This is a genomic window from Streptomyces sp. NPDC025618 (assembly GCF_055558795.1).
Genome location: NZ_JBVHLW010000004.1, coordinates 244,767 through 300,133 on the forward strand (window position 1 = coordinate 244,767; position 55,367 = coordinate 300,133).

Genomic DNA, 55,367 nt, shown 5'->3' on the forward strand with positions numbered 1-55,367 from the left:
GGGGGAGAAGGGGGTCCGCTTCTTTTCTCTCTTCGGGAGCAACCCGTCCTGCTCTCCCCGGCCGTTCCACCGGGGCCCGCGGGCCGAAGGCCGCTGTCCGAAGCCCTGATCCCGAACCCCGGGGTCAGGGCTTCTTCAGCAGTTCCACCCGGACGTCGGCGGGAAAGCCCGTCGTCGGTCCCGTGCGGCGGGCGAACTCGGTGACGCCCGCGAGCTGCTCCGGCCCGAAGCGGAAGTCGAGGGTCGTGAAGTAGCGCTCCAGCAGCTCCGCGTCGAACGCCTCCCAGCGCGCGGCCTGCTCGGCGACCTTGCCGACCTCCTCCAGGGAGACGTCACGGGAGGCGAGGAACGCCTCGTGGACGTCGGCGACGATGTGCGGCGCGCGGGCCAGGTAGTCCTTGCGCACGGCCCAGACCGCGAAGACGAACGGCAGCCCCGTCCAGTCCTTCCACATCTGCCCCAGGTCGTGGACCTCCAGGCCGAGCCGCGGCGCGTCGTGCAGCGAGGCCCGCAGCGCGGCGTCCCCGATCAGCACGGCGGCGTCCGCCTCCCGCATCATCAGGCTCAGGTCGGGCGGGCAGGTGTAGTAGTCCGGCCGCACGCCGTACCGCTCGGCCAGCAGCAGCTGCGCCAGCCGCACCGAGGTGCGCGACGTGGAGCCCAGCGCGACCCGGGCGCCGTCCAGCTCGGCCAGCGGCACCTGCGAGACGATCACGCAGGACATCACCGGGCCGTCGCAGCCCACCGCGATGTCGGGCAGGGCCACCAGCTCGTCGGCGTTGCGCAGGTATTCGACGAGGGTGACGGGGCCGATGTCCAGGTCACCGCGGACCAGCTGCTCGCTGAGCTTCTCCGGGGTGTCCTTGGTGAGGTCCAGGTCGAGCAGCGTGCCCGTGCGGGCGAGCCCCCAGTAGAGGGGCAGGCAGTTGAGGAACTGGATATGGCCGACGCGGGGGCGGTCGGCGTGCCGGTCCGAGGCTGAATTGTCCACATCCGGAGGCTAGCCCCGTGGCGTCGGGAGGGGCGGGGCGGGGGGGCCTGTCGGCAGCTGCCCGACCGTCGATCTTTTCCGGCTGCCACGCCCGGAAAACCATCCGACAGCGTGATCTTCCACTCTTTCGCAGCAAGAACCTCGCGTGCTAGGCTCGCCGCAAGTTGCAGTTTGGTTTCCCTTGCAGTACAGAGCCTGCGGAGCATGTGACCCCGCAGGCTTTTGTAGTTTTCAGACTTCTCGCAGGTTCTGGAGCAGGGCAACCCTTTGGCCCAAGGAGGGCTTATGGCTACCGGAACCGTGAAGTGGTTCAACGCTGAAAAGGGCTTTGGCTTCATCGCCCAGGACGGCGGGGGCCCCGACGTCTTCGTCCACTACTCCGCGATCAACGCCGCCGGCTTCCGCTCCCTCGAGGAGAACCAGGCGGTCACCTTCGACGTCACGCAGGGCCCGAAGGGTCCGCAGGCGGAGAACGTCACCCCGGCCTAAGTCCTTCGGATCTTCCGATCCGGCGGCTTGACCGTCCGACCGATCGCGGTCGCTCTGCAGTACCCAAGAAGCCCTGTCCGCTTCCGTTTCGACGGAAGTGGGCGGGGCTTCTGCCTTTTGTCCCCTGCCCCGATCACCCCCCTGCCCTGATTTATTCGATTCAGCTTTTCTTTTGCACTCTTTCTTTCGCTTTTGTTCATCCTGATGTCGTGGGCGTGCCCTCTCCCGCCGGACCGGCTTGAATTACCCCATGAGTCGCACGATCACCGTGCACCACGTCAAGGCCGCTCTCGGCGGAGCCCGACGGCTCGGCATCGACACCGTTCCCCTGCTGGACAGCGCGCGGATCCCGCCGCCCCTCCTCGCCGACGAACGGGCCCGGGTGACCCCCGAGCAGTTCACCCTGCTGATCAAGGAGCTGCGGCGGGCCACCGGTGACGAGTTCCTCGGCCTCGGCTCCGCCCCCAGCAGGCCCGGCACGTTCGCGATGATGTGCTACGCCTGTTCCGGCTGCCGCGACCTCGGCACGGCCATGGAGCGCGGCATCCGCTTCTACGGGCTCTTCCCCGGCGGCCCCGACCTCGCGCTGGAGCGGCGGCCCGGGGAGGCCGTCCTCACCGTCCGCAGCGATCTGCGGCACATCCCCGAGAGCGGCTTCCTCGCCGAGGCCCTGATGGTCGTCTGGCACCGGATGGCCGACTGGCTGACCGGCCGGCGGATCACCCTGCGCTGGGCGGAGTTCGCCCACCCCGCCCCGCCGTACGCCCGGGAGTACGACCTCCTCTTCGGCTGCACCGTCCGCTTCGGCGCACACCGCACCGGCGCCGGGTTCGACCCGCGCTGGCTGGCCGCCCCCGTCGTGCAGGACGAGGCTTCCCTGGAGGCCCTGCTCCGGCGCGCGCCCGCCGACCTGCTCGGCCGGCGCGAGTACGGCACGACCGTCGCCGAGCAGGTGCGGCGCTCCCTGGCGCGGGCGCTGCGCGAGGGCCGCGCCGTCCGGCTGCCGGAGGTGGCGCAGATAGCGGCCCGGCTGGCGGTGAGCCCGGCGACGCTGCGGCGCCGGCTCCAGGACGAGGGCACCTCGTACCGCAGGCTGAAGGACCAGGTGCGGCGGGAGGCCGCGGTGCGCAGCCTGGCGGAGGGGCGGGAGCCGATCACGCAGCTGGCGGCGCGGCTGGGCTTCTCGGAGGACACCGCCTTCCACCGCGCGTTCCGCCGCTGGACGGGTACGACACCCGGGGCGTACCGCCTCCTGGAGCGAGAGGTGCGCCCGGGTCAGCAAAGCTGAGCTCCCGGGTCACCGCCTTACTGACCCGTACGTCACTACGGTCGCCACAACTGACCCGGCACCACCGACAGTCGGGAGAGTCCGCATGCACCTGCGTTCCACCGCCCTCGCCGCGGTCGCCGCGCTGGCCTTCTCGCTCGGCCTCACGGGCACGGGCACGGCGGCGGACGGGCCCGGGGCCGCGTCCCCGGGCGACGTCGTCACCGCCGCGCCCTCCTCCTTCCACCCGCTGCCCGGCCAGCCCACGAACACCAGGGCCTGGCACATCACCTACCGCTCCACCACCGCCAGGGGCGCGCCCGATGTCGTCTCCGGCACGGTGATCGTGCCCCAGGACGGCAGACGGGGGCCGCGCCCGCTCGTCTCCTACGCGGTGGGCACCGTGGGGATGGCCGACCAGTGCGCGCCCTCCGGGGGCTTCCCCAACGGCACCGCCGTCGAGGCCAACCTCATCCAGCAGCTCACCCTGCGCGGCTGGGCCGTCGCCGTCACCGACTACGAGGGGCTCGGCACGCCGGGCGACCACACCTACATCGTCGGGCGCTCCGAGGGACACGCCGTCCTCGACGCGGCCCGCGCCGCGCTGCGGCTGCCCGGCACCGGGCTCACCGCCGACTCGCCTGTGGGCATCATGGGCTACTCGCAGGGCGGCCAGGCCAGCAGCTGGGCCGCCGAGCTGCACGACTCGTACGCCCCCGAGCTCAACCTCAAGGGCACCGCGACCGGCGGGGTGCCCGCCGATCTGATCAGGACCGCCCAGTACAACGACGGCAACATCGGCGCGGGCCTCATCCTCATGGCCGCCGTCGGCCAGGACGCGGCCTATCCGGAGCTCCGGCTCGACAACTACCTCAACGACCGCGGGCGTTACTACGTCGACTTCCTCAAGCACCACTGCGTGGTGGTCAACACGGTCGCCGGCCTCTTCAAGCGAATCTCCGACGTGACGGTCAGGAACCCGCTGGACGCGCCCGACTGGCAGCGCGTGCTGCACTCCTCGGACCTCGGCTCGCACGCGCCCGACCGGCCCGTCTACCTCTACCACGGGGTGGTCGACGAGCTGGTCCCGTACGCGATCGGGCAGAAGCTGCGCGCCGACTGGTGCGAGAAGGGAGTGCCGGTGCAGTGGCACGGGCTGCCGCTGGGCGAGCACGTCGTGGGCGCGATCACGGAAGCGGTCCCGGCGGCGAACTGGCTGGCGGAGCGCTTCGCGGGCGAGGACGCCCCGGGCAACTGCTGACCTCCGGCGCCGGGCGGGCCCCTTCCGGTCCGCCCGGCACCCGGATCCGTACGCGCGTCAGCGCGCGTACAGATCCTCTATCTCCCGCGTGAAGTCCCGGGCGATCGCCGCCCGGCGCAGCTTCAGGGACGGCGTCAGGTGGCCCGACTCCTCGGTGAAGTCCACCGGCAGGACGGCGAAGCGGCGGATCGACTCGGCCCGCGACACGAGGGAGTTCGCGTCGTCCACGGCCTTCTGCAACTCGTCCAGCAGCTCCGGGTCCCGCACCAGCTCCGCCGTCGGCACCGCGGACTTGCCCCGCATCCGCGCCCAGTGCGCCAGGCCGTCCGCCTCCAGCGTCACCAGGGCCGTGATGTACGGGCGGTCGTCGCCCAGGACCAGGCACTGGCCGACCAGCGGATGCGCCCGGAGCCGGTCCTCCAGGGGCGCGGGGGCGACGTTCTTGCCGCCGGAGGTGATGATCAGCTCCTTCTTGCGGCCGGTGATGGTGAGATAGCCGTCCTGGTCGAGCGCGCCCAGGTCACCGGTCGGGAACCACTCGCCGTCGGCCGCGGGGACGGCCTCGCCGCGCTCGGCGTCCCAGTAGCCGGAGAACACCTGCCCGCCGCGCAGCAGCACCTCCCCGTCGTCGGCTATCCGTACGGCGCTGCCCGGCAGCGGCCAGCCGACCGTGCCGATGCGGGGGCGCAGCGGCGGGGTGACGGTGACCGCGGCGCAGGTCTCGGTCAGGCCGTAGCCCTCGAAGACCTCGATGCCCGCGCCCGCGCAGAAGGCGGCGAGCCGGTGGCCGAGCGGTGAGCCGCCGCTGAGGACGTAGCGGACCTCGCCGCCGAGCGCGGCCCGGATGCGGCGGTAGACGAGCGGGTCGTAGAAGGCGCGGGCCGCGCGCAGGGCCGGGCCGGGCCCCGGGCCCGTGCCGTGCCGGCGGGACTCCTCGGCCTCGCCGTAGCGCGTCGCGATCCGGGCGGCGCGGTCGAAGGAGGCGGCGCGGCCCAGTCTCTCGGCGGTGGCGCGGCCGGTGTTGTAGACCTTCTCCAGCACATAGGGGATGGCGAGCAGGAAGGTCGGCCGGAAGGCCGCGAGGTCGGCGAGGAGGTCGTCGGTCTTGATGGACGGCGCGTGGCCCACCCGTACGCGCGCCCGCATGCAGCCGACGGCGACGGTCCGCCCGAAGATGTGGGAGAGCGGCAGGAAGAGGAGGGTGGCGGCCGGGGACTTCGCGGTCGCCTTGTAGAGGGGGTGGAGCAGTTCGCTGGAACTGTCCGCCTCGGTGAAGAAGTTGCCGTGGGTGAGGACACAGCCCTTGGGGCGGCCGGTGGTGCCCGAGGTGTAGATGAGGGTGGCGGTGTCCGCGGGGGTACGGGTGGCGCGGGCCTCGGTGACCACGGAGGCGGGTAACTCCCGCCCGGCGGCCATGAGCGAGCGGATCGCCCCGGTGTCGAAGCGCCACAGATGGGCCAGTCGCGGCAGCTCCGCGCGCACGTCCTCGACGAGCCGCGCCTGGGCCGGGCCCTCGACGACGCACGCGGAGGCCCCGGAGTCCTGGAGGATCCAGCGGACCTGGTGGGCGGAGGAGGTGGGGTAGACGGGGACGCCGACCAGCCCGGCCGCCCAGGCCGCGAAGTCCAGCAGCGTCCATTCGTAGGTCGTACGGGCCATGATGGCGAGCCGGTCACCGGGCCGCAGGCCGTGCGCGATCAGGCCCTTGGCGGTGGCGAGGACTTCCGCGGCGAAGGTGGCGGTGGTGACATCGCGCCAGGTCCCGTCGGGCTGCTTCCGGCTGAGCACGACATCGGTGGGCGCGGCGGCCGCGTTCTCGAACGGCAGGTCCCCGAGGGACCCGCTGCTCACGGGCGGGGCGAGGGGCGGTACGGCGGCCTCACGGACGACGCCGCGCACCAGGGTCGTGCGGGGCGGGTGGAGGACGTCGGCTGCGCTGTGCGGTGCGGACACGTGCGGCTCCTGTTCGTGGCCGGCGTAGACCTACTCAGCGGTAAATCGCGGCCAATCTACGCGGAGTCGCGCGTGCGCTCCAGGGGGCCGGGGGGGTTGGTTCGCGGCGGGAGCGGCCTGCGGCCGCGTCCTCAAACTCCCCCAGCTACCTCCCCCAGACTCCGTCCGGGGGTGCCCCCAACGGGCTGGTGGTGCGGACCATAGCCAGCACCATCAGCCCGTCCGGCGTTTGAGGACAACGCGGCGAAGCCGTGTTGCGGGGGTCCGGGGGGCTTGCCCCCGCACGCGGCAGCGAGCCGCACTCCTGCGGAATCTATGAGCGGGCGGGCGCCCAGCGCCGCCCGTTCATCAGGTTGTCCAGCCCGGCCCAGGCGAAGTTCATCAGCGTCTCCGCCGTGTCCCGCCCCGACGGGGCCACGTCCGTACGGGCGTTGGTCCACCCCGCGAGCGACTCGGCGGCGCCCACGAGCGCGTGGGCCAGTCCGGACGCCTCCTGCCACGGCAGCGGGGTGTCGCAGCCGTTCTCCGCGGCCGTCGCCACGATCAGCTGGGTGACGACGTCGACGAGCTCCTGCCGCAGCGCGGCCACTTCGAGCGCGAACGGCTCCCCGTGCGTACGGGCCTGGCAGTGCAGGACGGCCCAGCCGTCGGGGTGCGCGGCCGTGTGCGCGAAGAAGCCGCGGAGCCCCTGCCACAGCCGCCGGTCGGCGGGCGAGAGCGGGTCGACCGCCTGGCGCACGGCCAGGGTGAGCGCCTCGGCCTCGCGCCGTATGCAGGCGCTGAAAAGGTCTTCCTTGGAGTTCAGATAGAGGTAGACCAGTGGCTTGGAAGCGCCCGCGAGCTCGGCGATCTCGTCCATCGACGCCGCGCGGTAGCCGCGGCGCGCGAAGACCTCCACGGCGGCGTCGAGCATCTGGCGCTCGCGCACCGCGCGCGGCATGCGTTTGATCCTGCCTTTCCGCTTCATTCCGGCCTCAGCAGCGTCGGTCTGTGCAGCATTCACGACAAACGTCCCTCCGCCCCCGCTACGTTACCGGCAGGTAATGTTACGGGGAGGAGGGACGTCGAGGAGGAAAGATCCGGCCGAAAGCGCCGGAACGAAAGGATCAAGCCACCTCGATCAGGCCGCGGCGACCGGCACCGGAGCGGGCTGCCCCTCCTGGTCCAGCGGCGAGGCCGTGGCCGAGTCGTAGGCCTTCCGGTCGAGGATCTTCTCCCGGGAGGCCACGATGATCGGTATCACCGACTGCCCCGCGACGTTCGTCGCCGTGCGCATCATGTCCACGATCGGGTCGATGGCGAGCAGCAGGCCCACGCCCTCCATCGGCAGGCCGAGCGTCGAGAGGGTCAGGGTCAGCATCACGGTGGCACCGGTCAGACCGGCCGTGGCCGCGGAGCCGACGACGGAGACGAACGCGATCAGGACGTAGTCACGGATGCCCAGCGGCACATCGAAGACCTGCGCCACGAAGATCGCGGCGATCGCGGGGTAGATGGAGGCGCAGCCGTCCATCTTGGTCGTCGAGCCGAAGGGCACGGCGAAGCTCGCGTACTCCCTGGGCACGCCCAGGCGTTCGGTGACCCGCTGCGTCAGCGGCATCGTGCCCACGGAGGAGCGGGAGACGAAGGCCAGCTGAATGGCGGGCCAGGCACCCTTGAAGAACTGGAGCGGGTTCACCTTGGCGACGGTGGCCAGCAGCAGCGGGTAGACGCCGAAGAGGACGATGGCGCAGCCGACGTAGATGTCCGCGGTGAACGTCGCGTACTTCCCGATCAGATCCCAGCCGTAGGTGGCGATCGCCGTGCCGACCAGGCCCAGGCTGCCGAGCGGGGCGAGCCGGATGACCCACCACAGCACCTTCTGCAGCAGTTCCAGCGCGGCCTGGCTGAAGTCGAGCACGGGCTTGGCCTTGGCGCCGACCTGGAGGATCGCGATGCCCGCGACCACGGCCATGAAGACGATCTGCATGACCTCGAGCTTGCTGAACGGCGTGATGACGTCGGTCGGCACGATCCCGGTGAGGAAGTCCAGCCACGAGCCGTGCTTCTTGGGCTCCGCGCCGTCGGCCGCGGTGAGGCCGGTGCCGGCGCCCGGGTCGGTGAGCAGGCCGATCGCGAGGCCGATGAGGACCGCGATCAGCGACGTGATCATGAACCACATCAGGGTGCGGGTCGCCAGCCGGGCGGCGTTGGAGACGTTCCGCAGATTGGTGATCGACACCAGGATGGCGAAGAACACCAGCGGGGCGATCACCACCATCAGCAGCTGGACGAACATGTCGCCGATCTTGCCGAGGGTGACCTCCAGCCAGTGGATGTCACCGCTCTTGGCGGCCCAGCCGAGGAGCGCGCCGAGAACGAGACCGAGCAGGATCTGGCCCCAGAAGGGGACCTTGGGTATGCGCCCGCGCAGGGACGCCTTGGACGACACGGGTGTCGAGGACAACGGAAGCTCCGGGAGGTCAAGAAAAAGGGCGTGGGGCGCCAGGGAGGTCCGTACGTACTGCGGGATCTCCGGCCGGGGTCGACATACGTCAGCGGCGGCGACAGGCCGCGGAGACACGGCGGCAAAGATCGACGTGCAGGCGCGCCACGAGCGCGGGGCTCATGGGGAAACGGTGCGCTGCTGCTGTCTTCATGTCCAATACGTTAACACCGGAGCTTTGAGGGTCTCAAAGGTCTTCTTTGGGTTACCGATTGCTCACGGGCCCAAGAGCGGCAACGCCCCGCCGTGGAGCGGCTGCTCCACGGCGGGGCGTTGCGGTGATGTGAGGAGACTTACACCCGATCAGGGCGATAAGTCCCGATAGCGGGAGGCTCAGGCCACCCCGTCCTCCTGGGCCGCGTTGGCGTCGAAGCGCGCCTTGGCGCGGTCGACGCGCTCCACGATCTGCTCGGACATCGCGTCACGCTGCTTGCGCAGCAGCACCCAGCTCAGCGGGGCGGAGAGGACGAGCGCGAGCAGGACCATCCAGATGAGGTTCGAACTGCCCACGCCGAGCGGGATGACGTGCATGGAGCAGAGCACCCAGACGACGGCGAAGCAGGCGATGAGCAGGCCGAACCGCAGGGCGGTGTAGCGGAGCGAGGCGAACTTCTGGCTACTCACGGACGGGACCTTCTTCTCAACGACAACCGAAAGGGTCGCTCTCCAGTCAAGCACGCCAGGAAGGCGATCAGTCCAGTGGGCGCCACATCGTGATGTCGTCGCGATCGTCACCGGCCGCCACACGGATGCCGGCGGGCACCCGGCCGACCTCCTTGTAGCCGCAGCCGGCGTAGAAGTCCTCCAGGCCCATGCCGCCGCGCGCTTCGAGCCGCAGCGCCTCGAAGCCCAGGTCACGGGCCATCTCCGCGGCCTCGTCCAGCATCCGCCGGCCGCGGCCGCCGCCCTGGAGCGAGGGGTGGATCATCACGGTGACGAGGGTGCACCAATGGCTCATCAGCGGATTGGCGTTGAGCCTGAAGAACGTGGTCCCGGCGAGCCGCCCCTCCTCGTACGCCCCGAGCACGCGCGCCCGGCCCGCGGCGACGTCCGCGGTCAGCGCCTTAGCCACCGGGCGCACCTCACCGGCGGTCACCGGGGGCACGAAGCCGACGGCGCCACCGGCCTGGCTGACGTCCACCCACAGGCGGAGCAACTCCTCGCGGAGCGCGGGGGTCAGCTCGGGGTCTCGTATGAAGGTAAGTGGCATAGCCGCAATGCAACCATTACGCGGTGCGCGGGCGCAACAGAGAAAGCCCCGGCGGACGCGCACCGGGGCTTTTCCTGCGGATCGTGCGGATCAGGCTGTACGGCCTCAGACGCGCATGGGCTGCGGCGACTCGCGCAGCGACGCGTCCGGGCCCGGGTACTCACGGATGATCTCGTACCGCGTGTTCCGCTCCACCGGGCGGAAGCCCGCGTCGCGGATCAGGTCCAGCAGGTCGTCACGCGTCAGCTTGTTCGGCGTGCCGTAGTTGTCCGCGTCGTGCGTGATCTTGTACTCGACGACCGAGCCGTCCATGTCGTCCGCGCCGTGCTGCAGCGCCAGCTGCGCCGTCTGCACGCCGTGCATGACCCAGAAGACCTTCACATGCGGCACGTTGTCGAACAGCAGCCGCGAGACGGCGAACGTCTTCAGCGCCTCGGCGCCGGTCGCCATGGTCGTGCGCGCCTGGAGGCGGTTGCGGACCTTGCCGTCCTTCATGTCGACGAAGTCGTGCTGGTAGCGCAGCGGGATGAAGACCTGGAAGCCGCCGGTCTCGTCCTGGAGCTCGCGCAGGCGCAGGACGTGGTCGACGCGGTGGCGGGGCTCCTCGATGTGCCCGTAGAGCATCGTGCTCGGCGTCTTCAGGCCCTTGGAGTGGGCGAGGCGGTGGATGCGCGACCAGTCCTCCCAGTGGGTGTCGTGGTCGACGATGTGCTGGCGGACCTCCCAGTCGAAGATCTCCGCGCCGCCACCGGTCAGCGACTCCAGACCGGCGTCGATCAGCTCGTCCATGATCTCCGAGGCCGGCATGCCGGAGATCTTCTCGAAGTGCTGGATCTCGGTCGCCGTGAACGCCTTCAGCGAGACGTTCGGCAGCGCCTCCTTCAGCGCCCGCAGCGAGCGCGGGTAGTAGCGCCAGGGCAGCGTCGGGTGCAGGCCGTTGACGATGTGCAGCTCGGTGAGGTTCTCGTTCTCCATCGCCTTGGCGAGGCGGACGGCCTCCTCGATGCGCATCGTGTACGCGTCCTTCTCGCCCGGCTTCCGCTGGAACGAGCAGTACGCGCACGACGCCGTGCACACATTCGTCATGTTGAGGTGGCGGTTGACGTTGAAGTGGACGACGTCGCCGTTCTTACGCGTCCGCACCTCGTGGGCCAGACCGCCCAGCCACGCCAGATCATCGGACTCGTAGAGAGCGATACCGTCCTCACGCGTCAGCCGCTCACCCGCGTGAACCTTCTCCTCCAGCTCACGCTTCAGTCCAGCGTCCATGCGTCGGCCTCTCCTGCCTTGATGCCTTTTGCGACCCGATCGAGCGTACTCCCCCCGGCTTTTCGGGCGGCCCGACCCCCTACGCCTCCTCGGGGAGCTCTCCCACGCGGTTCTCCCACTTCGTGGAGAGCACGATCGTGGTGCGCGTCCGGCTCACGCCCTTGGTCCCGGACAGCCGCCGGATCGTGCGCTCCAGGCCGTCCACGTCACCGACGCGGACCTTGAGCATGTAGGAGTCGTCGCCCGCGATGAACCAGCAGTCCTCGATCTCCTCCAGGTCCCGCAGCCGCCGCGCCACGTCCTCGTGGTCCGCCGCGTCGGAGAGCTGGATGCCGATCAGCGCCGTGACGCCGAGGCCGAGCGAGGCGGCGTCGACGGTCGCGCGGTAGCCGGTGATCACGCCGGCCGCCTCCAGGCGGTTGATCCGGTCCGTGACGCTGGGCCCGGAGAGGCCGACGAGCCGGCCCAGCTCCGCGTACGACGCCCGGCCGTTCTCCCGGAGGGCCTGGATGAGCTGCCTGTCCACCGCGTCCATTGCCTGGCACCTTTCAAATAATGAGCGAACTCGCCGCATTGCATGTAGAATCTAAGGCATACAGGGGTCCACGCCCTGTGATTTCTCGCAAGATCCGCTAGATCAACGACGATCCTTCAGGAGTGATCTTCCCGTGTACACGATCGAGATGGCCTACGCCCGTATGCGCGAGCTGCAGGACACGGCCAACCGCTCGCGTGCCCATCAGTTCGCCGAGCGTCGCGCCGAGGCCAAGGCGGCCCGCACCGCGCGCGCCAAGAAGCGCTAACCCCCGGAACGGGAGCGCGCCTCACCCAGCTCTCCCTTCCACCGGCGGTACAGCTGGTGCGGCACACCCGCCGCGTCCAGCACCCGCCCCGCGACGAAATCCACCAGATCCTGGATGTGCGTCGCACCCGCGTAGAACGCCGGAGAGGCGGGCAGCACCACTGCGCCCGCCTCGTCGAGCGCCACCAGCTGCTTGAGCGTCTGACCGCTCAGCGGCGTCTCGCGCACCGCGACCACCAGCCGGCGCCGCTCCTTGAGCGTCACGCTCGCCGCGCGCTGCAGCAGATCCTTCGAGAGCCCCAGCGCCACCCCGGCCACACAGGCCGTGCTCGCCGGGACGATCAGCATCCCCTTGCCGGGGTACGACCCCGAGGACGGCCCCGCGGCGAGATCCCCCGCCGGCCAGTACCGCACGTCCGCGAGGTCCGCCTCGAACGTGTGCGGCTTCCCGTCCGCGCCCAGCTCCAGCCAGTCGCGCAGATCCTCCCGCCAGTGCGCGTCGCGGAACTTGATCCCGGTCTCGTCCAGCAGCGTCAGCCGCGACGCGCGGCTCACCACCAGGTCCACTGCCTCACCGGCGGCCAGCAGCCCCCGCACCACGGCGGCGGCATACGGCGTCCCGGACGCGCCCGACACCCCGACCACCCAGGGCCTGCGGCCCGGGGCCGGGGTGTCGCGCGCGGCTGTCTCTTCGTACGGCTCCACGGTCTTGAGCCTATCCGCAGCGGCCCGCCACCCAGCGGGCAGCGGGCCGGGACGAACCACCCGTACGAGCTACCAGCCGAGGCCGCCGTTGACGAGGTCCAGCAGCGCGAAGACGAAGAGCACGATCCCGATCACGCCGTTGACCGTGAAGAACGCCCTGTTCAGCCGGGACAGGTCGTGCGGCCGGACGACCGTGTGCTCATAGACGAACGACGCCGCGGCGAAGCCGAGACCCACCCACCAGAAGACCCCCGCGTCGATCGCGAGGCCGTACCAGACGAGCAGGCCCGTCGTGATGACGTGGCACACGCGCGCACCGTGCAGCGCCGCCGGGACGCCGAAGCGCGCCGGGGTGGACTTCACGCCGTGGACCCGGTCCGCCAGCACGTCCTGGCAGGCGTAGATCAGGTCGAAGCCGCCGATCCAGATGCCCACGGCCAGGCCGAGTATCACCGCCGTCCACGACCACTCCCCCGTGACCGCGAGCCACGCGCCGACCGGGCCCATCGCCTGTGCCAGGCCGAGGATCGCGTGCGGGAAGTTGGTGAACCGTTTCCCGTACGGATAGACCACCATCGGGACCACGGCGACCGGCGCGAGCGCCAGGCACAGCGGGTTCAGCAGCGCCGCCGCGCCCAGGAAGATCACGACGGCGACCAGCGCGCCCGTCCACGCCGTCCGCACGGAGACGGCGCCGGTGACCAGCTCGCGCCCCGCCGTACGGGCGTTGCGCGCGTCGATCTCCCGGTCGATGATCCGGTTGACGGCCATCGCGAAGGTGCGCAGCCCCACCATGGCGACGGTGACCAGCAGCAGGCGCGTCCAGTGGACGTCGCCGTACTCCTGGAACATCGCGGTGAGCGCGGCGATGTACGCGAAGGGCAGCGCGAAGACCGAGTGCTCGATCATCACGAGGCGCAGGAACGCCGGAACACCCCCGCTGCGCGGGGAGGGCGTCTTCGCGCTGCCCCCGCCCACAATGGCATCGCTACTCACAGCCCGTATTCCTTCCAGCGCTTCGTCACCCGATCGGCGACTTCCGGATCCGACTCGACCATGCGCGGCCAGCCCCCGTCCCGCGTATAGCCCTCCTCGGGCCACTTCGCGGTCGCGTCGATGCCCGCCTTACCGCCCCAGAACTGCTGGTAGGAGGCGTGGTCGAGGTGGTCGACCGGGCCCTCGACGACCGTGAGGTCGCGCGCGTAGTCGGTGTTGCCCAGCGCCCGCCAGGACACTTCGTGCAGGTCGTGCACGTCGCAGTCGCTGTCGACCACGACGATCAGCTTGGTCAGCGACATCATGTGCGCGCCCCAGATGGCGTGCATCACCTTCTGGGCGTGCTTGGGGTACTTCTTGTCGATCGAGACGATCGCGCAGTTGTGGAAGCCGCCCGACTCCGGCAGGTGGTAGTCCACGATGTCCGGCACGATGATCTTGAGCAGGGGCAGGAAGAACCGCTCCGTCGCCCGGCCCAGCGGACCGTCCTCGGTCGGCGGGCGGCCGACCACGATCGACTGGAGCAGCGGGCGGCGCCGCATCGTCACGCAGTCGATGGTCAGCGCGGGGAAGGGCTCCTGCGGGGTGTAGAAGCCGGTGTGGTCGCCGAAGGGGCCCTCGGGGAGCATCTCACCGGGCTCCAGCCAGCCCTCGATGACGACCTCGGCGTTCGCCGGGACCTGGAGCGGCACGGTCTTGCAGTCGACCATCTCGATCCGCTTGCCCGAGAGGAAGCCCGCGAAGAGGTATTCGTCGATGTCGCCGGGGAGCGGCGCGGTCGAGGCGTAGGTCACGGCCGGAGGGCAGCCGAAGGCGATGGCGACGGGCAGCTTCTCGCCGCGCTTGGCCGCCACCTGGTAGTGGTTGCGGCTGTCCTTGTGGATCTGCCAGTGCATCCCGATGGTGCGCTTGTCGTGCCGCTGGAGGCGGTAGAGGCCGAGGTTGCGGACGCCGGTCTCGGGGTGCTTGGTGTGGGTGAGGCCGAGGTTGAAGAAGGAGCCGCCGTCCTCGGGCCAGGTGAAGAGCGCGGGCAGCCGGTCGAGGTCGACGTCGTCGCCGGTCAGCACCACTTCCTGGACCGGCGCCTCCTTGACCTTCCGCGGCGGCACATGGGCCATCGCGCCCAGCTTGCCGAACGCCTCGCGGACCCCGACGAAGCCGTGCGGCAGCTCGGGCTTGAGCAGTCCGCCGATCTTGTCGCTGATCTCGTCGTAGGACTTCAGGCCGAGCGCCTTGAGCAGCCGGCGGTCGGTGCCGAAGACGTTCATGGCGAGCGGCATCGCCGCGCCCTTGACGTTCTCGAAGAGCAGGGCGGGGCCGCCGGCCTTGTTCACCCTGTCGACGATCTCCCCGATTTCCAGGTACGGGTCGACTTCGGCCTTGATGCGCTTGAGGTCACCGTCGCGCTCCAGCGCCCGGAGGAACGAGCGTAGATCGTCATAAGCCATGCGTTCCAGTATCAAGCACGGACTACCCTGGACCCGTCACGGGGGCCGCGTTCCGGCCCGTACCGCCGCTCTCGGGGAGCCCGCCACCATGCTCAGGTATCTGCCGACTCTGCTGGTCCTGGGCCTGTGGATCTACGCGTTCATCGACTGTCTGAACACTCCCGAGGAAGAGGTGCGCGGCCTGCCGAAGATCGGCTGGGTGATCGTCATCCTGCTCTTCGGCGGCGTGCTGGTCGGGCCGGTCGCGTGGGTGATCGCGGGCCGTCGCCGCGGGGTGTCGCGGCCCCGCGCGGGCGGGCCGGGCGGCGGGCAGCGGTGGGTGGCTCCCGACGACAACCCCGAGTTCCTCCGCTCGCTGCGGCGCGAGGACCCCAACGGGGGCAACACGCAGGGCTGACGCCCGGAAACACGCTGCCGTACGGGCTAGCGGCGCATCACCCGATGGGGTGGAACTCCCTCGTACGTACGATGACCTTTTCTCCCAACTGGTGCCCCTTCACCGCCATTTGACGCACCGTTCACACGCCCCCTCCTGCCCTCGTCACACCTGTGCCGGGAGAGTCGGCCGGGTCACACTGTGGCCTCACGCGACTCCAGGGAGAGGGGCAACGCCATGCCCGAGATGACCCGACGCAGACTCCTCGGCGCGGCGGCGGGAGCGGTGGGCGGCGCCGCGGCGCTGTCGCTGCTGCCGCCGAGCGTGCAGCGGGCGGTCGCCGCCGGACCGGCCCGGCGCGGCGCGCTGCGCGACATCGAACACGTGGTCCTGCTGATGCAGGAGAACCGCTCCTTCGACCACTACTTCGGCACTCTCAAGGGCGTACGCGGCTTCGCCGACCCGCACGCCATCAAGCTCCCGAACGGCAAGAGCGTCTTCCACCAGCCGGACGCGAAGAACCCCGACGGGCACCTGCTGCCGTTCCGGCTGAACACCGGCAAGACCAGCGCCCAGGCGATCCCCACCACCTCCCACGCGTGGGAGGTGCAGCACGAGGCGTGGAACGGCGGCCGGATGGACCGCTGGCTGCCCGCCCACCGCAAGGCGGACGGCGCCAACGCGCCCTACGTGATGGGCTACCACACGCGCGAGGACATCCCCTTCCAGTTCGCGCTCGCCGAGAGCTTCACCCTCTGCGACAACTACTTCTCGTCGGTCTTCGGCCCCACCTGGCCCAACCGGCTCTACTGGATGACGGGCACCATCGACCCCGGCGGCGGCCACGGCGGCCCGGTGATCGACAACAGCGCGCCGAAGCCGTACCGCTGGACCACCTACGCGGAGCGCCTCCAGGCCGCGGGCGTCAGCTGGCGCGTCTACCAGGAGGAGGACAACTACGAGTGCAACCTGCTGGAGGAGTTCCAGCAGTTCAAGAACGCCAAGCCCGGCAGCGCGCTCTACGAGCGCGGGATGCGCCGCCAGAAGGCGGGCGCCTTCGAGGACGACGCCCGCAACGACCGGCTGCCCACGGTCTCCTGGATCATCCCCACCGCCGGGCAGTCCGAGCACCCGGACTACCTGCCCGCGGCGGGCGCGGACTACGTCGCCAGGAAGATCGGGGCCATCGCCGACAACCCCGACGTGTGGGCGAAGACCGTCTTCATCCTGAACTACGACGAGAACGACGGCCTCTTCGACCACGTGCCCCCGCCGGTGCCGCCCCGGGGCACGCCCGACGAGTTCGTCCACGGCCTGCCGATCGGTGGCGGCTTCCGCGTGCCGTGCATGATCATCTCGCCCTGGACGGTGGGCGGCTGGGCCGCCGGGGAAGCCTTCGACCACACCTCCTGCCTGCGCTTCCTGGAGGTCGTGACGGGCGTCAAGGAGCCCAACATCAGCGCCTGGCGCCGCCGGACCTTCGGCGACCTCACCTCGGCCTTCGGCTTCCCGCGGCCCGCGCCGCGGCCGCCCGCGCTGCCCCGTGACACCGCCAAGCAGCTCGCCCAGGCCAAGTGGGCCGTCACCCACCTGCCCAAGCCGGCCCTGCCCGGCTCCGGCCAGACGCCCCCGCGGCAGGAGAAGGGCAGCCGCCCGCGGCGCTGACACACGCGCGACGGCCCGCCCCCTTCGGAAGGGGGCGGGCCGTCGCGTGCGGAGCGGTCAGACGCCGGCGTAGGAGTGCTTGCCGGTGACGAAGATGTTCACGCCGTAGTAGTTGAAGATGTACGTGGCGAACGCGAACAGCGCGATGTAGGCCGCCTTGCGGCCCTTCCAGCCGGCGGTGGCGCGGGCGTGGAGGTAGCTGGCGTAGCTGACCCAGGTGATGAAGGACCAGACCTCCTTGGGGTCCCAGCCCCAGTAGCGGCCCCACGCCGCCTCGGCCCAGATGGCGCCCGCGACGATGGTGAAGGTCCACAGCGGGAAGACGGTCGCGTTGACGCGGTACGCGAACTTGTCGAGCGTCGCGGCGGCGGGGAGCCGGGAGACGGGGTTGTCCGTGCCCTTGGCCACCTTGGCCTTGAAGCGGGCCCACGTGCGGTCCCGCGGCAGCTCGGCGAGGTAGCGGTCCAGACCCGGGCCCGTCCGGCCCGCCACCAGGCGCGCCTCGTAGCCGTCCCGGACGAGATACATCAGCGTCGAGCACGCGCCGACCCACAGGGCCGCGCCGGAGATGATCGCGCAGGAGACGTGGATGTACAGCCAGTACGAGTGCAGGGCGGGCACCAGCTGGTCGCTGTCGGTGTAGAGCACCGACAGGGCGAGGCCCAGGTCCAGCAGAATCGTGGTGGTCAGCGGGAGGCCGAGCCAGCGCACGTTCTTCTTGAGGACCATCAGGACGAGGTAGACACCGACGACGGTCATGCCGAAGGTCGTCGAGAACTCGTACATGTTGCCCCACGGCGCCCGCTGCACCGACGCCGCCCGGGTGCCCACCGAGCCCGCGTGCAGCAGGAAGGCGAGGACGGTCAGGGAGATGGCGACGCGGCCGTAGACGTCGCCCTTCTCGCTGGTGCCGGCCGCGCCGGGGCCGTCGGGGACGTCCCGGCTGCCGACGGCGGAGCGGGTGACGACCTTGGGGCGCTCCAGCACGGCGGTGCCGCCGCCCTGGGCCGCCTTGCCGGACGCGGCGGCCGCGGCCGCCTCGGCCTCCACCGTGATCGCGGCGGCGGTCCGGCCGACCGCGCTGCGGCTGCCGAACACCCACTCCGCGATGTGCGCGAGGAAGGCCAGGGTGTAGACGGCCATGGCCGAATAGATCAGCACATTGCTGATGTGCGCCAAGTTCTCGTTGGCTGCGGCAGCGATCGACGTCACGCGCGCGCTCCTTCGGAGGAGGGTTCAGCGGAATCTGCGGGCTCGGTGGGTTCTTCCGGCGCCACGGGCGGGGCGTCGGGCATCAGGGCGACGGCGAGGTCGGAGATCTCCTCGGGCAGCTTCGCGGACTCGCTGCGGCCGAGGCCCGCCATCTCGACGACGGTCCGCCCGTCGGCGCCGCGCACGGCCCGCACCCACACGCGGCGGCGCTGGATGAACAGCGACCCGGCCACGCCCACGAGGGCGGCGACCGCGCCGGTGAGCGCCATGCCGTTGCCGGGCTGCTGGGAGACCTGGAAGGTGGCCCAGGGCTTGATGCCCTCGAACTTCAGGGTGCCCGCGCCGTTGGGGAGCGTCATGGTGTCGCCGACCTTCAGGGCCTGCGCGTAGGGCTTGCCGCGCTCGTCCTTGAACTGCTTCATCTTGGACACGTCGAGCTGGTAGACGCTCTGCGGCAGGCCGGAGTCGATGCCGAGGCTGCCGTGGTAGGCGGTGAGGACCAGTCGCGGGTTGTCCAGGGCGGGGAACCGCGAGGCCATGCCGTCCCTCGCCAGGTCCTGGGACAGTGTCGGCACGAAGTTGCCCTTGAAGCCGAGCTGGTCCTTGTTGCCGTCCTTGTCTCGGTAGTCCGGCACCTTGATGACCGTGGACTCCGTGATGTTGCTGTCCAGCGGCAGCGAGGCCACCGCGCCGCGGTAGGCGACCTCGCCCTTGCCGTCCTTGACCGTGACGACCGGGGCGTAGCCGTGGCCGATCAGATAGACCTTCGAGTCCGCCGTCTCCAGCGGCTCGTTCACCTTGATCGTCTTCTTCTTGGGGGTGCCGTCCGCGCCGTCCCAGTACGTGACCTTGGCCTCGTAGGTCCGCGGCGTGCCGCGCTGGGGGCCGGTGCGCTCGTACGTGCCCTCGAAGCTGTCCATCGTGAAGCCGAAGGGGCTGAGGTCGTCGGAGGAGAACAGGGAGCCCGACTTGAAGTCGTCGTACTGCGTGAGGGTGTTGGAGAACTTGTCGCCCTCGACCATCAGCTTCTGGCCCTCGGACTTCCACAGCTGCCCCGAGGCGAAGGCCAGGAGCAGCACGATCAGCGCGATGTGGAAGACGAGGTTGCCGGCCTCGCGGAGATAGCCCTTCTCGGCGGCCACGGCGTCGCCGCCGGCCTCCGTGCGGAACCGCCGCCGCTTGAGCAGCTTCCCGGCCGCGGCGAGCACCTGCCCGGGCTCGGCGTCCGTCCGCCAGGTGGTGTGCACCGGCAGCCGGTCCAGGCGGCGCGGCGCGCCCGGCGGGCGGCCGCGGAGCTGGCCGACGAACTGCCAGGTGCGCGGGACGATGCAGCCGACCAGGGAGGTGAACAGCAGGATGTAGATCGCGGAGAACCACACCGAGGTGTAGACGTGGAAGAGCCCGAGCTTGTCGTAGACGGACGCCAGCGTCTCGTGCGACTTCTTCCAGTTCTCGGCCTTCACCGCGTCGACGCTCGTCTGCGGGATGAGCGAGCCGGGGATGGTGCCGAGCGAGAGCAGGAAGAGCAGGATCAGCGCGACCCGCATCGAGGTCAGCTGGCGCCAGAACCAGCGCATCCAGCCGACGGCCTCCCGCCCCGACCAGGCCAGCCACCCCAGGGCGCCGGGGCGGCGCACGCCGCCGAAGGAGCCGGGCACCGCCTGGCCCTCCTCGACGGGCGCCGTGGACAGCTGGGAACCGGCCGCGCCGATGTCCTTGTCCTCGGTGGTGGGGGGGGTTGTCTCAGCCATGTGTCAGACCTCGGGAACGAAGGAGTCGGACCACTGTCGCATGTCGGCGATCAGCTGGTCCCAGGCGCCGGTGAGCAGCAGCACGCCGACCGCGATGAGCATGGCGCCGCCGATCCTCATGACCCAGGCGTAGTGCCGCTTGACCCAGCCGAACGCGCCGAGGGCGCGCCGGAAGGCGAGGGCGGCCAGTATGAACGGCAGACCGAGGCCGAGGCAGTACGCGAACATGAGCAGCGCGCCCCGTCCGGCGCTGCCCTGGTTGAAGGCCAGCAGCTGGACGGAGGCGAGCGTGGGGCCGATGCAGGGCGTCCAGCCGACGCCGAACATCGCGCCCAGCAGCGGCGCCCCGGCCAGCCCCATCACCGGCTTCCTGTGGAAGCGGAACTCCCGCTGGCCCCAGCGGGAGAGGAGGCCCATGAAGGCGAGGCCCATCACGATGGTGAGGACGCCGAGGATCTTGGAGATCGTCTTCTGGTGGGCCTGGAGGTCCGCGCCGATGTTGCCGAAGAAGGCGCCGCCGGAGACGAAGACCGCGCTGAAGCCGAGCACGAAGAGCAGTGAGCCGGCGAGCATCCGGCCGCGCTTGGCCTCGGCGATGTCGGTGCCGCTGACGCCGGTGACGTAGGAGAGATAGCCGGGCACGAGCGGCAGTACGCAAGGGGAGAAGAAGGAGACCAGCCCGCCGAGTACGGCGATGGGCAGGGCGAGCAGCAGCGCGCCGCTGAGGACGGTCTGGTTCATGTCCCCGGCGGCGGCGAGGGTGGTGACGGCGGTCACCGGGTCACTTCTCCGCGACGAGTGGGTCGAGCGTCTTGCGCAGCTCGTCCTCGGTCAGCGCCTTGATGGCCCGTGCGGCGATCTTGCCGTCGCGGTCGATGAAGACCGTCGAGGGGATCGACTGGGGGCTGAGGCTGCCCTTGGGGAAGCGCAGCAGCAGCTGGCCGCCGGAGTCGTAGAGGCTCGGGTACGGGACCTCGAATTCCTTCTCGAAGCGGAGCGCCGGGGCGGGGTCGGTGTCGCGGGTGTTGATGCCCACGAACTGGACGCCCTTGTCCTTGTAGTCGTTGGCGACCGTGACGAGGTTCTTGGCCTCGCCGCGGCAGGGGGAGCACCAGGAGCCCCAGACGTTGAGGACGACGACCTTGCCCTTGTAGTCCTTCGCGACGTCGAGCTCCTTGCCCTCCAGCGTCTTGCCGGAGAGGTCCGGCGCGCTCTGGCGGGCGCCCTTGTCGTTCACGACGCTGACGCCGCCGGTGCCCTGCACGAACTGGGTCTGGCCGCCGCTCTTCGGGTTGTCACCGGAGCCACAGGCGGTCAGGGTCAGGGCCGCGAGGGCGGTGCAGGCGGCCAGCAGGGTGGTGCGACGGCGGGATTCGATGCGTCGAAGGGCGCGGCAGGCACTCATGTGAAAAGTTTCGCATGGTCCGTTTAGGGATCTTCCGCACCCCCCTCAAGGGCCCCTCCAACGAGTCGGCGCACGGGTGACGGGCCCCTGCCGCGGCTCGCCGGGGGCTCACCGGGGGCTCACCGGGGCCGTCGGCGGCCCGTCAGGCGCTCCTGGCGCTCCACTTCTCGCCGACGTCGAGCCGGCGCAGCTTCTCCAGGACGGCCGGGTCCTGGGCGTCGAGCCAGTCGACGAACTGCCGGAAGGAGAGCAGCCGGACGTCCTTGCGCTTCTCGTCGGCGATGTATTTCAGCGCCTCCTCGACGGCGTCCATATAGATGCCGCCGTTCCACTGTTCGAAATGGTTGCCGACATAGAACGGCGCGCGATTCGTCTCGTACGCGCGGTCGAAGCCGGCGATATACGACTCCGTGGCCTGGCGGCGCCAGCGGTCGTAGTGCTCGGGCGGGCCCTTGGTGGTGTTCTTCGACTGGTTGGCGAGGATGTTGTAGTCCATCGAAAGGACTTCGAACGAATGGCCGGGGAAGGGCATCTGCTGCAACGGCAGATCCCACAGGCCGTGCCTTTTACCGGGCCACACCTGAGTGCCGCCCGGGGAACTCGCGTCGTAGCGCCAGCCGAGTTTCTTCGCGGTCGGCAGGAGATTGTCCTGGCCCAGCAGACACGGCGTGCGGCTGCCGCAGAGTTCCTTGCGGTAGTCGAAGGGCAGCGGTTCGAGGTCCTTGAAGCCGGTGTTGGTCCGCCACTCGGTGACGAAGGAGACGGCCTGCTCGATCTCCGACTCCCAGTCCTCCGGGGTCCACTGGGCGACGGAGCCGGAGCCGGAGCCGGAGCAGAAGTGCCCGTTGAAGTGGGTGCCGATCTCATGGCCGTCGAGCCAGGCCAGCCGGATGTTCTCCAGGGTCGCCTGGATGTGCTCGTCGGTGAGATAGCCGATGTCGGAGGCGCCCACCGGGTTGTTCGGCGGCTTGTACAGGTCCTTCTTCGCCTCGGGGAGGCAGTAGAGCCCGGAGAGGAAGAAGGTCATGTACGCGCCGTGGTCCTTGGCGAGCTTCCGGAAGCGCGGGAAGAGGCCGTTGCCGACCTCGCCCGCGCCGTCCCAGGAGAAGATCACGAACTGCGGGGGCTTCTGCCCCGGCTCCAGCCGCTCCGGCTTGGGCGGCTGGTTGGGCTGCGGCCCGGCGTCGGCGGTGGAGCCGTCACCGATCGGGCTCGCCTTGGCCCGCTCGCTCGCCTTGGCCGAGGGGTCGTGTTTCTCGGAGCCGGCGGGAGAGGAGCAGCCGGCGACGCCGGTCAGCGCGGCGGCCGCTCCCGCCCCCACTCCCATGCCGAGGAGACCTCGTCGGCTGATCTCGCGCATGTCGTCTCCGTCCGTACTCGCCACGCCTCCATACACCTTGTCGTCCATATAAAACGACATTGCGTGGGACGGCGCGTCGAGTACGGCGGTTGCGCATTCTCGCCGGTCTTTGCAGCGCTTTACCCGGTTTTAGCCGGACGGTCGCGGAGTTCTCCGCACGGCATTACGCTCAGGCGCCAAATGCCTTGGCCCCGCCCTTTACCGGTTTCGCGCCCGCGAGCAGATGCGCCGGGACCAGATCCCGGGCCGGCTCGCTGTAGCCGACCGACACGATTTTGTCCCCCCTGAAGGTGAACGTCGTCAGGCTCGCCAAAGTGCACTGCCGTTTACGCGGGTCGTGCCACAGCCGCCGCCGCTCCGCGAAACTGCGCACGATCCAGATCGGCAGCTGATGGCTCACGCAGACGGCCTCGTGGCCGCGGGCCGCGTCACGCGCCGCGCCGAGCGCGCCCATCATCCGCACGACCTGCTCGACATAGGGCTCACCCCACGACGGGCGGAAGGGATTCGTCAGGTACTTCCAGTTGGCCGGCTTCTTCAGCGCGCCGTCGCCGACCCCGAAGGTCTTCCCCTCGAAGACGTTCTCCGCCTCGATCAGCCGCTCGTCCGTCGCCAGGTCCAGACCGTGCGCCTTGGCGATCGGCTGCGCCGTCTCCTGCGCGCGCTCCAGCGGGGAGGCGACCACATGCGTGATGTCCCGCCCCGCCAGATGCTCGGCGACCCGGTCGGCCATCCGCAGCCCCAGGTCCGACAGGTGATAGCCCGGCTTGCGCCCGTAGAGCACGCCCTCGGGGTTGTGCACCTCGCCGTGCCGCATCAGATGGACGACGGTGATCTCACTGCCGTCCTTCGCCTTGCCGGCGTCGTTGCTCATCGCGTTGGTCATCCCGTCCGTCATTCCGTCGCCTCGGCAGCCGCCCGCGCCGCGGCCGGCAGCGCCGCCGCGATCCGCTCGACCGCCGCACTGTCATGGGCCGTCGAGACGAACCACGACTCGAACGCCGACGGCGGCAGATAGACGCCCTGCGCCAGCATCGAGTGGAAGAAGGCGTTGAAGCGGAACGACTCCTGCGCCTTCGCCTGCTCGTAGTCCGTGACCTCGCGGCCGGTGAAGAACACGGAGAACATGTTCGACGCCGTCTGGAGCCGGTGCGCCACGCCCTCCTTCGTCAGGGCCGCCGTCACCAGGCCGCTGATCTCCGCGGCGACCGCGTCGACCTTCGCGTACGCCGCGTCGTCCAGCAGCCGCAGCTGCGCGAGGCCCGCCGCGGTGGCGACCGGGTTCCCGGAGAGCGTGCCCGCCTGGTAGACCGGACCCGCCGGGGCCAGGTGGCCCATCACGTCCGCGCGGCCGCCGAAGGCCGCCGCCGGGAAGCCGCCGCCCATGACCTTGCCGAAGGTCATCAGGTCCGGCCGCACGCCGTCGATGCCGAACCAGCCCGCCTTGCTCGTACGGAAGCCGGTCATGACCTCGTCCGAGATGAACAGCGCGCCGTTCTTGGCGCAGGCCGCCTTCAGGCCCGCGTTGAAGCCCGGCTTCGGCGGGACCACGCCCATGTTGCCCGGCGACGCCTCCGTGATCACACAGGCGATCTCGCCCGGGTGCGCGTGGAAGGCGGCGTGCACGGCCTCCAGGTCGTTGTACGGCAGCACGATCGTGTCGCCCGCCTGCGCGCCCGTCACCCCGGGCGTGTCCGGCAGCCCGAACGTCGCCAGCCCCGAGCCCGCCGCCGCCAGCAGCGCGTCCACGTGGCCGTGGTAGCAGCCCGCGAACTTGATCACCTTGGCGCGGCCGGTGAAACCGCGCGCGAGCCGGATCGCCGACATCGTCGCCTCGGTGCCGGACGACACCAGGCGCACCTGCTCCACGGGCTCCACCCGGGAGACGATCTCCTCGCCGAGCGCCACCTCGCCCTCGCCGGGCGTGCCGAAGGACGTGCCGCGCGCGACCGCCTCCTGCACGGCGGCGACCACCTCGGGGTGCGCGTGGCCGAGGATCATCGGCCCCCACGAACACACGAGGTCCACATACTCCCGGCCGTCGGCGTCCGTCAGGTACGGACCCGTACCGGACACCATGAACCGGGGCGTACCGCCCACGGCGCGGAAGGCGCGCACCGGGGAATTCACGCCGCCGGGCGTCACGACAGCGGCACGGTCGAACAGCGCTTGCGAGACGGGGGCTTCATACGAATAAGGCACTTGGAATCCTGACCTGCGGAAACGTAGGAAGGGACGGCGGCTGGCCGCGCGCCCCGGCTGGCAGCGGTGCGGGCTCGCCCCGCTCGCGACCGGGCGTCAGCCCTCTCGTGTCTGCGAGACTGGGGCTTCATATGGGTAGCTCACGCTAGCCATGGTCTCAGAGCCCTGTACCGAGTCGTCTTCGGGCGTTTCACACGCTGTTCACGGGGGAGGTCTCTGAGACGATGATCGGGTTGCGCGGCGGGGGCTGTGCTGCGTAAAAAAGCGGTCGGGTGGAGATATGCATCGCGGTGGCGGACTGGGCGAGGGCACCGATGACCTGGGGCCCGAGCGAGCCCAGAGGTCCCGCAGGGGGCGCCACAGGGGCCGTCGTGAAGAAGACGGCGCGGGAAGCAGCAGGAGTGGTGGCCGGGTGGGGGTGACCTACAAGTACTTCGGGGCGCCCAACAGCGCCGCCGCGGCCAACGTCCCCATCTCCATGCGCCCCGAGGAGCTCGGCGGTGACGAGCTCGGCATGGGCGGCATGTTCACCAAGATCAAGCCGGAGACGATGGCCGCCATGGTCCTCACCGGCATCGAGGGCATACCCCTGCACAAGGTCCCCCCGCTCGAACTGGTCGTCCTCCACCCCGACTACGCCGTCGTCAAGCTCCCCATGACCGTCGTCGACCCGCTGCGCGGCATCGGCGAGGAGTCCGTGGGCGCCGCCGCCTTCATCTGGTCCACCGTCCCCGACCGCGGCGGCCCGCGGGACGCGTTCACCGTCTATCAGCTGCTCCGCGAGTGGCAGGACTTCTCCCACCGCCTGCACGAGAACGGCCACCAGCCGTACTGCCTGGTCTGGCCCTGACCGGACCGGCACGCCCCGTCCCCCGCGACGCGCCCGCGCCGCCCACCGGTCAGCGCGGTGCGAGCAGGTCGGTGTCCACGGTGCCCTGCACCACCTGCTGAGCGATATCCGCCAGCCGCATCTGCCGCGGGCGGGCATAGCCGCGCAGGGCCTCGAACGCCTCGTCCAGGCCCACCTGCCAGCGCTCGGCCAGCACACCCTTGGCCTGCTCGATCACCACCCGGCTGTGGAGCGCGGCCTGCAGCTGCGACTTGTCGATGTTGCTCTGCTCGATCGTGCGCTGCTGCAGAATGGCGATCGTGGCCACGTCCGCCAGCGCCTGGGCCAGCTGCACATCGGACTCGGAGATCTGCGTGTCGCGGGAGTCGAAGAGATTCAGCGCGCCGATGACCTGGTGCCGCAGCCGCATCGGAATGGCGTGCGTCGTACGGAAGCCCACCCTGCGGGCGCGGGCGGCGAAAGGACCGAAAGCCGCCGTGGCCCTGGGGGACTCCAGATCGATGCCCAACTGCGCCTGGCCACTGCGGTAGCACTCCACGCACGGCCCCTGGTCGTGCTGGAGGGCGAACAGCTCCAGCAGCCGGGTGTGCTCGTCCGAGGCCGCGATGACCTGCAGCTCGCCGAAAGTGTTCGCGATCATCACGCCGACGGCTTCGATGTCCAGCAGTTCGACGCAGCGGGCCGCGAGCCGATGCAGGAAATCGATCAGATCGAAGTCGTCGATCAGCGAATCGACGGCCTCGACCAGGACCTCCAGCATGCGTTGCCGGCTAGCCATGGCCATCATCCCCATTCCTCGAAAGACGGGTCCGGCCCGTCATCAGCTTGTCGGAAGTGCAATCGGCGGGCCACGACGTCCTCCGCGACCCTCGTCAGGGGAACCTCGTGCCGGTAGGCGTGGGCACGCAGCAGCACCAGGGCCTGGGCGACGGTCTCCTGTGCCTGGACGCTGACCATCCCGCCGGCCTGGTGCACGACGGCCCGGTGCAACTGCGCGGCGGAATCGGCCGCGGCGAAGGCGGTGGCCCGCTCCCCGTCCAGCAGCACCGCGGTCATCGCCGCGGTGAGGATCAGGGCGTCATCCATCGCGGCCGTCGTCAGCGGGCCCGCGGCGGACCGCTGCGCGGTCAGCACGCCCAGGCACACACCGCCGATCCGCAGGGGAAAGCAGAAGAGGGCAGCCACCCCGAGCACGGTCAGCTCCGGCAGCAGTGCGGGCCACCGGTCGGAGCGGACGCGCTCCAGATCCGGCTCCATGACCACGGTGCCGGCGCTCAGGGCATCCGGACCCGGTCCCTCGCCGAGCGTGAACTGCTCGTCCTCGAGACGCTCGCTGACTCCCGGGCAGGACCACACCAGCTCGCCCAGCGCGCCGTCCGTCGCGAGCGAGAGCGCGACCCCGTCCACGCCGAGGACGCGGGCGCACTCCAGCGGATCCCCGCCGATCAATCCGGAGGCCGACCGCGAGGCCATGTCGCGCAGCACCCGGGCCATCCCCGCGCTGGTAGCCACAACGCCACCCGCTTCCCGGGCCGACCCCCTCGGGCTGCCCCCGGAGCGGGGGACCCGTTGCCCTCACCCTACGCCCTGCTCCCCTTGCCGGGACTGCCGTCGAGGGCATCGAGATCGGCCAGATCCGTCAGCGAGGCGACCGGCGCGAAGACATCCAGCAGCTCGGCCATGCGCATGACCTTCAGCGCCCACGGCCGGGTGCACAGCACCGCGAACCTGCCGCCGGCCGCGAGCACACCCCTGCGGGCCCTGCACATCAGGCCCAGGATCACGCAGTCGAAGAACGTCACCTCACGCAGATCCAGCACGACCACCGGCTTCTCCAGCGCCAGCAGCCGCACCAGCAGCTCCTCGATCTCCGGCACCGACCCGATGTCGAGCTCACCACTCAGCCGCAGCACGCCCCAACGGCCCACTACACGGATACACGACGCGCTCTGCCACTCGGTCATGAGTGCCCCCCTGGGTGTCAGTGCGAGACGGTGGCGGAAGCCGGGCCGGACACCGTCGCCACCAGGGACAGGGGCAGCTATGACGAAGGTATGCCCCACCGCCGCCGCGCAAAGCCCGCGGCGCGTTTTCCCGCTTCCGAAGGGGTGGGAAGCCGTAAAACCGGCCCTCACGTGCGGCGGTCACTGGTTAACTCTCGGAGGGTCTGCACCCACCGGTGGCCGGGACCCGCGCTCCCGGCGACAGCCGGCCCGTCCGACCGGCTTCCGGAAGCCCGGCCGGCGCCCTACGGTGAGCCCGTGGCCCTGGCCCCCGGCCGCCGTCTCCCCCGGAGTCACCGGCCACCTCCCGCCCTGCCGGTCGCCCCGCGGTCGTAGACGGAGCGGCCGGTGCGCTCTGCCTGGGGGAGGGCGGGAGCACCGGCCGGCTCCCGTCGGGACGTAACGTACGCCCCATGCTCAACCTCCGCTCCGTCGCCCTCTTCGTCCTCGCCGCGCTCCTGGAGATCGGCGGCGCCTGGCTCGTCTGGCAGGGCGTGCGCGAGCACCGGGGCTGGGCGTGGATCGGCGCGGGAGTGCTCGCCCTCGGCGCCTACGGCTTCGTCGCCACGCTCCAGCCGGACGCCGAGTTCGGCCGCATCCTCGCCGCGTACGGCGGGGTCTTCGTCGCCGGGTCGCTGGCCTGGGGCATGGTCGCCGACGGCTACCGCCCCGACCGCTACGACGTGGCCGGCGCGCTGGTCTGCCTCGCCGGGGTCGCGATCATCATGTACGCGCCGCGCGGCCGCTGAGCCGGCCGCCTGCGGAGCCGCTCGAACGCGAGGCCGCATATCCTGCGGGCGGATCCCGCACGCCGCACCACAGGAGGCCCGCCATGAGCACCCGCACCGCCGTCGTCACCGGCGCGAGCAGCGGCATCGGTGCCGCCACCGCCCGCCGGCTGGCCGCCGCCGGCCACCGCGTCGTCCTCACCGCCCGCCGCGCGGACCGCGTCGAGGCCCTGGCCGCGGAGCTCACCGAGGCCGGCCACGAGGCGGTCGCCTACGGGCTCGACGTCACCGACCGCGCCGCCGTCACGGCCTTCGCGGCGTACCTGGACGACTTCGAGAGCGTCGACGTCCTGGTCAACAACGCGGGCGGCGCGCTCGGCACCGACCCCGTCGCGACCGCCGACCCCGCGGACTGGCGCGCGATGTACGAGGTCAACGTGCTCGGCGTGCTCCACCTGACACAGGCGCTGCTCCCCCGGCTCGTGGCGAGCGGCGACGGCACGGTGCTGATCGTCTCCTCCACCGCCGGACTCGGCACCTACGAGGGAGGCGGCGGCTACGTCGCCGCCAAGCACGGCGCGCACGTCATCGCCGAGACCCTGCGCCTGGAACTGTGCGGGCAGCCCGTACGCGTCATCGAGATCGCCCCCGGCATGGTGAGGACCGACGAGTTCGCCGTCACCCGCTTCCGCGGCGACACGGAGAAGGCCGCCGCGGTCTACGCCGGCGTCGCCGAGCCGCTGACGGCCGAGGACGTCGCGGACACCATCACCTGGGCGGTCACCCGGCCCCCGCACGTGAACATCGACCTGCTCGTCGTACGCCCCCGCGCCCAGGCCGCCAACCACAAGGTGCACCGCGAGGGCTGAGCGGCCCTGGGACCTGCGACGCAGGACCCTGGACCGATGACACGGATGATCATCAGGGGTTACCTTGCCCGTGCAACGGCCGCCATGGGGGACGGCCCGTACGAAAAGGAACCTCGCATGCGCGTCACCGGCTTCGACCACCTCGTCCTGAACGTCTCCGACGTGGAGCGGGCCCTCGCCTTCTACTGCGGCCCGCTCGGCCTGGAGCCCGTCCGCGTCGAGGAGTGGCGCGCGGGGAAGGTGTCCTTCCCCTCGGTGCGCGTCTCCCCCACGACCATCATCGACCTGGTCGACCGCGCCCGGGGCGAGTCCAACGTCGACCACATCTGCCTGGTCGTCGAGCCGCTGGACTGGCAGACGGTGATCGACGCGGGCACCTTCACCGTCGTCGACGGCCCCGGCAAGCGCTATGGCGCCCGCGGCGACGCCGAGTCCCTCTACGTCCTCGACCCGGACGGCAACACGGTCGAGCTGCGCTGGTACCCGCAGGACGTGTGAGGCGCCCCGCGTCTGCTCCTCCAGGTCTTGGGCGCAGAAGCGCTTCTTCGCGGCGTTGCCGCTGCGGCTCGTCTTCCGGCCCGCGCCACGGGAAGCGGAGTTGAAGGACGAGGGGTCGCCGAGGCCGCGCACGATGGACGAACCGGTGCCCATCGAGCCCGGGATGATGCCGAACTCGCCGTCGCCCGCGCGGATCGCCCCCTTGCGGGTGACGAGCGGTTCCTTGTCGTCGTAGGTCTCCTCGGCCACGTAGCCGTGGAGACACACGTGGCGGGTGATCGGCGGTTGCGCCCCGGCAGGGACCCCTGATGGGACTCCCTACCGGGGCGCGGGAGTTCACGAGAACCTGACCGAGCGGAACTTCTGCCGTGCATTGCCCACACCGGTCTTGGCCTTGACGGAGTATCGGTAGCCGGTGCAGTTGTTCTCCGACCATGTCGTGGCTTGTGTGCTGGCCCTGTTATTGGCAGCGAACGCGGGCTTGGTCTTCTCCGGGTCTGCCGCCTGCGGAATGACGATGCATTCCTTGCTTGCCGGATTGTTCAGGTAGCCGAACTGGTTGGCTCCATTCGCGTCGACGTAGGTGTAGGAGAACTCGCCCTCAGCGGCGGAGGCCGGGCCGGGAGCGGTGAGCAGGAGGGTGAGGGCGCAGGCAGCGGCGGATGCGATGGCGCGTAGGCGCATCAGGTGGGATCCTCACGTCGCAGGGGGTTACACAGGCAACCCCGCACTGCCCAGCGCCGCGCACGGGTAAGCGTCGCCCCGCCCGAACCAGGCCGACGAAACGTTAATGCACCCCCCGTTCGGAGTAGTCCCGCACAAGAGTGCGCCCACTCCTGGCGGGCCGTGGCTCGGCCTGCACGGGAGCGGGCGACGCCCGCGAGAGGGCGGTCACCCCAAGCCCCCTGGGGGCTTGGGCGCTGCTCAGGGGGTGTGGGCGCAGGGGTAGGCCCTACGCGCCCTTGGTCAGGCTCTCGATGATGCCCTCGGCGCCCGTAAAGAGGTTCTGGACCGTGTCATCAGCGGCGGCGACGGTATTGACGACCGTGCTATCACCGGTGTCGGCGATGGCGGGTGTGGTGAGGGCGCCCAGGAGCGCGGCGGTTCCCAGAATGACGGCAGCGGTACGGCGCATGGCTATATGCCTTTCGAGCACGGCGAGTTGGGCTTCGACTCGGCGGCTGGTTCGAGTCGTAGCCCAGTTGCCCAAGCGGAACGTCATATATGCGCCACTCACCCGAACGAGCAGAGAGGCTCCCTGACTGCGACGCTGCCCCCGAGGGCGCATCCGGTGAGTCAGTCACGAACCACGTCAGCGCCTAGGCCGCCTGGAGGACCCGGGCCCGCTCGTTGAAGTCAGCCACAAGAGGGTGCTGGCCGAGGGGGATCATGCGGCGCTGGAGATCCTGGACAGCTTCCACGCTGCGGGACGACTTCACCCGGCGGGCGAGGTCGAGCGTGCGGACTCCCGCCGCGTGGGCCGCTTCGAGGTCTCGGCGCTGCAAGTGGGTGACGGCAAGAGCCGCCTGTGACATGGCTCCGCGACGGGCCCGGTTCTGCTTGCGGGCGTGGGCGATCGAGGCGCGGGCGTGTTCTTCGGCGTGGTCCGGCTGGTCGATGTCCCGGAAGGCGTTGGCCCACTCACCGCCGAGGTACGCAGGGTCGATGAACTTGGCCCACTCAGGTTCGTTGGCCGCGTCCACCTTGCCGGAATTCTGCTCTGCCTGGGCGATAGCCCGCACAGTGGCCTTCTTGTCCCCGAGAACCGCATGGGCCCTGGCTTCGAGCGTCCAGAGGTCGGCAAGGCACGCTGGGGACTTGGTACGGCTAAGCCCCTGACGGCCCGCTTGGGCAAGGCGCTTGCCCTCATCGGGGTGACCAGGCAGCGTGGCTTGGTCCGCCATGCCTGCGAGGACGTGTGCGCCGAGTGCAGGGTCAGAGGAGACGTGGGGGTGTCCCCACTCCGCCGCGCGGGATCGAACCCTGGCGGGCGAGTTCGCCCTTCGACCACCCCGAACGACCAATCCGGTCGGCGAGCTTCGCGTTCGAATTCTTCACTGCTGCCATCCACGAGATCGACAGGCGTGGTGGATTCACCACGGTTCACCACTACTCCGGAAGCTACCCGTTGAGGGGCCCCGGATGGTGGCTATGCGTGCGACAGGAAGCGAACGCGGAGGCCGACGATATGAGCAGCGGACGGTACGCGGTAGACACCCGGACGAACAGGCTCGGGGAGCGCATGGGCAATGACGGCCCGTACGTACAACTGCGGCCCGCCGGCGGTGGTAGGGAATGGGACTGCCCGCCGGGCAAGCTGCGCGAGCCCACGGAGGACGAGATGAAGGCGGCGCGCGTACTGGGGTCACCGGTGGGGGGACGATCATGAGCGAGCCGCGCGCTGTGATCACACACGTTTGACACAAGGTTGCGACGCACCCGCTAAGCGAGGTAACCGTGACGGTGCAGGGCCTGAGCATCGGGTGCTCCTGGACGCTCGCACCGACGGCGAACCTCAAGGCGGCTGACGAAGCGATGATGACCCACGCGGGTCTTCACAGCCACCCGACGTTCGCCCGGACGGCTCCGGCCCCGCGACGGGTAAGTAGGCGGCACACGTGACCACACGCACAGAGGAGGCGGGCCCCTCGGGGCTCGCCTCTGCGCTCGTTGAAGCGGGCGCACTGACTTCTGACTGGCTGCCGACGTTCAAGGCGGTCCCGCGTGAGCTGTTCGTGCCTGACCGCATCTGGCCGGGCATCGCGGACGGCACACAGCAAACAGCACTGGTGGACCGCGCCAAGGACCCGGAAACCTGGTTCGAGGCGGTCTACTCCGACATACCGCTCACGACGCAGTGGGACGACGGACAGCACTCCGGGGATGGGCTGGGCGTCACGCCGACAAGCTCCAATTCCATGCCCCGCATGGTCTTCTCCATGCTCGCCGACCTGGACGTACAGGAAGGCCACCGAGCGTTGGAGATCGGCACCGGAACGGGCTGGAACGCCGCGCTTCTCGCGCACAGGCTCGGCGGCGCGAACGTGATCAGTGTCGAGTACGACGCGGACGTGTCCAAGGCCGCCATCGAGAACCTTCGGCGCGCCGGCCTGGCACCCCTGCTACTCGTGGGGGACGGCCGCATGGGTCACGCCGGCAGTGCCCCATTCGACCGGGTCATTGCCACGTGCTCGATCGGGGAGGTGCCCCGGGCGTGGATCGAGCAGACCAGTCCCGGCGGCGTCATCGTCGCCCCCTGGGGCACGACGTACGGCGGCGAGTACGTCGTACGCCTGACCGTCGGCGAGGACGGCACGGCAAACGGCCGCTTCACCCGCTCCAGCGCTTTCATGCGCCTGCGACAGCAGCGCACGGAACGCCCGCCTTTTGATGCCTACCTCAAGGGCCAGGAATGGCCCGCAGACGGCGTCAGGGGCGTGACGGCACTGGCGCCCGCTGCCATCGGCGGGTGGCTCGAACAGTTCGTGATCGGGCTGCAAGTGCCCGGGGCGTTCTGGCGCGCCGAACGGTACGACGACGGCACCTACACGCTGTGGACGTACAGCACCGACACCCAGTCGTGGGCATCAGCCGACTGTGAGCCCGAGGCAAACGAGTACGTTGTGGCCCAGTCCGGCCCGCGCCGTCTGTGGGACGAGACGGAAGCGGCCATCCAGTGGTGGGAGGAGAACGGCCGCCCTGGCTTCGACCGCTTCGGGCTCACCGTGGACAGCGACGGGGAACGCGTCTGGCTCGACACCCCGGACAACCTGGTTCCCCGCCGGAGCACGTAGCCGCTCCCCGCACCGGCCCCGATCGGCGTTCCCCGAGCGCCGGCCGGGGCCCTTGAGCGTCGAGCCGGTGAAGAGCCGCTGTCAGCCCTTCACGCAGACGACCTGCTTGAGCTTCGCCACGACCTCGACGAGATCCCGCTGCTGCTCGATGACCTTCTCGATCGGCTTGTAGGCGCCCGGGATCTCGTCCACCACGCCGGAGTCCTTGCGGCACTCCACGCCCCACGTCTGCTCCTCCAGGTCCTGGACGGAGAAGCGCTTCTTCGCGGCGTTGCGGCTCATCTTCCGGCCCGCGCCGTGGGAGGCGGAGTTGAAGGACGAGGCGTTGCCGAGGCCGCGCACGATGTACGAACCGGTGCCCATCGAGCCCGGGATGATGCCGAACTCGCCATCGCCCGCGCGGATCGCCCCCTTGCGGGTGACGAGCAGTTCCTTGCCGTCGTAGGTCTCCTCGGCCACGTAGTTGTGGTGGCAGGAAATGACAGGCTCGAACGTCGGCTTGGCCTTCACGAACTCCCTGCGGACGACGTCCTGGAAGAGCGCCATCATCAGCTCGCGGTTGTGCTTCGCGTACTCCTGGGCCCAGAAGAGGTCGTGGCGGTAGGCCGCCATCTGCGGGGTGTCGGTGACGAAGACGGCGAGGTCACGGTCGATCAGATCCTGGTTGTGCGGCAGCTTCTGCGCCTGGCCGATGTGGTGCTCGGCGAGCTCCTTGCCGATGTTCCGGGAGCCGGAGTGCAGCATCAGCCAGACCGAATCCGACTCGTCGAGACAGAATTCGATGAAGTGATTCCCCCCGCCGAGCGTCCCCATCTGCTTGACCGCGCGGTCCTGACGGAATCTGACCGCTTCCGCGACACCGTCGAACCGGCTCCAGAAGTCCGCCCACCCCGCCGTCGGCACGCCGTGCAGCCGGGCCGGGTTCACCGGGTCGTCGTGCATCCCCCGGCCCACCGGGATCGCCGCCTCGATCCTCGAGCGCAGCCGGGACAGGTCCGCCGGGAGGTCCGCCGCCGTCAGCGAGGTCTTCACCGCCGACATGCCGCAGCCGATGTCCACGCCGACCGCCGCCGGGCACACCGCGCCCCGCATCGCGATCACCGAGCCGACCGTGGCGCCCTTGCCGAAGTGGACGTCCGGCATCACCGCGAGGCCCTCGATCCAGGGCAGGGTCGAGACGTTGCGCAGTTGCTGCATGGCGACGCCCTCGACCGTGGCCGGGTCGGCCCACATGCGGATCGGTACACGGACGCCGGGCACCTCGGTGTAGGACATCGTTTTCCTCATAACCCCGTAAAAGCAAGATAACGCAAAAGCCGTACAAATCTGACGATTCACGACAGGGAACCGGCAGACCGGGCGGTGCGTGCGGTAGACATACCTTCCAGCCACCGCCTTTCCGGCGGCAACCCGTTTTCGCGCGAGCACGAGCGCGGACGCCGCGGGTGAGGGCGATCAAGCCGCAGGCGAAGGGAGCCACGGACAGTGCAGCGAAGGGCATACGCACCGGCCGCCGCACTGGTTGCGGCACTGCTCGCCGCGGTGCTCGCCGCGTGCGGCGGCTCCTCCGGCGGCCACGGCGGGAACGACGACGCCAAGACCGGCCGCGCCGGCGCGACGGCCCCGGCCGGGGAACCCGGCAAGTACCACAGCCTCCCCGAGCCCTGCGGCTATGTGAACCGGGACACCCTGCGCCGCCTGCTGCCCACCGGTGAGGACGAGAGCGACCCCGAGGTCCAGAAGCTCTACCGCGGCCAGGCCGCCGTCACCTACGACACCGACCGCCGCGTCGGCTGCCGCTGGAAGCTGGAGACCCCGGAGGGCACCCGGCACCTGTCCATCGACTTCGAGCGCGTGGTCTCCTACCAGCCGGGGGTCAGCGACGACGACCGGGCGAAGGAGCTCTACGCCCGCCAGGCGTCCGCCGCGAAGATCCCCGACGCGTCGGCGTCGGCGTCCGCCACCCCCTCCACCGCCCCGCCCTCGCCCGCCGCGAGCGCGGGCACGCACCCGCAGGGCGGCGCCGCCACCGGCTCGCCGTCCGCCCCCGCGAGCCCCTCCCCCTCGGGCTCCCCCTCCGCCGACCCCCGCTTCCTGCCCCGCGTGCTCGACGACCTCGGCGACGACGCGTTCATCGACGACAAGCTGGTCACCGCGGCGGCCGGTGTGCACCGGGACATCTCGATCGTCTTCCGGTCCGCGAACGTCCTCGTGAGCATCGCCTACGACCAGTGGACGGCCGACCGGCAGCACATTCCCACGAGCGAAGACCTCCAGGGCAAGGCGCACAGCCTGGCCAAGGAGCTGGACGCGGGGCACTTCGGCAATTAGCCCGGCGAGTATCGCCCCGCCTCGGCCACCGGCGCTTCCCCGCCGCGTACCGTGCCGGGCAGGGCACCCGGCCGGCGGACCGCCCGCCGGCGGACCTCAACGATCCGCCCCCGACACGACGAGTGAAGGACCCATGCACCGAACAGCCCCGCGACTCGCCCGAATCCTCGCCTGCGCCGCAGTACCGGTGATGCTCGTCGCCACCGGCTGCTCGGACGACTCCGGCTCCGGGAAGAAGGCGACGGCCTCGCCGTCGCAGGCCGCGACACCCAGCCCCTCGGCCACGATGAAGGCGGCGACGTTCGGCAAGCTGCCCGACGTGTGCAAGACCGTCGACGAGAAGAGCGTCGACAAGCTGGTGCCGTCGGCGAAGAAGAAGGAGGGCGAGGCCCTCCCGGCGACCGCCCCCAACGACTCCGCCAGCTGCTTCTGGAACGGTCTGAACGGCGAGGACGCCAAGGACCTCCAGTACCGCAGCCTGACGATCTCGCTCAAGCGCTTCTCGGCGGACCCCACGCTCGGCTCGGGCGAGAAGCTCGCCGCGAACTACGTCGGCCAGCGGACGACCAAGGCGACCACCGAGGACGGCGCCAAGGACGCCAAGACCGAGAAGGCCGGCGGCATCGGCGACGAGGCGAACAGCGTCGCCGCGGACTACCGCAAGGACGACGACGACTACCGCAACGCCATCGTGGTGACCCGCACCGCCAACGTCGTGATCACTGTCAAGTACACCGGCGCCGGCTTCCAGGGCGCCAAGAACCCCGACGCGGGCGACCTGATGAAGAACGCGCAGGACGCGGCGAAGGAGGCCGTGGCCTCGATCGCCGCGGCGAACAAGAAGTAGCCGGAACGCGACGAAGCCGGGCGGGCCCCCTCGGGCCCGCCCGGCTTCGTCGCGTCCTGCGCGGTATTACACGGCCAGCAGCTTGCGCACGCGGTCCGCGCCCACGGCGAGGAGCAGCGTGGGCAGGCGCGGGCCGGTGTCACGGCCGACCAGCAGGTGGTAGAGCAGCGCGAAGAAGGAGCGCTGGGCGACCTTCAGCTCCGGCGTCGGCTTGGCGTCGGGCGCCAGCCCGGCCTGCACCTTCGGCACGCCGTAGACCAGCGTGGTCAGCCCGTCCAGCGACCAGTGCTCGTCCAGCCCGGCGAGCAGCAGCCGCAGCGACTCGCGGGCCTGCTCGTCCAGCGACGCGAGGTGCTCGGTGTCGGGCTCCTCGCGGACGATGGTGCGGGACTCGGCCGGGACCTGGGTGTTGATCCAGTGCTCGGCCCGGTCGAGCCGCGGCCGCGTCTCCTCCAGCGAGGTGACCGGGTTCTCCGGGTCGAGCTCGCTGAGGATGCGCAGGGTCTGCTCGTCGTGGCCGGCGGTGATGTCGACGACCGAGGCGAGCGTGCGGTACGGCAGCGGGCGCGGGGTGCGCGGCAGCTCGCCGGAGGCCGTGCGGGCGGCCCGGGCGTACGCGGCGGCGTCGGCGGGCAGCACGCTGCCGTCGGCGACCTTGGCCTCCAGCTTGTCCCACTCGTCGTAGAGCCGCTGGATCTCCTGGTCGAAGGCGATCTTGAAGGACTGGTTGGGCTTGCGGCGCGCGTACAGCCAGCGCAGCAGCGGCGCCTCCATGATCTTCAGCGCGTCGCCCGGGGTGGGGACGCCGCCCTTGGAGGAGGACATCTTGGCCATGCCGCTGATGCCGACGAAGGCGTACATCGGGCCGATCGGCTGCTCGCCGCCGAAGACCTTGCGGACGATCTGGCCGCCGACCACGAAGGAGGAGCCGGGCGAGGAGTGGTCGACGCCGGAGGGCTCGAAGATCACGCCCTCGTAGGCCCAGCGCATCGGCCAGTCGACCTTCCAGACCAGCTTGCCGCGGTTGAACTCGCTGAGCAGCACGGTCTCGGAGTGGCCGCACACGCAGGTGTAGGCCAGCTCGGTGCTCTCGTCGTCGTAGGAGGTGACCGTGGTGAGGTCGCGCTCGCAGACGCCGCAGTAGGGCTTGTACGGGAAGTAGGCCGCGCCGGAGCCGCTGCCGTCGTCCTCGGCGGCCGCGCCGGAGCCCTCGGCGGCCTCCAGCTCGGCCTCGTCGACCGGCTTCTGCTGCTGCTTCTTCGGCTTGCCGGTCGCCTTGTCCTTCGTCCGGTACTGGTCGAGGATCGCGTCGATGTCGCCGCGGTGCCTCATCGCGTGCAGGATCTGCTCGCGGTAGACACCGGAGGTGTACTGCTCGGTCTGGCTGATCGGGTCGTACTCGATGCCGAGCTCGGCCAGCGCGGCGACCATGGCGGCCTTGAAGTGCTCGGCCCAGTTCGGATAGGCCGAGCCGGCCGGGGCGGGCACCGAGGTCAGCGGCTTGCCGATGTGCTCGGCCCAGCTGTCGTCGATGCCGGGGACACCGCTGGGCACCTTGCGGTAGCGGTCGTAGTCGTCCCAGGACAGCACGTGCCTGACCTCGTGACCACGGCGGCGGATCTCGTCGGCGACCAGGTGCGGGGTCATGACCTCGCGCAGGTTGCCCAGGTGGATCGGGCCGGAGGGGGACAGGCCGGAGGCAACGACGATCGGTTTGCCGGGGGCACGGCGCTCCGCTTCGGCAATGACCTCGTCGGCGAAACGGGAGACCCAGTCGGCCTCGGTGCTCTGAGCCTGAGCCACGGCACTTCCTTCCTTACGGTCCTGGCATGACCATTGTCCCAGACGGCCGGGGCGGCTCCGGGGTTGCTCCCGGGTCGGTCACAGGCGGCCGGAACGGCCACCCGGGCGGCGGCGGGTGCGTGTGATACTCGGTGTATCAAAAACGCCCTCTAACGGAACGGCACCCACCCCATGGCCTCGGTCCCTTCCCTCGCCTCCTCGCTCCACCAGCGCATCGCGGACGCTCTCTCGGCAGCCCTGCCGGAGGCCGGTGCCGCCGACCCGCTGCTGCGACGAAGCGACCGGGCCGACTTCCAGGCCAACGGGATGCTGGCGCTCGCCAAGAAGCTGGGGGGCAACCCCCGCGAGCTGGCCGGCAAGGTCGTGGCCGGCCTGCCCGCCGGTGACCTGATCCAGGAGATCGAGGTCTCCGGCCCCGGCTTCCTCAACATCACGGTCACCGACCGGGCGATCACCGGGACGCTCGCGGCCCGCGCGGCCGACGACCGCCTGGGCGTGCCGCTCAAGGAGAAGCCGGGCACCACGGTCATCGACTGGGCGCAGCCGAACGTGGCCAAGGAGATGCACGTCGGCCATCTGCGGTCCGCGGTGATCGGCGACGCGGTCGTCAAGATCCTGGAGTTCGCGGGCGAGAAGGTGATCTCGCGGCACCACATCGGCGACTGGGGCACCCAGTTCGGCATGCTCATCCAGTATCTGCTGGAGCACCCGCACGAGCTGGACCACAAGGACGCCGCCTCCGGTGAGGAGGCCATGTCGAACCTCAACCGGCTCTACAAGGCGTCCCGCACGCTCTTCGACTCCGACGAGGCGTTCAAGGAGCGGGCGCGCCGCCGGGTCGTGGACCTCCAGGCGGGCGATGAGCAGACCCTCGCCCTGTGGCAGCGGTTCGTGGACGAGTCGAAGATCTACTTCTACTCGGTCTTCGGCAAGCTCGACATGGAGATCCGGGACGCGGACGTGGTCGGCGAGTCCGGCTACAACGACATGCTGGCCGACACCTGCCGCATGCTGGAGGAGTCCGGTGTCGCCGTCCGGTCCAACGGCGCACTGTGCGTGTTCTTCGACGACGTCAAGGGCCCGGACGGCAACCCCACCCCGCTGATCGTCCAGAAGTCCGACGGCGGTTTCGGCTACGCGGCGACCGACCTCTCCGCGATCCGCGACCGGGTGGGCAAGCTGGGCGCCGACTCCCTGCTCTATGTCGTGGACGCCCGGCAGGGCCTGCACTTCAAGATGGTCTTCGAGACCGCTCGCCGGGCCGGCTGGCTGCCCGAGGGCGTCAAGGCCGTGCAGCTGCCCTTCGGCACGGTGCTCGGCAAGGACGGCAAGCCGTTCAAGACGCGTGAGGGCGAGACGGTCCGGCTGGTCGACCTGCTGGACGAGGCGATCGCGCGGGCGACGGCCGTGGTCCGGGAGAAGAGCGAGAAGCTCGGCCTGACCGACGAGGAGATCGCCGAGCGCGGCACCCAGGTGGGCATCGGCGCCGTGAAGTACGCCGACCTGTCCACGTCCCTGGGCCGTGACTACATCTTCGACCTCGACCGGATGGTCTCCCTCAACGGCGACACCTCGGTCTATCTCCAGTACGCCTATGCCCGGATCCGCTCCATCCTCCGCAAGGCGGGCGAGTCGGCCTCCGCCAAGGCCCACCCGGAGCTGGCGCTGGCCCCGGCGGAGCGCGCGCTGGCGCTGCACCTGGACCAGTTCGCGGAGACGCTCGCCGAGGTCGCCGGTTCGTACGAGCCGCACAAGCTGGCCGCGTATCTCTACCAGCTGGCGTCGGCGTTCACGACCTTCTACGACCAGTGCCCGGTCCTCAAGGCCGAGGACGCGGCGACGGTCGAGAACCGTCTGTTCCTCTCGGAGCTGACCGGCCGCACCCTGCGTCAGGGCATGGCCCTGCTGGGCATCCGCACGCCCGAGCAGCTGTAGGTCACAGAGCCGGCGGCGGGGCCTGGTGCCCCGCCCCCAGCTCGAACCAGATCAGCTTGCCGACGAGCCCCTGCGGCTGGTTCCGCAGCGCGAATCCGCCCCAGCTGTCGGCGCACTTCATCACCAGCCCCAGCCCGCGCCCCTGTTCGGCCTCGTCGTCCGGGAGCGCGGCCCTGCTCAGCCCGGGGAGCTCGGGGTTGGTGTCCCAGACGGTCACCCGCACCCGCTCGCCCTCCCGCCGCACCCGCACGGACGCGGGCCCGTCGGTGTGCCGGTAGGAGTTGGTGACCAGCTCCGACGTCAACAGCTCCGCGGTGTCCGCCAGTTCGGCGAAGCCGTGCTCCTGGAAGATCGTGCGCAGCGTGCGCCGCGCGATGCAGGGCGCCATCGGGTCGGAGGGGACCTGGAGGGTGTACTCCCAGTCGTCGGCGAGTTCGGGGTCGTTGCTCATCTACGCCTCCGGGGTGAGCGATATGGGCACAACGTAGAGCTCTGAGGCGAATGGTCGCCAGCGGGGGGGAACGCCGATGGCGGCCTCCCCGCCGGGGAAGCCGCCATCGGTGCGTACAGCCGTGCTCGCTCAGAGCTGCCGTGCGACCTCCGTCGCCCAGTAGGTGAGGATCATGTTCGCGCCCGCCCGCTTGATGCCGGTGAGCGTCTCCAGGATGGCCCGGTCGCGGTCGATCCAGCCGTTGGCGGCGGCCGCCTCGACCATCGCGTACTCGCCGGAGATCTGGTACGCGGCCACCGGCACGTCCACCGACTCCGCGACCTTGGCGAGGATGTCGAGGTAGGGCAGGGCCGGCTTGACCATGACCATGTCCGCGCCCTCGGCGAGGTCGAGCTCCAGCTCGCGCAGGGACTCACGGGCGTTGGCCGGGTCCTGCTGATAGGTCTTGCGGTCGCCCTGGAGCGAGGAGCCGACGGCCTCGCGGAAGGGGCCGTAGAACGCGGAGGCGTACTTCGCGGTGTAGGCCAGGATCGAGACGTCCTCGTGGCCGGTCTGGTCGAGAGCGTCACGGATGACGCCGACCTGGCCGTCCATCATGCCGCTCGGGCCCACCACATGGACGCCGGCGTCGGCCTGGACCTGCGCCATCTCGGCGTAGCGCTCCAGCGTGGCGTCGTTGTCCACCCGGCCCTCGGAGTCGAGGACCCCGCAGTGGCCGTGGTCGGTGTACTCGTCCAGGCACAGGTCGGACATGATGACGAGGTCGTCGCCGACCTCGGCCTTCACATCCCGGATGGCGACCTGGAGGATGCCCTCGGGGTCGGTCCCGGCGGTGCCCGCCGCGTCCTTCTTCGCGTCCTCGGGCACGCCGAAGAGCATGATCCCGGAGACGCCCGCCTCCAGCGCCTCGACGGCCGCCCGGCGCAGGGTGTCCCGGGTGTGCTGGACGACGCCCGGCATGGCCGAGATCGGCACCGGCTCGGCGGCGCCCTCCCGCACGAAGGCGGGCAGGATCAGGTCGGCCGGGTGCAGCCGGTGCTCCGCGACCATCCGGCGCATGGCCGGGTTGGTCCGCAGCCGCCGGGGGCGGGAGCCGGGGAAGGTGCCGTACGTGCTCAACTGCGTGCCCTTCTACGCGATCCGGGCCGTCGCTCGCTCGGGCGCGTGACCGGGTCGCCGGCCTCCAGGGCGGCATCGCGCCGCGCCGCGCCGAAGTCCGCGAGCGCCTCGGCGAGCTTGTGCACCGAGGGCTCGGGCGACAGCACGTCCACCCGCAGGCCGTGTTCCTCCGCGGTCTTCGCGGTGGCCGGGCCGATGCAGGCGATGACGGTGACGTTGTGCGGCTTGCCGGCGATGCCGACGAGGTTCCGCACGGTGGACGAGGAGGTGAAGAGCACGGCGTCGAAGCCGCCGCCCTTGATCGCCTCGCGGGTCTCGGCCGGCGGCGGCGAGGCGCGCACGGTCCGGTAGGCCGTGACGTCGTCGACCTCCCAGCCGAGCTCGATCAGGCCCGCCACCAGGGTCTCGGTGGCGATGTCGGCGCGCGGCAGGAAGACGCGGTCGATCGGGTCGAAGACCGGGTCGTAGGGCGGCCAGTCCTCCAGCAGACCGGCGGCCGACTGCTCGCCGCTCGGCACGAGGTCGGGCTTCACGCCGAACTCGACGAGGGACTTCGCCGTCTGCTCGCCGACGGCCGCGACCTTGATGCCGGCGAAGGCACGCGCGTCGAGGCCGTACTCCTCGAACTTCTCGCGGACCGCCTTGACGGCGTTCACGGAAGTGAAGGCGATCCACTCGTAGCGGCCGGTGACCAGGCCCTTGACCGCGCGCTCCATCTGCTGCGGGGTGCGCGGCGGCTCGACCGCGATGGTCGGGACCTCGCTGGGCACGGCGCCGTAGGAGCGGAGCTGGTCGGAGAGCGACGCGGCCTGCTCCTTGGTGCGCGGCACGAGCACGTTCCAGCCGAAGAGCGGCTTGGACTCGAACCACGAGAGCTGGTCGCGCTGCGCCGCCGCGCCGCGCTCGCCGACCACGGCTATCACCGGCTGGCCGCCGTCCGGGGACGGCAGCACCTTCGCGGCCTTGAGCACCTGGGCGATCGAGCCGAGGGTGGCGGTCCAGGTGCGCTGGCGCGTGGTGGTGCCGGCGACGGTGACGGTCAGCGGGGTGTCGGGCTTGCGCCCGGCGGAGACCAGCTCACCGGCGGCGGCCGCGACCGAGTCGAGCGTCGTGGAGACGACGGCGGTGACCTCGCTCGCGCCGACCTCGGACCAGCAGGTGGCCGAGGCCGTACGGGCGTCCACGAAGCGCACGTCGGCACCCTTGCCGTCGCGCAGCGGCACCCCGGCGTAGGCGGGCACGCCCACGGCCGTGGCGACGCCCGGCACCACCTCGAAGGTGATCCCCTCGGTGGCGCAGGCCAGCATCTCGTCACCGGCGTTGCCGTCGAGGCCGGGGTCGCCGAGCACCGCACGAACCACCCGCTTGCCGCCGCGCGCGGCCGACATGACAAGATTGGCGGTGTCCCTCAGGACCGGTACTTCGGGCGTTCCGACGGTTTTTGATGACTCGTCAGTAACCGTCTGGGCAGGCATGTCCACATGGGCGCGCGCATGCGCGCGCACCACATCGAGCACCTGCGGATCGGCAATCAGGACGTCCGCGGCCGCCAGTGCCTCCACGGCGCGCAGCGTCAGCAGTCCCGGGTCTCCGGGGCCGGCACCGAGGAAGGTGACGTGCCCGTGCACGGGGTGGTTCGGGGCGGTGGGGTTCAAAGTGCTCGCTCCCCCATAAGACCGGCCGCACCCTTGTCGAGCATCGCTGCGGCGAGCTCGCGGCCCAGGGCCACGGCTTCCTCGCTGGACGTCGGCACGGGGCCGGTGGTGGACAGCTGCACCAGCGTCTTGCCGTCGGTCGAGCCGACGACGCCGCGCAGGCGCATTTCGGTGACAACCTGCCCGTCGGCCAACAGGTCGGCCAGCGCACCCACGGGTGCGGAGCAGCCGGCCTCCAGGGCGGCGAGCAGGGAACGCTCGGCGGTCACGGCGACCCGGGTGTACGGGTCGTCGAGCTCGGCGAGCATCGCGGCGAGGGGTGCGTCGGTCGCAGCGCACTCGATCGCCAGGGCCCCCTGGCCGGGGGCGGGCAGAACTGCGTCGGGCTCCAGATACTGCGAGATCTCCGACGCCCGGCCGAGACGGGAGAGCCCGGCCGCGGCCAGCACCACGGCATCCAGTTCGCCGTCGGTGACGAAGGCGATCCGGGTGTCGATGTTGCCGCGGATGGGCACCGTCTCGATCTCCCGGCCGTGCGCGCGGGCCAGGGCGTTGAGCTGGGCCATGCGGCGCGGCGAGCCGGTGCCGATACGGGCTCCGGCGGGCAGCGTCTCCAAGGTCAGCCCGTCCCGCGCGATCAGCACGTCGCGCGGGTCCTCGCGGACCGGGATCGCCGCCAGCACCAGGTCGTCGGGCTGGGTCGTCGGCAGGTCCTTGAGGGAGTGCACGGCGAGGTCGATCTCCCCCGCGGCCAGCGCGTCGCGCAGCGCGGAGACGAAGACGCCCGTCCCCCCGATCTGCGCGAGCGACTCCCGCGAGACATCGCCGTACGTGGTGATCTCGACCAGCTCGACCGGGCGGCCGGTCAGCTGCCGCACGGTCTCCGCCACCTGCCCGGACTGGGCCATGGCGAGTTTGCTGCGACGGGTGCCCAGGCGCAGCGGTCGCTGCCGCGCGGTCACCTCGTCCACCGTCGAAGAGGTGTCGTTCATGCCGGCTCCCGTGCAGTGTTGTGCGTACCGGCCCGTGAATCGGCCCGGCTCACGGCGGCGACCGCCTGCGGATCGAGGTCGAAGAGTTCCCGCAGCGCGTCGGCGTATCCGGCGCCGCCGGGGGTGGCGGCCAGCTCCTTGACGCGCACGGTGGGCGCGTGGAGCAGCTTGTCGACCACGCGGCGGACGGTCTGGGTGATCTCCGCGCGCTGTTTGTCGTCGAGGTCGGGCAGCCGCCCGTCGAGGCGGGCGATCTCGCTCGTGACGACGTCCGCCGCCATGGTGCGCAGGGCGACCACGGTGGGCGTGATGTGCGCGGCCCGCTGCGCGGCGCCGAAGGCGGCGACCTCGTCGGAGACGATGGTGCGCACCCGGTCGACGTCGGCGGCCATGGGAGCGTCGGCGGACGCCTCGGCCAGCGACTCGATGTCGACCAGCCGGGCGCCCGGGAGGCGGTGGACCGCGGCGTCGATGTCCCGCGGCATGGCCAGGTCGAGGAGGGCGAGCACGGTGCCGGTCGCGTCCGCGCAGGCGGGACCGACGGCGCGGCGCGCGCCCTCGTGGCCCGCGAGCGCGGCCTGGACGACGTCGGCGGTCAGAACCACGCCCATGGCGCCGGTGCAGCTCACCACGACGTCCGCGAGGGCCAGTTCACCGGGCACCGCGGTCATCTCCACGGCCGAGGCCGTGCAGCCGGGGCCGCCGGGCTCGGCGAGGATCTCGGCCAGCCGCTCGGCCCGCTCCACCGTGCGGTTGGCGATCGCCACGTGCGCGACGCCCGCGCGGGCGAGCGTCGCCGCCGCGAGGGAGGACATCGAACCGGCGCCGATGACCAGGGCGCGCTTGCCGGCCGCCCACGCGGTCACGTCCGCGCCGGCGGCGAGCCGCTCCAGGCCGAAGGTGACCAGGGACTGCCCGGCCTTGTCGATGCCCGTCTCGCTGTGGGCGCGCTTGCCGACCCGAAGGGCCTGCTGGAAGAGGTCGTTGAGCAGCCGCCCGGCCGTGTGCAGCTCCTGGCCGAGCGCGAGCGCGTCCTTGATCTGGCCGAGGATCTGGCCCTCGCCGACGACCATCGAGTCCAGCCCGCACGCCACCGAGAAGAGGTGGTGGACGGCCCGGTCCTCGTAGTGCACATAGAGATAGGGGGTCAGCTCGTCCAGGCCGACGCCCGTGTGGCGGGCGAGCAGCGTGGACAGCTCGGCGACACCGGCGTGGAACTTGTCCACGTCGGCGTACAGCTCGATGCGGTTGCACGTGGCGAGCACGGCGGCCTCGGTGGCGGGCTCCGCCGCGAGGGTGTCGTGCAGGAGCTTCACCCGCTCCTCGCGCGCGAGGGCGGCCCGCTCCAGCACGCTGACGGGCGCGCTGCGGTGGCTCAGACCGACGACGAGAAGGCTCATGCCGGCATCACGGCGGGGACATCCCCGTCCGGGCCCTTCCGGCTCTCCGGCGCCGGGCGCACGGCCGCGCCCGCGCGGGCGGCCACGGCGGCCGGCGCGTTCTCCTCGCCCGCCTTGCGCTGCTCATGGAAGGCCAGGATCTGCAGTTCGATCGACAGGTCGACCTTGCGCACGTCGACGCCCTCCGGCACGGAGAGGACCGTGGGCGCGAAGTTGAGGATCGAGGTGACCCCGGCGGCGACGAGCCGGTCGCACACCTGCTGCGCGGCACCGGCGGGAGTCGCGATGACGCCGATGGAGACGCCGTTGTCGCTGATGATCGATTCGAGCTCGTCGGTATGGCGCACGGGCAGCCCGGCCACCGGCTTGCCGGCCATGGCCGGGTCGGCGTCGATCAGCGCGGCGACGCGGAAGCCGCGCGAGGCGAAGCCGCCGTAGTTGGCGAGCGCGGCACCGAGGTTTCCGATGCCGACGATGACGACCGGCCAGTCCTGGGTCAGGCCGAGCTCACGGGAGATCTGGTAGACGAGGTACTCGACGTCGTAGCCGACACCGCGGGTGCCGTACGAGCCGAGGTAGCTGAAGTCCTTGCGCAGCTTGGCGGAGTTGACGCCCGCCGCGGTCGCGAGTTCCTCGGAGGAGACCGTGGGCACCGAGCGCTCGGAGAGCGCGGTCAGTGCACGCAGATACAGCGGTAGCCGGGCGACGGTGGCCTCGGGGATCCCTCGGCTTCGGGTCGCCGGTCGGTGAGTTCGGCCAGTTGCCACGGTGCTCCTGCGGGTAGAGCGGGGCTGCGGGCGGCGCCTCGTCCCAGGACCGCCCCGTCCCCCGCAGGCTATGCCTTTGTGAACGCGTGCACAAAGATGGTGTCCGCTTTGTCCGGGCAAAGTGACCGGCGTCACGCGGTGTTTCGCCCCGATCCGGGAACCATCGGCCGCCGCATGGCGACCACGGCGGCACCGGGGGAACACCGACGGCGACACACGCCCTCACTCCTCATCGCCATACCCCCGGACACCAACAAATCGACACATGATGGTAGTCGACTCAGGCACCCAAATCCGTCCGGCGAGATTCCTCTTCCACCGGGCACAATGGCCTCCATGAGCCCGCTGCTGCGCCGCAACGCCCGCAAGAACCCCGCCGACAGCACCGTGACGCTGATCGGAAAACCCGGCTGCCACCTGTGCGACGCCGCCGAGACGGTCATCGCCGAGGTCTGCGCCGAGGTGGGCGCGCGCTGGGAGAAGAAGGACATCAACGAGGACGAGGATCTGTACCGCAGGTACTGGGAACAGATTCCGGTCGTCCTGGTGGACGGCGCCCAGCACGACTTCTGGCGCGTGGACCCGAACCGCCTGCGGAAGGCGCTGGGCGCGGCCTGAGCCGGGGGCCGGAGCGGTCGCGTCCGCACATCCGGAGGCACGGAGGCGTTACCCCGAACAAACTGGCTATGCTCCGGACATGGCCGCACTGGGATGGATCACTCCCCGCAAGCGCTCCGCCACCGCACGCAGCGTGCTGGCAGGCGAGGCCGCGGCGGAGGCAGCCCGCAAGACCGCTCAGGAGAACGCCGAGAGCGCCGAGAGCGCGGAGAGTACCGAGAACGCGGAATCCGCCGAGCCGGAATTCCCCGTCGTCGGCGATGTGCGGGCAGCCGCCTTCTTCGACCTCGACAACACCGTGATGCAGGGCGCGTCCCTCTTCCACTTCGGCCGCGGCCTCTACAAACGCCATTTCTTTCACAAGCGCGAGCTGGCCCGCTTCGTCTGGCAGCAGATCTACTTCCGCGTCGTCGGCGCGGAGAACCCCGAGCACGTCGAGGACGCCCGCAACAGCGCCCTGTCCATCGTCAAGGGCCACCGCGTCTCCGAGCTGATGTCCATCGGCGAGGAGATCTACGACGAGTACATGGCGGAGCGCATCTGGCCGGGCACCCGCGCGCTCGCCCAGGCCCACCTCGATGCCGGCCAGAAGGTCTGGCTGGTCACGGCCGCGCCCATCGAGGCCGCCACGATCATCGCCCGCAGGCTCGGCCTGACCGGCGCGCTCGGCACGGTCGCCGAGTCGATCGGCGGCGTCTACACCGGCAAGCTGGTCGGCGAGCCGCTGCACGGCCCCGCGAAGGCCGAGGCCGTACGGGCGCTGGCCGCGGCCGAGGGGCTCGACCTGGCCCGCTGCGCGGCGTACAGCGACTCCGTGAACGACATCCCGATGCTCTCGATCGTCGGGCACCCCTACGCCGTGAACCCGGACAGCCGCCTGCGCAAGCTGGCCCGGGAGCGCGGCTGGCGCCTGCGCGACTACCGCACGGGCCGCAAGGCGGCCAAGGTCGGCATCCCGGCCGCCGCCGGGGTGGGCGCCCTGGCGGGCGGCGCGGCCGCCGCGATCGCCCTGCACCGCCGCCGGCGCTGACCCCGGCCCGGCGGCGGCCGCCGCTTCCGGCACCGGAGCCGGCCGACCGGACCCGGCGGCGGCCACCGGCCGGCGGAGGCGTTTGCGCCGCCGCGTCAACAGCCGGCGCGCGCATCCCGCCACCGGCGTACGTCCCGTTCGGGTGCGCCCGCAACAGCGCGTAACCGTTCGTCACCCTCAGGCAATCCGGTCGTCATACCCTCACACGGCCCCCGCCAGTCCTTCCGTGACCGGATTGCCACAACACGCAGCCCATTCGGCCACACCATCGCCAAATCTGGTCAACTTCCTTTCAGGGTTCGATATTTGATCGATCCCGAAGCGGTAAGAGATCGAACGGAAACGGTGATTTGGGCAACTCGGTGTAGCGCTGCCTGTACGAAGCGTTATTCTCCTCAGACGCAAACCGGTACCCCCTTGTCCCTACGACGAGTGAACGGTTCCGTACTGCACGTGATGGAAGCTCTGCCTCTGGGAGTCCCGTGTACCCACACGTCGGGGTTGACGCCTCGGGCCTGGCTACGCTGCGCGCAACGGTCCTCGACCGCCTGCGCGGCTTCGTCCCCACCGCGTACGCCGTCCCCGCCTTCGCCACACCCGTCCCCGCCGGCCCCTGCTACGCCCTCGCCGAGGGCAGCGCGGCGGCGGTGGGCAGACGCGCCCGCCGCGGCGCCGGCGCCGGTACGTCCACCACCACCCGCCGCCCCAGCGCCGACAGCGACAGCGCCCGGATGCTCGACCTGGTCGAGCGCGCCCAGGCCGGCGAGGCCGAGGCCTTCGGCCGGCTCTACGACCAGTACGCCGATACGGTCTACCGCTATATCTACTACCGGGTGGGCGGCCGGGCCACGGCCGAGGACCTCACCAGCGAGACCTTCCTGCGCGCCCTGCGCCGGATCGGCACCTTCACCTGGCAGGGCCGTGACTTCGGCGCCTGGCTGGTGACCATCGCCCGCAATCTGGTGGCCGACCACTTCAAGTCGTCGCGGTTCCGGCTCGAGGTGACCACCGGCGAGATGCTCGACGCCAACGAGGTCGAGCGCAGCCCGGAGGACTCCGTCCTCGAATCCCTCTCCAACGCCGCCCTTCTGGAGGCGGTCCGCAAGCTCAACCCCCAGCAGCAGGAGTGCGTCACGCTCCGCTTCCTCCAGGGCCTCTCGGTCGCCGAGACCGCCCGCGTCATGGGCAAGAACGAGGGCGCCATCAAGACGCTCCAGTACCGCGCCGTCCGCACTCTGGCCCGGCTCCTCCCGGACGACGCGCGCTAACTCTGTGCGTGCGTTCACTCACCAGCGGTCACATCCTCAAGGGCGCGTAACCCGGCCGCCGCGCCAGTCGTTGTGCGGGATGCAGACTCCCTGCGGTCACGTCATGCCCGTATCCCCTCACTCGATCGAGTGGATGCGTTCAAGGCGTGCAACCCTCCCGGTCTTGAGGGGAGTCGACCGTCATGACGAGAGGAGGTGCCGCCTGTGATCGCGAACGTTTCGGCGCACCGGCGGGCGAACGCCTTCGCCCAAGCCCTGGAGGACCAGGAACTCCAGGGCGCGGCGGCCACACAGCCCGGCCCACCGGCGGATGCCGCCGAGCAGGGGAAGCTGCTGGCCCTGGCGAGCGAGCTCGGCGGCCTGCCCGCACCCGAGCTCGACCCCGAGATCAAAACCGTGCAGCGGGCACAGCTGATCGCCGCCATGGAGAGCCAGTTCGCCGGAGGATCCGCTGCCGCCGTTCCCGAGCCGCGCGGCAGCAGGACCCGAGGGCGAGGGGCGCACCGGGCGCTGAGCCGGCTGAAGCCACGCTCCCGCTGGACCAAGGGGCTCGCCGCGGGCGGGCTCACGGTGGGCGTGGCCGCGGGTGCCTTCGGCGGTGTCGCGGCGGCGAGTTCCAACGCCCTCCCGGGCGACTCGCTGTACGGCCTGAAGCGCGGCATGGAAGACATCAAGCTCGGTATGGCCGACGGCGATTCCGCCCGCGGCGGCCTCTTCCTGGACCAGGCGTCGACCCGGCTCCACGAGGCGCGCCGCCTGATGGAGCGCGGCCGTTCCGGACCGCTCGACTCCGAGGCCCTGAGCGAGATCCGCAAGACCCTCTTCGGCATGCGCCACGATGTCTCCGAGGGCCACCGGCTGCTGCACGCGGCCTATAAGCGGGACGGCTCCCTCGGCCCGATGGAGCGGCTCGACTCCTTCGCCTCGCTGCACCGCGAGGGCTGGAGCCAGCTCCGCGAGAAGCTGCCCGCCCAGCTGGCCGACGTGAGCAATCAGGTCAGCTCGGTCTTCGCGGCCATAGACAGTGATGTCGGCCCGCTGCGCTCGCTGCTGCCCACCCCCACGGGCAAGCACGCGGCGCCCCGGGCAGGCACCCCCCGGCACGGCTCCGACAGCGGGACGAACAGCCGCCCCGCGACGCCCCCGTCGTCCGCGTCGGCCACCGACGGCAAGCACAGCGGCGGTGGTCAGACGCGCTCGGCGGACCCGGGCGCGCACCAGGAGCACGAGGGCCTCCTCGGGGGCACGGGTCTCCTCCAGCCCCCGCAGACCCCTGGCGCGTCCGGCCCGGCGCACACGGGCAAGGACGGCAAGGCGACCAAGCAGCCGGACATCACCATCCCGCCGCTCCTGCCGGACATCCTCCCGGGCCTCGGCATCCGCAACGAACCGGAGAAATAGGGCCGTAGCAGCCCTGGCGGCCGGTGTTCCTCACCTCGGACCGAGCTCGTACGTCGGAGAGTTCGGGGGAACACCGGCCGCCGTCATCTCCGGAGCGCCTTCCGGGGCGCCGCCGGAGGAAGCGCCGTCATAAGAACGCGACGCAGATCAGAAGAACACCGTCAGAAGAACACCGAACGCCGCTGCACGAGCTGCTTGTAGAGCGTGTGCTGAATCGTTTCTCGCACCTGATCGGTCAGGTTGAACATCAGCATCGGGTCGTCCGCGGCCTCCGGCGGATAGCCGTCCGTCGGGATCGGCTCGCCGAACTGGATCGTCCACTTCGTCGGCAGCGGCACCAGACCCAGCGGGCCCAGCCAGGGCCAGGTCGGCGTCAGCGGGAAGTACGGCAGGCCCAGCAGCCGCGCCACCGTCTTGGCGTTGCCGACCATCGGGAAGATCTCCTCGGCGCCCACGATCGAGCACGGCACGATCGGCGCCCCGGCACGCAGTGCCGTGGAGACGAAGCCGCCCCGGCCGAAGCGCTGGAGCTTGTAGCGCTCGGAGAAGGGCTTCCCGATCCCCTTGAACCCCTCCGGCATCACCCCGACCACCTCGCCCCGCTCCAGCAGCTTCTCGGCGTCCTCCACGCAGGCGAGCGTGTGCCCGAGCTTCCGGGAGATCTCGTTGATGACCGGCAGCGCGAAGACCAGATCGGCGGCGAGCATCCGGATGTGCCGCCCGGCCGGGTGGTGGTCGTGCAGCGCGACCTGGAGCATCAGCCCGTCGACCGGCAGCGTGCCCGAGTGGTTGGCGACGACCAGCGCCGCGCCCTTGTCGGGGATGTTCTCGAGCCCCTTCACCTCCACCCGGAAGTACTTCTCGTAGAACGGGCGGAGCGCGGACATCACCACCTGGTCGGCGAGCTCCTGGTCGTAGCCGAAGTCGTCCACCTCGTACTCACCGGTGATGCGCCGCCGCAGGAAGCTCAGGCCGTGCGCGAGCTTGCGGTCCCAGCCACCGCCCTCCCGCTCCCGCGCCCGCTCCGGCTCCGCGGCCTCCGCGGTCACGGCAGGGTCCTCGTCACGCTGCGGCGGTACGGGCGCGAGCGGCGCCTGCGTCCGGTGCGTCCGGGACCGGCCCACTCGCTGGCCCTTCCGCTTGGCCCGCGGTTCCTCGCCGAACGGGATGACCTTCGCGTCCGCCATGGTGGGTGCGCTCCTCAGTTCTGGCCGCGGCCGGCAGGCAGGGCCGCGGCGATCCGGTCGACGGTACGGGCGAGGGTGTCGGGCGGCAGCAGTCCGGGGCCACGGCTGCTCGCGTAGTCCGCGAAGGCACCGGCGGTCGTGTACCGGGGTTCGAAGCCCAGTCTCTCGCGCATCTCCGTGGTCCCGACGACGCGCCCGTGGGTGAGCAGCCGGATCTGCTCCGGGGAGAAGTCCGTCATGCCCACCGAGCGGAGCGCGGAGCCGACCCACGTGACGGTCGGCAGGAAGAAAGGGAGGGTGGGGCGCCCGAGGCGCCTGGCGGCCTGGGAGAGCAGCAGCACGCCGTCCCCCGCGATGTTGAAGGTGCCGCTGTTGAAGGTGCCCCTGCGGGGCTCCCCCGCGGCGATCCGCAGCACCTCGAGCACGTCCTTCTCATGGACGAACTGGAGCCGGGGGTCGAAGCCGAACACCGTCGGCAGGACGGGCAGGGCGAAGTATTCCGCGAGCGGCGAATCGGCGTGCGGCCCGAGGATGTTCGCGAAGCGCAGGACGCACACGGCCACGTCGGGGCGGCGGCGGGCGAAGGCCCGGACGTATCCCTCGACCTCGACGACGTCCTTGGCGAAGCCGCCACTGGGCAGGGACTTGGGCGGGGTGGTCTCGGTGAAGATCGCGGGGTCGCGTGGCGCGGAACCGTAGACATTCGTGCTGGACTTGACCACGAGCCGCTTCACGGAGGGCGTCTTCTGGCAGGCACCGAGCAGCTGCATGGTGCCGATGACGTTGGTCTCCTTGACCGTGGCCCGGCTGCCGCGCTTGCCCAGCGGAGTGCCGGTCACATCCATGTGGACGACGGTGTCGACGCCCTGTTCGGCCAGAACCCTGGCGATCGCGGGATGGCGGATGTCCGCCCGTACGAAATCGGCCCCGCCGAGACCGCGCTCGGGGGCCACGGCGTCCACCCCGATGACCCGCTCCACATCGGGCTCGCGCAGGAGGCGGCGGACGAACCGGCCCCCCAGCTGCCGTGCGACTCCGGTGACGAGCACGACCTTGCCCAAGATCAGCGCCTTCCTTCCCGCCCCTTGCCCGTGGTGCTGTCGCGGCCACCGTAGCGGGTCGTCGTTGCGCTGTGGTGACCAGCCGATGCGCGGAGCTACATTTCAAGCCGTAGCGAAAGCTTTACTCACCGCAACGCACCGCAGCCCTCCCACCGCTGAGCGGTGGGAGGGCTGCGGGACGAGCACAGCGGCGCTGCTTACTTCTTGTTGCGACGCTGAACACGCGTGCGCTTGAGAAGCTTGCGGTGCTTCTTCTTGGCCATCCGCTTGCGCCGCTTCTTGATAACAGAGCCCACGACTACCCTCGCTTACATCGATTCACTCGGTGCGGGGCGTCCGAGCCCACACGACCTACATCGGGCCAGCCTACCCGGCACCGGGCGAACAACGTAATCCGAGGTCCCCGTCAGGCTGTTTCCACCCCCACGTAGGACTCCCGGAGGTACTCGTGCACCGCTTGCTCTGGGACCCGGAACGACCTTCCCACCCGGATCGCCGGCAGATGACCACTGTGCACCAAGCGGTACACGGTCATCTTGGACACTCGCATCACCGAGGCGACTTCCGCCACGGTCAGGAACACGACCTCATTGAGAGGCCTCTCGCCAGCAGCCATGACACACCTGAACCTTCCGCACATGACGCGCACCGGCTTCCCCTCCGGTGACTCCTCGTCGCTGCGCGCTCACTCCCCAGGTTAGGGGCGGGTGATGCGAGTGGGGAAGAGGAGCAGCCATCGGCCGCCTACTGTGACAGACACGCTCGATTGAGTACATAGCGAGTAAGCGGTCGGTAGTAATCAGACCGCACAGTGTCATCAAGCGGAACGGCGACGGACACCCGCCCCTCCGCCTCTGCGACAAACGGCGCGGGGTCGTCCGAGTCCGCCAGCCCGATGGCCTCAATACCCAGCTGACCTGCCCCGCAGACCCAGCCGTGGTCCCCGACGACCAGCGCCGGCAGCGGTTCTCCTGCGTCCATCGCCGAAGCCAGAGACACCCGAAGCGGCAGCGGGGAATGCGTATGTGCGCCCGGCTCACTCGCGCCCCTCCGTGCGCCGGGTTCACGCACCAGCGCGACTCCTTCAACGTAGTCAAGGTTGTAAGTACGTACCCCGAACCGGGTCGTTATGTCGACACTTCGACCCTGCGCCGGGGTGAGGACAGTGCATCCCGCCGCCGAGAGACCCGCGGCCAACCCGGCGTAGAAGCCCAGGAGTCGATGGGGATGACCGGTACCGAACAGCACCGGAGCACCGCTCGCGGCCGCCACCGCGAGCCGGTCCGCGAAGGCATCGAGTGCCGCGATCGTGCGATCGGGGTCGATCACGTCCTGACCTGACGCGTCATCAGGATCGGCCGAAACTCCACACTTTCGACCCATCAGCTGTAACACATCACCCAAGAGCCAGTCCCGTTCGGGCTCCAGCCCGAGCAGTGCCCGCGGGTCCCGGGCCACGAACATGCGATACCGGCCCAGACTGCGCTCCCGCGTCGTGGCCACCGTCCCGGCCAGCCGGGCTGCCAGCAGATGCGCACGCAAGGTGCGAGCACTCAACACACCCCGATGCTGCCGCACCACGGGGGCCGGCGCGCCTTTTCGGACCGGGATCCCACACTTGGCGTAACCGGCCGGCCGGCCTACGGCAGCAGCCCGTGGGCCGGGAAGACCGCCCGGCGCGTGGCCAGGATCGCCTGGTCCACCCGGTCCGCCGGGTCGTAGCCGGAGTCGAAGTCCCGCCATTCCGGCACCACTCCGTCCGTCATCCGCAGCGGCCCCAACTGCCGCGTGCGCCGATACACTTCCGCGCGCCACTCCTCCGGCACGGCGGAGGCCGGCTCCACCGGATGCCCCGCCGCGATGCCCACCAGGTGCGTCCACGTCCGCGGCACCACGTCCACCACGGCATAGCC

At 70.6% G+C, this 55,367-nt stretch carries 56 protein-coding genes and 2 pseudogenes (1 of these 58 only partly in view); 19 read left to right on the forward strand and 39 right to left on the reverse strand.

The features are described 5' to 3' along the window. Positions 1–124: 124 nt before the first annotated feature. A complete protein-coding gene (locus ACZ4A5_RS06690) occupies positions 125–991 on the reverse strand; it encodes a menaquinone biosynthetic enzyme MqnA/MqnD family protein (RefSeq protein WP_467579033.1) in 867 nt (288 codons plus the stop codon). A 285-nt stretch (positions 992–1,276) separates the two neighbouring features. Here ACZ4A5_RS06690 and ACZ4A5_RS06695 point away from each other — a divergent pair, with 285 nt between their 5' ends. The 3 genes from ACZ4A5_RS06695 to ACZ4A5_RS06705 all read left to right on the forward strand — a co-directional run bounded on the left by ACZ4A5_RS06695 (position 1,277) and on the right by ACZ4A5_RS06705 (position 4,008). Next, complete coding sequence (locus ACZ4A5_RS06695; RefSeq protein ID WP_126914791.1) at positions 1,277–1,480, forward strand: cold-shock protein; 204 nt, start codon at positions 1,277–1,279, stop codon at positions 1,478–1,480. A gap of 250 nt (positions 1,481–1,730) precedes the next feature. After that, positions 1,731–2,768, forward strand: coding sequence for an AraC family transcriptional regulator (locus ACZ4A5_RS06700; protein ID WP_467579035.1), 1,038 nt, complete (start codon positions 1,731–1,733; stop codon positions 2,766–2,768). Positions 2,769–2,853: 85 nt separating this feature from the next. Next, a complete protein-coding gene (locus ACZ4A5_RS06705) occupies positions 2,854–4,008 on the forward strand; it encodes a lipase family protein (RefSeq protein WP_467579037.1) in 1,155 nt (384 codons plus the stop codon). Between the two features lie 57 nt (positions 4,009–4,065). Here the strand turns inward: ACZ4A5_RS06705 and ACZ4A5_RS06710 are convergent, their stop codons facing one another. The 7 genes from ACZ4A5_RS06710 to ACZ4A5_RS06740 form a co-directional block, all read right to left on the reverse strand. After that, positions 4,066–5,961: an AMP-dependent synthetase/ligase gene (locus tag ACZ4A5_RS06710; protein ID WP_467579039.1), complete on the reverse strand. Its 1,896-nt coding sequence runs from the start codon at positions 5,959–5,961 to the stop codon at positions 4,066–4,068. 313 nt (positions 5,962–6,274) lie between these two features. Next, the gene (locus ACZ4A5_RS06715) at positions 6,275–6,901 is read right to left on the reverse strand and encodes a TetR/AcrR family transcriptional regulator (RefSeq protein ID WP_467579041.1); all 627 of its coding nucleotides are present in this window, start codon (positions 6,899–6,901) and stop codon (positions 6,275–6,277) included. Positions 6,902–7,081: 180 nt separating this feature from the next. Continuing rightward, on the reverse strand, positions 7,082–8,407 hold the full coding sequence (locus tag ACZ4A5_RS06720) for a dicarboxylate/amino acid:cation symporter (RefSeq protein ID WP_467579043.1): 1,326 nt from the start codon (positions 8,405–8,407) through the stop codon (positions 7,082–7,084). A 372-nt stretch (positions 8,408–8,779) separates the two neighbouring features. After that, entirely contained in the window at positions 8,780–9,070 is a 291-nt protein-coding gene (locus ACZ4A5_RS06725) for a DUF4229 domain-containing protein (protein WP_361534726.1), read from the reverse strand. 67 nt (positions 9,071–9,137) lie between these two features. Further along, positions 9,138–9,656 (reverse strand): GNAT family N-acetyltransferase, encoded by a 519-nt coding sequence (locus ACZ4A5_RS06730; RefSeq protein ID WP_467579046.1) that lies wholly within the window; start codon positions 9,654–9,656, stop codon positions 9,138–9,140. A gap of 105 nt (positions 9,657–9,761) precedes the next feature. Further along, positions 9,762–10,925: an aminofutalosine synthase MqnE gene (mqnE, locus tag ACZ4A5_RS06735; protein WP_398868914.1), complete on the reverse strand. Its 1,164-nt coding sequence runs from the start codon at positions 10,923–10,925 to the stop codon at positions 9,762–9,764. Between the two features lie 79 nt (positions 10,926–11,004). Continuing rightward, complete coding sequence (locus ACZ4A5_RS06740; protein WP_361524367.1) at positions 11,005–11,460, reverse strand: Lrp/AsnC family transcriptional regulator; 456 nt, start codon at positions 11,458–11,460, stop codon at positions 11,005–11,007. A 133-nt stretch (positions 11,461–11,593) separates the two neighbouring features. Between ACZ4A5_RS06740 and ACZ4A5_RS06745 the strand changes: the two genes are divergently transcribed. Next, the gene (locus ACZ4A5_RS06745) at positions 11,594–11,728 is read left to right on the forward strand and encodes a hypothetical protein (protein WP_275898584.1); all 135 of its coding nucleotides are present in this window, start codon (positions 11,594–11,596) and stop codon (positions 11,726–11,728) included. On the opposite strand, the gene ACZ4A5_RS06750 is transcribed toward ACZ4A5_RS06745, so the two are convergent. The 3 genes from ACZ4A5_RS06750 to ACZ4A5_RS06760 form a co-directional block, all read right to left on the reverse strand. After that, a complete protein-coding gene (locus ACZ4A5_RS06750; RefSeq protein ID WP_467579049.1) occupies positions 11,725–12,432 on the reverse strand; it encodes a UbiX family flavin prenyltransferase in 708 nt (235 codons plus the stop codon). The genes ACZ4A5_RS06745 and ACZ4A5_RS06750 overlap by 4 nt on opposite strands. 69 nt (positions 12,433–12,501) lie before the next feature. Beyond that, the gene (mqnP, locus tag ACZ4A5_RS06755) at positions 12,502–13,413 is read right to left on the reverse strand and encodes a menaquinone biosynthesis prenyltransferase MqnP (RefSeq protein ID WP_467579143.1); all 912 of its coding nucleotides are present in this window, start codon (positions 13,411–13,413) and stop codon (positions 12,502–12,504) included. Between the two features lie 11 nt (positions 13,414–13,424). After that, entirely contained in the window at positions 13,425–14,876 is a 1,452-nt protein-coding gene (locus tag ACZ4A5_RS06760) for a menaquinone biosynthesis decarboxylase (protein WP_467579051.1), read from the reverse strand. An 88-nt stretch (positions 14,877–14,964) separates the two neighbouring features. On the opposite strand from ACZ4A5_RS06760, the gene ACZ4A5_RS06765 reads away from it, so the two are divergent. Both ACZ4A5_RS06765 and ACZ4A5_RS06770 read left to right on the forward strand, forming a co-directional pair. After that, positions 14,965–15,273, forward strand: a complete 309-nt coding sequence (locus ACZ4A5_RS06765; RefSeq protein ID WP_467579053.1) for a PLDc N-terminal domain-containing protein — start codon at positions 14,965–14,967, stop codon at positions 15,271–15,273. Between the two features lie 216 nt (positions 15,274–15,489). Beyond that, entirely contained in the window at positions 15,490–16,917 is a 1,428-nt protein-coding gene (locus ACZ4A5_RS06770; protein ID WP_467579055.1) for an alkaline phosphatase family protein, read from the forward strand. A gap of 57 nt (positions 16,918–16,974) precedes the next feature. Here ACZ4A5_RS06770 and ccsB read toward each other — a convergent pair whose 3' ends face one another. The 7 genes from ccsB to hemL form a co-directional block, all read right to left on the reverse strand. After that, positions 16,975–18,129 (reverse strand): c-type cytochrome biogenesis protein CcsB, encoded by a 1,155-nt coding sequence (gene ccsB, locus ACZ4A5_RS06775; RefSeq protein ID WP_467579057.1) that lies wholly within the window; start codon positions 18,127–18,129, stop codon positions 16,975–16,977. Further along, positions 18,126–19,880, reverse strand: coding sequence for a cytochrome c biogenesis protein ResB (gene resB / locus ACZ4A5_RS06780; protein WP_467579059.1), 1,755 nt, complete (start codon positions 19,878–19,880; stop codon positions 18,126–18,128). Before resB ends, ccsB begins: the two co-directional genes overlap by 4 nt. Before the next feature lie 3 nt (positions 19,881–19,883). Beyond that, entirely contained in the window at positions 19,884–20,657 is a 774-nt protein-coding gene (locus tag ACZ4A5_RS06785; RefSeq protein ID WP_467579061.1) for a cytochrome c biogenesis CcdA family protein, read from the reverse strand. 4 nt (positions 20,658–20,661) lie between these two features. Beyond that, complete coding sequence (locus ACZ4A5_RS06790) at positions 20,662–21,285, reverse strand: TlpA family protein disulfide reductase (protein WP_467579063.1); 624 nt, start codon at positions 21,283–21,285, stop codon at positions 20,662–20,664. Between the two features lie 142 nt (positions 21,286–21,427). Continuing rightward, positions 21,428–22,645, reverse strand: coding sequence for a polysaccharide deacetylase family protein (locus tag ACZ4A5_RS06795; RefSeq protein ID WP_467579145.1), 1,218 nt, complete (start codon positions 22,643–22,645; stop codon positions 21,428–21,430). Between the two features lie 169 nt (positions 22,646–22,814). Next, a complete protein-coding gene (locus ACZ4A5_RS06800) occupies positions 22,815–23,519 on the reverse strand; it encodes a histidine phosphatase family protein (RefSeq protein WP_398875067.1) in 705 nt (234 codons plus the stop codon). A gap of 20 nt (positions 23,520–23,539) precedes the next feature. Beyond that, positions 23,540–24,847 (reverse strand): glutamate-1-semialdehyde 2,1-aminomutase, encoded by a 1,308-nt coding sequence (gene hemL / locus ACZ4A5_RS06805; RefSeq protein WP_467579065.1) that lies wholly within the window; start codon positions 24,845–24,847, stop codon positions 23,540–23,542. 280 nt (positions 24,848–25,127) lie between these two features. Between hemL and ACZ4A5_RS06810 the strand changes: the two genes are divergently transcribed. Continuing rightward, positions 25,128–25,697: a hypothetical protein gene (locus ACZ4A5_RS06810; protein WP_366006185.1), complete on the forward strand. Its 570-nt coding sequence runs from the start codon at positions 25,128–25,130 to the stop codon at positions 25,695–25,697. Positions 25,698–25,746: 49 nt separating this feature from the next. Here ACZ4A5_RS06810 and ACZ4A5_RS06815 read toward each other — a convergent pair whose 3' ends face one another. The 3 genes from ACZ4A5_RS06815 to ACZ4A5_RS06825 form a co-directional block, all read right to left on the reverse strand. Next, entirely contained in the window at positions 25,747–26,475 is a 729-nt protein-coding gene (locus tag ACZ4A5_RS06815; protein WP_467579067.1) for an ANTAR domain-containing protein, read from the reverse strand. A 5-nt stretch (positions 26,476–26,480) separates the two neighbouring features. Then, positions 26,481–27,209, reverse strand: coding sequence for a GAF and ANTAR domain-containing protein (locus ACZ4A5_RS06820; RefSeq protein WP_467579069.1), 729 nt, complete (start codon positions 27,207–27,209; stop codon positions 26,481–26,483). 68 nt (positions 27,210–27,277) lie between these two features. Next, complete coding sequence (locus tag ACZ4A5_RS06825; protein ID WP_467579071.1) at positions 27,278–27,661, reverse strand: STAS domain-containing protein; 384 nt, start codon at positions 27,659–27,661, stop codon at positions 27,278–27,280. Between the two features lie 452 nt (positions 27,662–28,113). On the opposite strand from ACZ4A5_RS06825, the gene ACZ4A5_RS06830 reads away from it, so the two are divergent. The 3 genes from ACZ4A5_RS06830 (at position 28,114) to ACZ4A5_RS06840 (ending at position 29,795) form a co-directional block, all read left to right on the forward strand. Beyond that, a complete protein-coding gene (locus ACZ4A5_RS06830; protein ID WP_467579073.1) occupies positions 28,114–28,449 on the forward strand; it encodes a YnfA family protein in 336 nt (111 codons plus the stop codon). An 83-nt stretch (positions 28,450–28,532) separates the two neighbouring features. Next, a complete protein-coding gene (locus ACZ4A5_RS06835; protein WP_467579075.1) occupies positions 28,533–29,297 on the forward strand; it encodes an SDR family NAD(P)-dependent oxidoreductase in 765 nt (254 codons plus the stop codon). Between the two features lie 117 nt (positions 29,298–29,414). Continuing rightward, positions 29,415–29,795 (forward strand): VOC family protein, encoded by a 381-nt coding sequence (locus ACZ4A5_RS06840; protein ID WP_467579077.1) that lies wholly within the window; start codon positions 29,415–29,417, stop codon positions 29,793–29,795. A gap of 3 nt (positions 29,796–29,798) precedes the next feature. On the opposite strand, the pseudogene ACZ4A5_RS06845 reads toward ACZ4A5_RS06840, so the two are convergent. The 4 genes and pseudogenes from ACZ4A5_RS06845 to ACZ4A5_RS06860 all read right to left on the reverse strand — a co-directional run. Continuing rightward, positions 29,799–30,059: pseudogene (locus tag ACZ4A5_RS06845) on the reverse strand (RtcB family protein); the annotation flags it as partial. A gap of 72 nt (positions 30,060–30,131) precedes the next feature. Continuing rightward, complete coding sequence (locus ACZ4A5_RS06850) at positions 30,132–30,479, reverse strand: hypothetical protein (protein WP_467579079.1); 348 nt, start codon at positions 30,477–30,479, stop codon at positions 30,132–30,134. A 268-nt stretch (positions 30,480–30,747) separates the two neighbouring features. Next, positions 30,748–30,930 (reverse strand): hypothetical protein, encoded by a 183-nt coding sequence (locus ACZ4A5_RS06855; RefSeq protein WP_467579081.1) that lies wholly within the window; start codon positions 30,928–30,930, stop codon positions 30,748–30,750. Positions 30,931–31,114: 184 nt separating this feature from the next. Continuing rightward, positions 31,115–31,738: pseudogene (locus ACZ4A5_RS06860) on the reverse strand (transcriptional regulator); the annotation flags it as partial. A gap of 245 nt (positions 31,739–31,983) precedes the next feature. On the opposite strand from ACZ4A5_RS06860, the gene ACZ4A5_RS06865 reads away from it, so the two are divergent. Together ACZ4A5_RS06865 and ACZ4A5_RS06870 are read left to right on the forward strand one after the other, a co-directional pair. Further along, a complete protein-coding gene (locus tag ACZ4A5_RS06865; RefSeq protein ID WP_467579147.1) occupies positions 31,984–32,184 on the forward strand; it encodes a hypothetical protein in 201 nt (66 codons plus the stop codon). A gap of 229 nt (positions 32,185–32,413) precedes the next feature. Next, positions 32,414–33,589 carry a methyltransferase domain-containing protein gene (locus ACZ4A5_RS06870; RefSeq protein ID WP_467579083.1) on the forward strand — a complete coding sequence of 392 codons (1,176 nt, stop codon included), beginning with the start codon at positions 32,414–32,416 and terminating at the stop codon, positions 33,587–33,589. 81 nt (positions 33,590–33,670) lie between these two features. Here the strand turns inward: ACZ4A5_RS06870 and ACZ4A5_RS06875 are convergent, their stop codons facing one another. Then, entirely contained in the window at positions 33,671–34,864 is a 1,194-nt protein-coding gene (locus ACZ4A5_RS06875; protein ID WP_467579085.1) for an RtcB family protein, read from the reverse strand. A gap of 210 nt (positions 34,865–35,074) precedes the next feature. On the opposite strand from ACZ4A5_RS06875, the gene ACZ4A5_RS06880 reads away from it, so the two are divergent. Together ACZ4A5_RS06880 and ACZ4A5_RS06885 are read left to right on the forward strand one after the other, a co-directional pair. Next, positions 35,075–35,920, forward strand: coding sequence for a hypothetical protein (locus ACZ4A5_RS06880; RefSeq protein WP_467579087.1), 846 nt, complete (start codon positions 35,075–35,077; stop codon positions 35,918–35,920). Positions 35,921–36,053: 133 nt separating this feature from the next. Beyond that, positions 36,054–36,767: a hypothetical protein gene (locus tag ACZ4A5_RS06885; protein ID WP_467579089.1), complete on the forward strand. Its 714-nt coding sequence runs from the start codon at positions 36,054–36,056 to the stop codon at positions 36,765–36,767. 66 nt (positions 36,768–36,833) lie between these two features. On the opposite strand, the gene lysS is transcribed toward ACZ4A5_RS06885, so the two are convergent. Further along, positions 36,834–38,570, reverse strand: a complete 1,737-nt coding sequence (lysS, locus tag ACZ4A5_RS06890; protein WP_467579091.1) for a lysine--tRNA ligase — start codon at positions 38,568–38,570, stop codon at positions 36,834–36,836. 171 nt (positions 38,571–38,741) lie between these two features. Between lysS and argS the strand changes: the two genes are divergently transcribed. Beyond that, entirely contained in the window at positions 38,742–40,505 is a 1,764-nt protein-coding gene (argS, locus tag ACZ4A5_RS06895) for an arginine--tRNA ligase (RefSeq protein ID WP_467579093.1), read from the forward strand. A gap of 1 nt (position 40,506) precedes the next feature. Here argS and ACZ4A5_RS06900 read toward each other — a convergent pair whose 3' ends face one another. The 6 genes from ACZ4A5_RS06900 to ACZ4A5_RS06925 all read right to left on the reverse strand — a co-directional run bounded on the left by ACZ4A5_RS06900 (position 40,507) and on the right by ACZ4A5_RS06925 (position 46,889). After that, entirely contained in the window at positions 40,507–40,956 is a 450-nt protein-coding gene (locus tag ACZ4A5_RS06900) for an ATP-binding protein (protein ID WP_467579095.1), read from the reverse strand. A 129-nt stretch (positions 40,957–41,085) separates the two neighbouring features. Continuing rightward, the gene (gene hemB, locus ACZ4A5_RS06905) at positions 41,086–42,075 is read right to left on the reverse strand and encodes a porphobilinogen synthase (protein WP_467579097.1); all 990 of its coding nucleotides are present in this window, start codon (positions 42,073–42,075) and stop codon (positions 41,086–41,088) included. After that, entirely contained in the window at positions 42,072–43,730 is a 1,659-nt protein-coding gene (locus ACZ4A5_RS06910; protein WP_467579099.1) for a bifunctional uroporphyrinogen-III C-methyltransferase/uroporphyrinogen-III synthase, read from the reverse strand. Before ACZ4A5_RS06910 ends, hemB begins: the two co-directional genes overlap by 4 nt. Further along, the gene (hemC, locus tag ACZ4A5_RS06915; protein ID WP_467579101.1) at positions 43,727–44,722 is read right to left on the reverse strand and encodes a hydroxymethylbilane synthase; all 996 of its coding nucleotides are present in this window, start codon (positions 44,720–44,722) and stop codon (positions 43,727–43,729) included. Before hemC ends, ACZ4A5_RS06910 begins: the two co-directional genes overlap by 4 nt. After that, the gene (locus ACZ4A5_RS06920; protein ID WP_467579103.1) at positions 44,719–46,122 is read right to left on the reverse strand and encodes a glutamyl-tRNA reductase; all 1,404 of its coding nucleotides are present in this window, start codon (positions 46,120–46,122) and stop codon (positions 44,719–44,721) included. The genes hemC and ACZ4A5_RS06920 overlap by 4 nt, the downstream gene beginning before the upstream one ends. After that, positions 46,119–46,889 carry a redox-sensing transcriptional repressor Rex gene (locus ACZ4A5_RS06925; protein WP_366006201.1) on the reverse strand — a complete coding sequence of 257 codons (771 nt, stop codon included), beginning with the start codon at positions 46,887–46,889 and terminating at the stop codon, positions 46,119–46,121. Before ACZ4A5_RS06925 ends, ACZ4A5_RS06920 begins: the two co-directional genes overlap by 4 nt. Positions 46,890–47,225: 336 nt before the next feature. On the opposite strand from ACZ4A5_RS06925, the gene ACZ4A5_RS06930 reads away from it, so the two are divergent. The 4 genes from ACZ4A5_RS06930 to ACZ4A5_RS06945 all read left to right on the forward strand — a co-directional run bounded on the left by ACZ4A5_RS06930 (position 47,226) and on the right by ACZ4A5_RS06945 (position 51,206). After that, complete coding sequence (locus ACZ4A5_RS06930; RefSeq protein WP_467579106.1) at positions 47,226–47,507, forward strand: glutaredoxin family protein; 282 nt, start codon at positions 47,226–47,228, stop codon at positions 47,505–47,507. Positions 47,508–47,586: 79 nt separating this feature from the next. Then, on the forward strand, positions 47,587–48,537 hold the full coding sequence (locus ACZ4A5_RS06935; RefSeq protein ID WP_467579108.1) for an HAD family hydrolase: 951 nt from the start codon (positions 47,587–47,589) through the stop codon (positions 48,535–48,537). 482 nt (positions 48,538–49,019) lie between these two features. Further along, entirely contained in the window at positions 49,020–49,805 is a 786-nt protein-coding gene (locus ACZ4A5_RS06940) for an ECF subfamily RNA polymerase sigma factor, BldN family (RefSeq protein ID WP_116212650.1), read from the forward strand. Between the two features lie 204 nt (positions 49,806–50,009). Then, positions 50,010–51,206, forward strand: coding sequence for a DUF5667 domain-containing protein (locus ACZ4A5_RS06945; RefSeq protein WP_467579111.1), 1,197 nt, complete (start codon positions 50,010–50,012; stop codon positions 51,204–51,206). Positions 51,207–51,367: 161 nt separating this feature from the next. On the opposite strand, the gene ACZ4A5_RS06950 is transcribed toward ACZ4A5_RS06945, so the two are convergent. The 6 genes from ACZ4A5_RS06950 to ACZ4A5_RS06975 form a co-directional block, all read right to left on the reverse strand. Then, positions 51,368–52,393: a lysophospholipid acyltransferase family protein gene (locus ACZ4A5_RS06950; RefSeq protein WP_467579113.1), complete on the reverse strand. Its 1,026-nt coding sequence runs from the start codon at positions 52,391–52,393 to the stop codon at positions 51,368–51,370. 14 nt (positions 52,394–52,407) lie between these two features. After that, positions 52,408–53,454: an NAD-dependent epimerase/dehydratase family protein gene (locus tag ACZ4A5_RS06955; RefSeq protein ID WP_467579115.1), complete on the reverse strand. Its 1,047-nt coding sequence runs from the start codon at positions 53,452–53,454 to the stop codon at positions 52,408–52,410. A 197-nt stretch (positions 53,455–53,651) separates the two neighbouring features. Continuing rightward, positions 53,652–53,750 (reverse strand): 30S ribosomal protein bS22, encoded by a 99-nt coding sequence (locus tag ACZ4A5_RS06960; protein WP_003948845.1) that lies wholly within the window; start codon positions 53,748–53,750, stop codon positions 53,652–53,654. A 110-nt stretch (positions 53,751–53,860) separates the two neighbouring features. Continuing rightward, complete coding sequence (locus ACZ4A5_RS06965) at positions 53,861–54,070, reverse strand: helix-turn-helix domain-containing protein (protein WP_031145511.1); 210 nt, start codon at positions 54,068–54,070, stop codon at positions 53,861–53,863. Between the two features lie 128 nt (positions 54,071–54,198). Further along, positions 54,199–55,014, reverse strand: coding sequence for a phosphatase (locus ACZ4A5_RS06970; protein ID WP_467579117.1), 816 nt, complete (start codon positions 55,012–55,014; stop codon positions 54,199–54,201). Positions 55,015–55,094: 80 nt separating this feature from the next. Then, positions 55,095–55,367, reverse strand: the end of a protein-coding gene (locus tag ACZ4A5_RS06975; RefSeq protein ID WP_467579119.1) for an acetoin utilization protein AcuC. Its footprint extends 897 nt past the window's final position; the window shows 273 of its 1,170 coding nt (coding positions 898–1,170); the start codon falls outside the window, past its right edge; its stop codon occupies positions 55,095–55,097.

Bases quoted from the DNA above. Each gene is read 5' to 3' on its own strand.
- argS (WP_467579093.1), top strand. From the start codon at position 38,742: ATGGCCTCGGTCCCTTCCCTCGCCTCCTCGCTCCACCAGCGCATCGCG.
- ACZ4A5_RS06855 (WP_467579081.1), bottom strand. From the start codon at position 30,930: ATGCGCCGTACCGCTGCCGTCATTCTGGGAACCGCCGCGCTCCTGGGC.
- ACZ4A5_RS06835 (WP_467579075.1), top strand. From the start codon at position 28,533: ATGAGCACCCGCACCGCCGTCGTCACCGGCGCGAGCAGCGGCATCGGT.
- ACZ4A5_RS06715 (WP_467579041.1), bottom strand. From the start codon at position 6,901: ATGCCGCGCGCGGTGCGCGAGCGCCAGATGCTCGACGCCGCCGTGGAG.
- ACZ4A5_RS06730 (WP_467579046.1), bottom strand. From the start codon at position 9,656: ATGCCACTTACCTTCATACGAGACCCCGAGCTGACCCCCGCGCTCCGC.
- ACZ4A5_RS06790 (WP_467579063.1), bottom strand. From the start codon at position 21,285: ATGAGTGCCTGCCGCGCCCTTCGACGCATCGAATCCCGCCGTCGCACC.
- ACZ4A5_RS06815 (WP_467579067.1), bottom strand. From the start codon at position 26,475: ATGGCTAGCCGGCAACGCATGCTGGAGGTCCTGGTCGAGGCCGTCGAT.
- ACZ4A5_RS06920 (WP_467579103.1), bottom strand. From the start codon at position 46,122: ATGAGCCTTCTCGTCGTCGGTCTGAGCCACCGCAGCGCGCCCGTCAGC.
- ACZ4A5_RS06795 (WP_467579145.1), bottom strand. From the start codon at position 22,645: ATGCGCGAGATCAGCCGACGAGGTCTCCTCGGCATGGGAGTGGGGGCG.
- ACZ4A5_RS06830 (WP_467579073.1), top strand. From the start codon at position 28,114: ATGCTCAACCTCCGCTCCGTCGCCCTCTTCGTCCTCGCCGCGCTCCTG.
- ACZ4A5_RS06935 (WP_467579108.1), top strand. From the start codon at position 47,587: ATGGCCGCACTGGGATGGATCACTCCCCGCAAGCGCTCCGCCACCGCA.
- ACZ4A5_RS06700 (WP_467579035.1), top strand. From the start codon at position 1,731: ATGAGTCGCACGATCACCGTGCACCACGTCAAGGCCGCTCTCGGCGGA.
- ACZ4A5_RS06840 (WP_467579077.1), top strand. From the start codon at position 29,415: ATGCGCGTCACCGGCTTCGACCACCTCGTCCTGAACGTCTCCGACGTG.
- ACZ4A5_RS06850 (WP_467579079.1), bottom strand. From the start codon at position 30,479: ATGCGCCTACGCGCCATCGCATCCGCCGCTGCCTGCGCCCTCACCCTC.
- ACZ4A5_RS06800 (WP_398875067.1), bottom strand. From the start codon at position 23,519: ATGAGCAACGACGCCGGCAAGGCGAAGGACGGCAGTGAGATCACCGTC.
- ACZ4A5_RS06695 (WP_126914791.1), top strand. From the start codon at position 1,277: ATGGCTACCGGAACCGTGAAGTGGTTCAACGCTGAAAAGGGCTTTGGC.
- ACZ4A5_RS06930 (WP_467579106.1), top strand. From the start codon at position 47,226: ATGAGCCCGCTGCTGCGCCGCAACGCCCGCAAGAACCCCGCCGACAGC.
- ACZ4A5_RS06965 (WP_031145511.1), bottom strand. From the start codon at position 54,070: ATGGCTGCTGGCGAGAGGCCTCTCAATGAGGTCGTGTTCCTGACCGTG.
- ACZ4A5_RS06875 (WP_467579085.1), bottom strand. From the start codon at position 34,864: ATGTCCTACACCGAGGTGCCCGGCGTCCGTGTACCGATCCGCATGTGG.
- ACZ4A5_RS06765 (WP_467579053.1), top strand. From the start codon at position 14,965: ATGCTCAGGTATCTGCCGACTCTGCTGGTCCTGGGCCTGTGGATCTAC.
- resB (WP_467579059.1), bottom strand. From the start codon at position 19,880: ATGGCTGAGACAACCCCCCCCACCACCGAGGACAAGGACATCGGCGCG.
- mqnE (WP_398868914.1), bottom strand. From the start codon at position 10,925: ATGGACGCTGGACTGAAGCGTGAGCTGGAGGAGAAGGTTCACGCGGGT.
- ACZ4A5_RS06810 (WP_366006185.1), top strand. From the start codon at position 25,128: ATGCATCGCGGTGGCGGACTGGGCGAGGGCACCGATGACCTGGGGCCC.
- hemC (WP_467579101.1), bottom strand. From the start codon at position 44,722: ATGAACGACACCTCTTCGACGGTGGACGAGGTGACCGCGCGGCAGCGA.
- ACZ4A5_RS06885 (WP_467579089.1), top strand. From the start codon at position 36,054: ATGCACCGAACAGCCCCGCGACTCGCCCGAATCCTCGCCTGCGCCGCA.
- ACZ4A5_RS06950 (WP_467579113.1), bottom strand. From the start codon at position 52,393: ATGGCGGACGCGAAGGTCATCCCGTTCGGCGAGGAACCGCGGGCCAAG.
- ACZ4A5_RS06865 (WP_467579147.1), top strand. From the start codon at position 31,984: ATGAGCAGCGGACGGTACGCGGTAGACACCCGGACGAACAGGCTCGGG.
- ACZ4A5_RS06705 (WP_467579037.1), top strand. From the start codon at position 2,854: ATGCACCTGCGTTCCACCGCCCTCGCCGCGGTCGCCGCGCTGGCCTTC.
- ACZ4A5_RS06740 (WP_361524367.1), bottom strand. From the start codon at position 11,460: ATGGACGCGGTGGACAGGCAGCTCATCCAGGCCCTCCGGGAGAACGGC.
- ACZ4A5_RS06770 (WP_467579055.1), top strand. From the start codon at position 15,490: ATGCCCGAGATGACCCGACGCAGACTCCTCGGCGCGGCGGCGGGAGCG.
- ACZ4A5_RS06825 (WP_467579071.1), bottom strand. From the start codon at position 27,661: ATGACCGAGTGGCAGAGCGCGTCGTGTATCCGTGTAGTGGGCCGTTGG.
- ACZ4A5_RS06760 (WP_467579051.1), bottom strand. From the start codon at position 14,876: ATGGCTTATGACGATCTACGCTCGTTCCTCCGGGCGCTGGAGCGCGAC.
- ACZ4A5_RS06900 (WP_467579095.1), bottom strand. From the start codon at position 40,956: ATGAGCAACGACCCCGAACTCGCCGACGACTGGGAGTACACCCTCCAG.